Annotated in this window: 53 protein-coding genes and 2 pseudogenes (1 of these 55 running past the window's edge); 35 read left to right on the forward strand and 20 right to left on the reverse strand. The window is 56.2% G+C overall.

The window, feature by feature from the left end:
- Together ACZ6J2_RS17285 and greB are read right to left on the reverse strand one after the other, a co-directional pair.
- Window positions 1-950 carry the 5' end (the start) of a Tex family protein gene (locus ACZ6J2_RS17285; RefSeq protein ID WP_471726308.1) on the reverse strand. The gene continues 1,381 nt to the left of window position 1, outside the view, so only the first 950 of its 2,331 coding nucleotides appear in the window; its start codon is at window positions 948-950; the stop codon falls past the left edge of the window.
- 87 nt (window positions 951-1,037) lie between these two features.
- On the reverse strand, window positions 1,038-1,511 hold the full coding sequence (greB, locus tag ACZ6J2_RS17290; protein ID WP_014885539.1) for a transcription elongation factor GreB: 474 nt from the start codon (window positions 1,509-1,511) through the stop codon (window positions 1,038-1,040).
- 232 nt (window positions 1,512-1,743) lie between these two features.
- On the opposite strand from greB, the gene ompR reads away from it, so the two are divergent.
- Together ompR and envZ are read left to right on the forward strand one after the other, a co-directional pair.
- The gene (gene ompR / locus ACZ6J2_RS17295; RefSeq protein ID WP_001157751.1) at window positions 1,744-2,463 is read left to right on the forward strand and encodes an osmolarity response regulator transcription factor OmpR; all 720 of its coding nucleotides are present in this window, start codon (window positions 1,744-1,746) and stop codon (window positions 2,461-2,463) included.
- On the forward strand, window positions 2,460-3,806 hold the full coding sequence (gene envZ, locus ACZ6J2_RS17300; RefSeq protein ID WP_010436407.1) for a two-component system sensor histidine kinase EnvZ: 1,347 nt from the start codon (window positions 2,460-2,462) through the stop codon (window positions 3,804-3,806). The genes ompR and envZ overlap by 4 nt, the downstream gene beginning before the upstream one ends.
- 162 nt (window positions 3,807-3,968) lie before the next feature.
- Here the strand turns inward: envZ and pckA are convergent, their stop codons facing one another.
- The 5 genes from pckA to ACZ6J2_RS17325 all read right to left on the reverse strand — a co-directional run bounded on the left by pckA (window position 3,969) and on the right by ACZ6J2_RS17325 (window position 10,132).
- Complete coding sequence (pckA, locus tag ACZ6J2_RS17305; RefSeq protein ID WP_023309493.1) at window positions 3,969-5,588, reverse strand: phosphoenolpyruvate carboxykinase (ATP); 1,620 nt, start codon at window positions 5,586-5,588, stop codon at window positions 3,969-3,971.
- Between the two features lie 357 nt (window positions 5,589-5,945).
- Complete coding sequence (gene hslO / locus ACZ6J2_RS17310; protein ID WP_471726309.1) at window positions 5,946-6,830, reverse strand: Hsp33 family molecular chaperone HslO; 885 nt, start codon at window positions 6,828-6,830, stop codon at window positions 5,946-5,948.
- Window positions 6,831-6,847: 17 nt separating this feature from the next.
- Complete coding sequence (gene hslR / locus ACZ6J2_RS17315; RefSeq protein ID WP_029740483.1) at window positions 6,848-7,249, reverse strand: ribosome-associated heat shock protein Hsp15; 402 nt, start codon at window positions 7,247-7,249, stop codon at window positions 6,848-6,850.
- On the reverse strand, window positions 7,246-7,929 hold the full coding sequence (gene yrfG, locus ACZ6J2_RS17320; RefSeq protein ID WP_471726310.1) for a GMP/IMP nucleotidase: 684 nt from the start codon (window positions 7,927-7,929) through the stop codon (window positions 7,246-7,248). Before yrfG ends, hslR begins: the two co-directional genes overlap by 4 nt.
- Window positions 7,930-7,996: 67 nt before the next feature.
- Window positions 7,997-10,132 (reverse strand): intracellular growth attenuator family protein, encoded by a 2,136-nt coding sequence (locus ACZ6J2_RS17325; protein WP_471726311.1) that lies wholly within the window; start codon window positions 10,130-10,132, stop codon window positions 7,997-7,999.
- 324 nt (window positions 10,133-10,456) lie between these two features.
- Here ACZ6J2_RS17325 and nudE point away from each other — a divergent pair, with 324 nt between their 5' ends.
- Window positions 10,457-11,017 (forward strand): ADP compounds hydrolase NudE, encoded by a 561-nt coding sequence (gene nudE, locus ACZ6J2_RS17330; RefSeq protein WP_008503041.1) that lies wholly within the window; start codon window positions 10,457-10,459, stop codon window positions 11,015-11,017.
- Between the two features lie 88 nt (window positions 11,018-11,105).
- On the opposite strand, the gene mrcA is transcribed toward nudE, so the two are convergent.
- Window positions 11,106-13,658 carry a peptidoglycan glycosyltransferase/peptidoglycan DD-transpeptidase MrcA gene (gene mrcA / locus ACZ6J2_RS17335; RefSeq protein WP_471726312.1) on the reverse strand — a complete coding sequence of 851 codons (2,553 nt, stop codon included), beginning with the start codon at window positions 13,656-13,658 and terminating at the stop codon, window positions 11,106-11,108.
- 120 nt (window positions 13,659-13,778) lie between these two features.
- Between mrcA and ACZ6J2_RS17340 the strand changes: the two genes are divergently transcribed.
- The 12 genes from ACZ6J2_RS17340 to trpS all read left to right on the forward strand — a co-directional run bounded on the left by ACZ6J2_RS17340 (window position 13,779) and on the right by trpS (window position 23,744).
- Complete coding sequence (locus tag ACZ6J2_RS17340; RefSeq protein WP_159515052.1) at window positions 13,779-14,555, forward strand: pilus assembly protein PilM; 777 nt, start codon at window positions 13,779-13,781, stop codon at window positions 14,553-14,555.
- A 5-nt stretch (window positions 14,556-14,560) separates the two neighbouring features.
- On the forward strand, window positions 14,561-15,046 hold the full coding sequence (locus ACZ6J2_RS17345; protein ID WP_471726313.1) for a PilN domain-containing protein: 486 nt from the start codon (window positions 14,561-14,563) through the stop codon (window positions 15,044-15,046).
- 3 nt (window positions 15,047-15,049) lie between these two features.
- Window positions 15,050-15,505 carry a HofO family protein gene (locus ACZ6J2_RS17350; RefSeq protein WP_471726314.1) on the forward strand — a complete coding sequence of 152 codons (456 nt, stop codon included), beginning with the start codon at window positions 15,050-15,052 and terminating at the stop codon, window positions 15,503-15,505.
- On the forward strand, window positions 15,495-15,899 hold the full coding sequence (locus tag ACZ6J2_RS17355; protein ID WP_069303371.1) for a HofP DNA utilization family protein: 405 nt from the start codon (window positions 15,495-15,497) through the stop codon (window positions 15,897-15,899). Before ACZ6J2_RS17350 ends, ACZ6J2_RS17355 begins: the two co-directional genes overlap by 11 nt.
- On the forward strand, window positions 15,826-17,049 hold the full coding sequence (gene hofQ, locus ACZ6J2_RS17360; protein WP_223862645.1) for a DNA uptake porin HofQ: 1,224 nt from the start codon (window positions 15,826-15,828) through the stop codon (window positions 17,047-17,049). The genes ACZ6J2_RS17355 and hofQ overlap by 74 nt, the downstream gene beginning before the upstream one ends.
- A gap of 286 nt (window positions 17,050-17,335) precedes the next feature.
- A complete protein-coding gene (gene aroK / locus ACZ6J2_RS17365; protein ID WP_003861630.1) occupies window positions 17,336-17,857 on the forward strand; it encodes a shikimate kinase AroK in 522 nt (173 codons plus the stop codon).
- A 57-nt stretch (window positions 17,858-17,914) separates the two neighbouring features.
- Complete coding sequence (aroB, locus tag ACZ6J2_RS17370) at window positions 17,915-19,003, forward strand: 3-dehydroquinate synthase (protein WP_471726315.1); 1,089 nt, start codon at window positions 17,915-17,917, stop codon at window positions 19,001-19,003.
- 92 nt (window positions 19,004-19,095) lie between these two features.
- On the forward strand, window positions 19,096-20,394 hold the full coding sequence (gene damX / locus ACZ6J2_RS17375; protein ID WP_033146809.1) for a cell division protein DamX: 1,299 nt from the start codon (window positions 19,096-19,098) through the stop codon (window positions 20,392-20,394).
- Window positions 20,395-20,461: 67 nt separating this feature from the next.
- Window positions 20,462-21,274, forward strand: coding sequence for an adenine-specific DNA-methyltransferase (dam, locus tag ACZ6J2_RS17380; RefSeq protein ID WP_033146808.1), 813 nt, complete (start codon window positions 20,462-20,464; stop codon window positions 21,272-21,274).
- A gap of 41 nt (window positions 21,275-21,315) precedes the next feature.
- A complete protein-coding gene (gene rpe, locus ACZ6J2_RS17385; protein ID WP_024907923.1) occupies window positions 21,316-21,993 on the forward strand; it encodes a ribulose-phosphate 3-epimerase in 678 nt (225 codons plus the stop codon).
- Window positions 21,986-22,747 (forward strand): phosphoglycolate phosphatase, encoded by a 762-nt coding sequence (gph, locus tag ACZ6J2_RS17390; protein ID WP_471726316.1) that lies wholly within the window; start codon window positions 21,986-21,988, stop codon window positions 22,745-22,747. Before rpe ends, gph begins: the two co-directional genes overlap by 8 nt.
- On the forward strand, window positions 22,740-23,744 hold the full coding sequence (gene trpS, locus ACZ6J2_RS17395; RefSeq protein WP_471726317.1) for a tryptophan--tRNA ligase: 1,005 nt from the start codon (window positions 22,740-22,742) through the stop codon (window positions 23,742-23,744). The genes gph and trpS overlap by 8 nt, the downstream gene beginning before the upstream one ends.
- A 142-nt stretch (window positions 23,745-23,886) precedes the next feature.
- Here the strand turns inward: trpS and ACZ6J2_RS17400 are convergent, their stop codons facing one another.
- The 4 genes from ACZ6J2_RS17400 to nirB all read right to left on the reverse strand — a co-directional run bounded on the left by ACZ6J2_RS17400 (window position 23,887) and on the right by nirB (window position 28,575).
- Entirely contained in the window at window positions 23,887-24,057 is a 171-nt protein-coding gene (locus tag ACZ6J2_RS17400) for a YhfL family protein (RefSeq protein ID WP_008503029.1), read from the reverse strand.
- Between the two features lie 142 nt (window positions 24,058-24,199).
- The gene (gene cysG / locus ACZ6J2_RS17405) at window positions 24,200-25,573 is read right to left on the reverse strand and encodes a siroheme synthase CysG (protein WP_471726318.1); all 1,374 of its coding nucleotides are present in this window, start codon (window positions 25,571-25,573) and stop codon (window positions 24,200-24,202) included.
- A gap of 135 nt (window positions 25,574-25,708) precedes the next feature.
- Complete coding sequence (gene nirD, locus ACZ6J2_RS17410) at window positions 25,709-26,035, reverse strand: nitrite reductase small subunit NirD (RefSeq protein WP_023309475.1); 327 nt, start codon at window positions 26,033-26,035, stop codon at window positions 25,709-25,711.
- Entirely contained in the window at window positions 26,032-28,575 is a 2,544-nt protein-coding gene (nirB, locus tag ACZ6J2_RS17415; RefSeq protein ID WP_471726319.1) for a nitrite reductase large subunit NirB, read from the reverse strand. Before nirB ends, nirD begins: the two co-directional genes overlap by 4 nt.
- 239 nt (window positions 28,576-28,814) lie before the next feature.
- Here nirB and ACZ6J2_RS17420 point away from each other — a divergent pair, with 239 nt between their 5' ends.
- Window positions 28,815-30,131 carry a cytosine deaminase gene (locus ACZ6J2_RS17420; RefSeq protein WP_471726320.1) on the forward strand — a complete coding sequence of 439 codons (1,317 nt, stop codon included), beginning with the start codon at window positions 28,815-28,817 and terminating at the stop codon, window positions 30,129-30,131.
- Between the two features lie 3 nt (window positions 30,132-30,134).
- Here the strand turns inward: ACZ6J2_RS17420 and tsgA are convergent, their stop codons facing one another.
- Window positions 30,135-31,319, reverse strand: a complete 1,185-nt coding sequence (tsgA, locus tag ACZ6J2_RS17425; RefSeq protein ID WP_471726321.1) for an MFS transporter TsgA — start codon at window positions 31,317-31,319, stop codon at window positions 30,135-30,137.
- Between the two features lie 278 nt (window positions 31,320-31,597).
- On the opposite strand from tsgA, the gene ppiA reads away from it, so the two are divergent.
- The 5 genes and pseudogenes from ppiA (at window position 31,598) to argD (ending at window position 34,763) form a co-directional block, all read left to right on the forward strand.
- Window positions 31,598-32,170 (forward strand): peptidylprolyl isomerase A, encoded by a 573-nt coding sequence (gene ppiA / locus ACZ6J2_RS17430; RefSeq protein WP_023309471.1) that lies wholly within the window; start codon window positions 31,598-31,600, stop codon window positions 32,168-32,170.
- A gap of 106 nt (window positions 32,171-32,276) precedes the next feature.
- Window positions 32,277-32,348 (forward strand): annotated as a pseudogene (locus tag ACZ6J2_RS17435) (YhfG family protein); the annotation flags it as partial.
- A gap of 45 nt (window positions 32,349-32,393) precedes the next feature.
- Window positions 32,394-32,861 (forward strand): annotated as a pseudogene (locus ACZ6J2_RS17440) (putative adenosine monophosphate-protein transferase Fic); the annotation flags it as partial.
- 30 nt (window positions 32,862-32,891) lie between these two features.
- Entirely contained in the window at window positions 32,892-33,455 is a 564-nt protein-coding gene (gene pabA / locus ACZ6J2_RS17445) for an aminodeoxychorismate synthase component 2 (protein ID WP_471726322.1), read from the forward strand.
- A gap of 87 nt (window positions 33,456-33,542) precedes the next feature.
- Window positions 33,543-34,763: a bifunctional acetylornithine/succinyldiaminopimelate transaminase gene (argD, locus tag ACZ6J2_RS17450; RefSeq protein ID WP_172421409.1), complete on the forward strand. Its 1,221-nt coding sequence runs from the start codon at window positions 33,543-33,545 to the stop codon at window positions 34,761-34,763.
- Here argD and ACZ6J2_RS17455 read toward each other — a convergent pair.
- Window positions 34,760-36,847, reverse strand: coding sequence for a YccS/YhfK family putative transporter (locus ACZ6J2_RS17455; protein WP_471726331.1), 2,088 nt, complete (start codon window positions 36,845-36,847; stop codon window positions 34,760-34,762). The genes argD and ACZ6J2_RS17455 overlap by 4 nt on opposite strands.
- A gap of 57 nt (window positions 36,848-36,904) precedes the next feature.
- A complete protein-coding gene (gene crp / locus ACZ6J2_RS17460) occupies window positions 36,905-37,537 on the reverse strand; it encodes a cAMP-activated global transcriptional regulator CRP (protein WP_000242758.1) in 633 nt (210 codons plus the stop codon).
- A 311-nt stretch (window positions 37,538-37,848) separates the two neighbouring features.
- On the opposite strand from crp, the gene ACZ6J2_RS17465 reads away from it, so the two are divergent.
- Window positions 37,849-38,253: an OsmC family protein gene (locus ACZ6J2_RS17465; protein ID WP_471726332.1), complete on the forward strand. Its 405-nt coding sequence runs from the start codon at window positions 37,849-37,851 to the stop codon at window positions 38,251-38,253.
- Between the two features lie 60 nt (window positions 38,254-38,313).
- On the opposite strand, the gene ACZ6J2_RS17470 is transcribed toward ACZ6J2_RS17465, so the two are convergent.
- From ACZ6J2_RS17470 to ACZ6J2_RS17485, 4 genes are all read right to left on the reverse strand, one after another.
- Window positions 38,314-39,183, reverse strand: a complete 870-nt coding sequence (locus tag ACZ6J2_RS17470) for a phosphoribulokinase (protein ID WP_023309465.1) — start codon at window positions 39,181-39,183, stop codon at window positions 38,314-38,316.
- 30 nt (window positions 39,184-39,213) lie between these two features.
- A complete protein-coding gene (locus tag ACZ6J2_RS17475) occupies window positions 39,214-39,432 on the reverse strand; it encodes a YheU family protein (RefSeq protein WP_471726323.1) in 219 nt (72 codons plus the stop codon).
- Window positions 39,429-40,451: a hydrolase gene (locus ACZ6J2_RS17480; RefSeq protein WP_039263094.1), complete on the reverse strand. Its 1,023-nt coding sequence runs from the start codon at window positions 40,449-40,451 to the stop codon at window positions 39,429-39,431. Before ACZ6J2_RS17480 ends, ACZ6J2_RS17475 begins: the two co-directional genes overlap by 4 nt.
- A 112-nt stretch (window positions 40,452-40,563) precedes the next feature.
- Entirely contained in the window at window positions 40,564-42,468 is a 1,905-nt protein-coding gene (locus ACZ6J2_RS17485; protein WP_471726324.1) for an ABC transporter ATP-binding protein, read from the reverse strand.
- Window positions 42,469-42,606: 138 nt separating this feature from the next.
- Between ACZ6J2_RS17485 and kefG the strand changes: the two genes are divergently transcribed.
- From kefG to slyD, 4 genes are all read left to right on the forward strand, one after another.
- Window positions 42,607-43,158, forward strand: coding sequence for a glutathione-regulated potassium-efflux system ancillary protein KefG (gene kefG, locus ACZ6J2_RS17490; protein WP_014885493.1), 552 nt, complete (start codon window positions 42,607-42,609; stop codon window positions 43,156-43,158).
- Entirely contained in the window at window positions 43,158-44,963 is a 1,806-nt protein-coding gene (gene kefB, locus ACZ6J2_RS17495; protein ID WP_471726325.1) for a glutathione-regulated potassium-efflux system protein KefB, read from the forward strand. The genes kefG and kefB overlap by 1 nt, the downstream gene beginning before the upstream one ends.
- Window positions 44,964-44,976: 13 nt before the next feature.
- Entirely contained in the window at window positions 44,977-45,177 is a 201-nt protein-coding gene (locus tag ACZ6J2_RS17500) for a YheV family putative zinc ribbon protein (protein ID WP_010436300.1), read from the forward strand.
- A gap of 94 nt (window positions 45,178-45,271) precedes the next feature.
- Complete coding sequence (gene slyD, locus ACZ6J2_RS17505) at window positions 45,272-45,862, forward strand: peptidylprolyl isomerase (protein ID WP_014833521.1); 591 nt, start codon at window positions 45,272-45,274, stop codon at window positions 45,860-45,862.
- Between the two features lie 54 nt (window positions 45,863-45,916).
- Here the strand turns inward: slyD and ACZ6J2_RS17510 are convergent, their stop codons facing one another.
- Window positions 45,917-46,135, reverse strand: coding sequence for a protein SlyX (locus tag ACZ6J2_RS17510; RefSeq protein ID WP_023309461.1), 219 nt, complete (start codon window positions 46,133-46,135; stop codon window positions 45,917-45,919).
- 238 nt (window positions 46,136-46,373) lie between these two features.
- On the opposite strand from ACZ6J2_RS17510, the gene fkpA reads away from it, so the two are divergent.
- The 9 genes from fkpA to ACZ6J2_RS17555 form a co-directional block, all read left to right on the forward strand.
- Window positions 46,374-47,192 carry an FKBP-type peptidyl-prolyl cis-trans isomerase gene (gene fkpA / locus ACZ6J2_RS17515; protein ID WP_023309460.1) on the forward strand — a complete coding sequence of 273 codons (819 nt, stop codon included), beginning with the start codon at window positions 46,374-46,376 and terminating at the stop codon, window positions 47,190-47,192.
- A gap of 166 nt (window positions 47,193-47,358) precedes the next feature.
- Window positions 47,359-48,081, forward strand: coding sequence for a helix-turn-helix transcriptional regulator (locus ACZ6J2_RS17520; protein WP_014171909.1), 723 nt, complete (start codon window positions 47,359-47,361; stop codon window positions 48,079-48,081).
- Window positions 48,081-48,467: a sulfurtransferase complex subunit TusD gene (gene tusD, locus ACZ6J2_RS17525; protein ID WP_471726326.1), complete on the forward strand. Its 387-nt coding sequence runs from the start codon at window positions 48,081-48,083 to the stop codon at window positions 48,465-48,467. The genes ACZ6J2_RS17520 and tusD overlap by 1 nt, the downstream gene beginning before the upstream one ends.
- The gene (gene tusC / locus ACZ6J2_RS17530) at window positions 48,467-48,826 is read left to right on the forward strand and encodes a sulfurtransferase complex subunit TusC (protein ID WP_033146791.1); all 360 of its coding nucleotides are present in this window, start codon (window positions 48,467-48,469) and stop codon (window positions 48,824-48,826) included. Before tusD ends, tusC begins: the two co-directional genes overlap by 1 nt.
- 7 nt (window positions 48,827-48,833) lie before the next feature.
- Window positions 48,834-49,121: a sulfurtransferase complex subunit TusB gene (gene tusB, locus ACZ6J2_RS17535; protein WP_033146790.1), complete on the forward strand. Its 288-nt coding sequence runs from the start codon at window positions 48,834-48,836 to the stop codon at window positions 49,119-49,121.
- A gap of 124 nt (window positions 49,122-49,245) precedes the next feature.
- Complete coding sequence (rpsL, locus tag ACZ6J2_RS17540) at window positions 49,246-49,620, forward strand: 30S ribosomal protein S12 (RefSeq protein ID WP_000246815.1); 375 nt, start codon at window positions 49,246-49,248, stop codon at window positions 49,618-49,620.
- Between the two features lie 96 nt (window positions 49,621-49,716).
- Window positions 49,717-50,187 carry a 30S ribosomal protein S7 gene (gene rpsG / locus ACZ6J2_RS17545; RefSeq protein WP_004106370.1) on the forward strand — a complete coding sequence of 157 codons (471 nt, stop codon included), beginning with the start codon at window positions 49,717-49,719 and terminating at the stop codon, window positions 50,185-50,187.
- A 96-nt stretch (window positions 50,188-50,283) separates the two neighbouring features.
- A complete protein-coding gene (gene fusA / locus ACZ6J2_RS17550) occupies window positions 50,284-52,398 on the forward strand; it encodes an elongation factor G (protein WP_033146789.1) in 2,115 nt (704 codons plus the stop codon).
- Window positions 52,399-52,467: 69 nt separating this feature from the next.
- The coding region (locus tag ACZ6J2_RS17555) for a GTP-binding protein (RefSeq protein ID WP_227647507.1) at window positions 52,468-52,798 on the forward strand (331 nt) is incomplete at its 3' end.

A 52,798-nucleotide genomic window follows, 5' to 3' on the forward strand; every position in this document is an offset into this window, starting at 1 on the left:
TCGTGCAGGTTACGGGCGAAGACGTTAATCGCTTCGTCTTCGGCGCGCTCGCGCACGGTGCCCATCAGCTCGGTTTCGAGGTGTATCAGCACCTTGATGCGCCAGGTCCAGCTCACTACGCCTTTGCGCCAGCTGTCCGCCGGGGCGTTGTTCAGGCGCAGGCCGAGATGGTCGATAATGATCTGCTCGCAGTGGCTCTCTTTCGGCGGCTCGTCAAACTGCGGGTCGGCGTTCAGGGAGAGCTGGAGCACGCCTTCGTTGCGGCCGCGGAACATCGCCAGCGCGCGGTGAGAAGGGGTGGTTGAAATCGGTTCGTGGTGATCGAAGTAGTCGCGGAACTTCGCGCCTTCTTCCTCTTTGCCCGCGACGACGGTAGAGACGATGTGGGCATTCTTCCACAGGTAATCACGCACTTTAGCGAGCAGGGCGGCGTCTTCGGCGAAGCGCTCCATCAGAATGTAGCGTGCGCCGTCGAGGGCGGCCTTGGTGTCTGCTACGCCTTTGTCAGCGTCGATAAATTTCGCCGCTTCGGTTTCCGGGTCGTGGGACGGTTCGTTCCACAGCAGGTCGGCCAGCGGCTCAAGGCCCGCTTCAATCGCAATCTGCCCGCGCGTGCGGCGCTTCGGTTTGTACGGCAGATAGAGATCTTCGAGTTCGGTTTTGCTCAGGGTGCCGTTAATGGCGCTTTCAAGCTCGCTGGTCAGCTTGCCCTGTTCGCCGATGGATTTGAGGATCGCCTGACGACGTTCTTCCAGCTCGCGCAGATAGCCCAGACGGGTCTCCAGGTTACGCAGCTGCGTGTCATCCAGACCGCCGGTGACTTCCTTACGATAGCGTGCAATAAACGGCACGGTGTTCCCTTCATCAAGCAGGCGAACGGCAGCTTCTACCTGTTCGGCTCTGGCCTGAATATCACCCGCAATAATGCGGCAGAGCGAATCATTCATCATGGCTTTATCATCTGTTGAGTCGAAAAATCAGGGGATAGTTATACGGGCTGACACGGCAAAATGCCAGCCGGGGAGGGCGCTCTCGGACTATTTTACGTAGACGATCTCATTGACGTACCAGCTGGCTTCACCGGCAGGGGTCTGAACGACGGCCAGATCGCCCACTTCCTTTTTCAGCAGCGCGCGAGCCATCGGGGAGTCGATGGAGATGTAGTCCTTACGACCAAAAATTTCATCGTAGCCGACAATGCGAAAACGTAGAGTGTCGCCATCGTCGTTTTCAATCTCCACCCACGCGCCGAAGAACACTTTGCCCTCCTGCTGCGGGGAGTAATCGACAATTTTGAGATTCTCGAGACACTTCGTCAGATAGCGCACCCGGCGGTCAATTTCGCGCAGCCGCTTTTTGTTGTACTGGTAGTCAGCGTTTTCGCTGCGATCGCCCAGGCTTGCTGCCCAGGTCACCTTTTTGGTTACTTCAGGACGCTCTTCGCGCCAGAGGTAATCCATCTCTTTTTTGAGCTTTTCGTACCCTTCGCGGGTGATCAGGGGCGTTTTCATGGTAAAGCCTTTGCTGCCTGCCGGTTAACTGTCTTGCGCACAATACGTACCGCACAGTGTAACAGACAGGATTAATAATGATTTATGTGATGAAATGAGCAGATAAGCTGCTGTTAAATATGCTTTGTAACAATTTCGACTAGAATTTATACCAGAATTAACTGGTCGAATACGTGCACTTTTTTAGAATACGCTGTTACAAAGACTATCCGAACCTTTGGGAGTACACACAATGCAAGAGAACTACAAAATTCTGGTCGTGGATGACGACATGCGCCTGCGCGCGCTGCTGGAGCGTTATCTGACCGAGCAGGGCTTCCAGGTTCGTAGCGTCGCGAACGCTGAGCAGATGGACCGTCTGCTGACCCGTGAATCTTTCCACCTGATGGTTCTCGACCTGATGCTGCCTGGCGAAGACGGGCTTTCTATTTGCCGCCGTCTGCGCAGCCAGAGCAACCCGATGCCGATCATCATGGTGACGGCGAAGGGTGAGGAAGTTGACCGTATCGTCGGCCTCGAAATCGGCGCAGATGACTACATTCCAAAACCGTTTAACCCGCGTGAACTGCTGGCGCGTATTCGCGCTGTGCTGCGCCGTCAGGCGAATGAACTGCCTGGCGCACCGTCTCAGGAAGAAGCCGTCATTGCCTTCGGCAAGTTCAAGCTGAACCTCGGCACGCGCGAGATGTTCCGTGAAGATGAGCCAATGCCGCTCACCAGCGGCGAGTTTGCGGTTCTGAAAGCGCTGGTCAGCCACCCGCGTGAACCGCTTTCCCGCGACAAGCTGATGAACCTGGCGCGCGGTCGCGAATACTCCGCAATGGAACGCTCCATTGACGTGCAGATCTCCCGCCTGCGCCGCATGGTGGAAGAAGATCCTGCGCATCCTCGTTATATTCAGACCGTATGGGGTCTGGGCTACGTGTTCGTCCCGGACGGCTCTAAAGCATGAGGCGAATGCGCTTCTCGCCGCGTAGCTCGTTTGCCCGCACCCTGTTGCTGATCGTCACCCTGCTGTTCGTCAGCCTGGTGACGACCTATCTGGTGGTGCTGAACTTTGCGATCCTGCCGAGCCTCCAGCAGTTTAATAAGGTCCTGGCCTACGAAGTCCGTATGCTGATGACCGACAAACTGCAGCTGGAGGACGGCACGCAGCTCGTCGTTCCCCCGGCGTTTCGTCGTGAAATCTACCGTGAGCTGGGCATTTCGCTCTACTCCAACGAAGCGGCGGAAGACGCTGGCCTGCGCTGGGCGCAGCACTACGAATTCCTCAGCCAGCAGATGGCGCAGCAGCTGGGCGGCCCAACGGAAGTGCGCGTTGAGGTCAACAAAAGCTCGCCCGTCGTCTGGCTGAAAACCTGGCTGTCACCCAATATCTGGGTGCGCGTCCCGCTGACCGAAATCCATCAGGGCGACTTCTCGCCGCTGTTCCGCTACACCCTGGCGATTATGCTGCTGGCGATAGGCGGCGCGTGGCTATTTATCCGTATACAGAACCGACCGCTGGTCGACCTGGAGCACGCTGCGCTGCAGGTCGGTAAAGGGATTATTCCTCCTCCGCTGCGCGAGTATGGTGCCTCGGAAGTCCGTTCGGTGACGCGCGCGTTTAACCATATGGCGGCAGGCGTGAAGCAGCTGGCGGATGACCGTACGCTGCTGATGGCGGGCGTCAGCCATGACCTGCGCACGCCGCTAACGCGTATTCGCCTGGCGACGGAGATGATGGGGGAAGAGGACGGTTACCTTGCCGAGTCCATCAATAAGGACATCGAAGAGTGTAACGCCATCATCGAGCAGTTTATCGACTACCTGCGCACCGGGCAGGAAATGCCGATGGAGATGGCGGATCTGAACGCGGTGCTGGGCGAGGTGGTGGCGGCGGAAAGCGGCTACGAGCGGGAGATTGATACCGACCTGCAGGCGGGTGAAATTCAGGTACGCATGCACCCGCTCTCCATCAAACGTGCAGTGGCGAATATGGTGGTCAACGCGGCGCGCTACGGCAATGGCTGGATTAAAGTCAGCAGCGGGTCTGAACTCAACCGCGCCTGGTTCCAGGTGGAAGACGACGGTCCGGGCATCAAGCCCGAGCAGCGTAAGCATCTGTTCCAGCCGTTTGTGCGCGGCGACAGCGCTCGCAGCACCAGCGGCACGGGCTTAGGCCTGGCGATTGTTCAGCGTATTATCGATAACCACAACGGACTGCTGGAGATTGGCACCAGCGAGCGGGGTGGGTTGAGCATTCGCGCCTGGCTGCCGGTCCCGGTGACGCGGGGGCAGGTGAAAGAGGGTTAAAAAAGGGTGGCACTAGCCACCCTTTTTGTAGGTCGGGTAAAGTGAAGCCGCCACCCGACAAAATCCGGTCTCTGCGGTCTGATGCCCTCACCCCGGCCCTCTCCCACGGGGAGAGGGAGAAAACAATAAAAAAGGCAACTTTCGTTGCCTTTTTGCTTTTACCTACAGCTTCGGTCCCGCGCTCACCAGCGCAGCACCCGCCGGGGTATCGGTATACTTCTCGAAGTTCTCGATAAACAGCTTCGCCAGCGATTCCGCCTTCTCGCGCCACTGCTCTGGAGAACCGTACGTGTTGCGCGGGTCGAGGATATGCGTATCCACACCCGGCAGCGACGTAGGGATCGCCAGGTCAAACATCGGCAGCGTAAAGGTTTCGGCGTCGTCCAGAGAACCATCCAGAATGGCGTCGATAATCGCGCGGGTATCTTTGATGGAGATACGTTTGCCGGTACCGTTCCAGCCGGTGTTCACCAGGTATGCCTGCGCGCCGGATGCCTGCATGCGTTTCACCAGCACTTCAGCGTACTGCGTCGGGTGCAGCGACAGGAAGGCCGCGCCGAAGCAGGCGGAGAAGGTTGGGGTTGGCTCCGTCACGCCGCGCTCGGTACCCGCCAGCTTGGCGGTAAAACCGGAGAGGAAGTGATACTGCGTCTGGCTGGCCGTCAGGCGAGACACCGGAGGCAGCACTCCGAACGCATCCGCGGTCAGGAAAATGACCTTCGTGGCATGACCCGCTTTTGACACCGGCTTCACGATATTGTCGATGTGGTAGATCGGGTAAGAGACGCGGGTGTTTTCCGTTTTCGACGCATCGTCGAAGTCGATGGAGCCGTCGGCACGCACGGTGACGTTTTCCAGCAGCGCATCGCGACGGATCGCGTGGAAGATATCCGGCTCGGCCTCTTCGGACAGGCGAATGGTCTTCGCGTAGCAGCCGCCTTCAAAGTTGAACACGCCGTCGTCATCCCAGCCGTGCTCGTCATCGCCAATCAGGCGACGTTTTGGATCGGTGGACAGGGTGGTTTTCCCGGTGCCGGACAGGCCGAAGAATACCGCCACGTCGCCTTTCTCACCGACGTTAGCCGAGCAGTGCATGGAGGCGATGCCCCGCAGCGGCAGCAGGTAGTTCATAACCGAGAACATCCCTTTCTTCATTTCGCCGCCGTACCAGGTACCGCCGATCAGCTGGATACGCTCGGTCAGGTTGAAGGCCACAAAGTTTTCGGAGTTCAGACCCTGCTCTTTCCACTGTGGGTTCGTGCATTTCGCGCCGTTCATCACGATGAAATCGGGGGTGAAATCCTGCAGCTCTTCGTCGGTTGGACGAATAAACATGTTTTTCACGAAATGCGCCTGCCAGGCCACTTCAGTGATAAAACGCACGGAGAGACGGGTATCGGCGTTAGCGCCGCAGAAAGCGTCGACAATGAACAGACGCTTGCCGGAAAGTTGATGGGTGACGAGCCCTTTCAGGTGCTGCCAGGTTTCCGGGGAGAGCGGTTTGTTGTCGTTCTTCCCTTTGCCCTTGTCAGCCCACCACAGCGTATCGCGGGTGGTTTCGTCTCGGACGATATACTTATCTTTCGGCGAACGACCGGTAAAAATACCGGTATCGACGGCGATAGCACCAAGATTCGTCAACACACCACGCTCGTATCCTTCCAGTGCTGGATTGAGCTCTTCCTGATACAGCGTATCGTAGTCGGGGTTGTAGACGATTTCCTGGACGTCGTGAATACCATAAGCCTTGAGATCTTGCGGGGTTAAACCAGTAACACGCATATCACTGCTCCTTAGCCAATATGTACTGCCTGAAATTGTAGGGTTTTTCTGAGGTTGTTAACCGCGACGGGGCTCATAGATTTACGCATCTGGACAAAACCCTTACTAACGGAAAACGCTGCGACTCCAGTCACAGCGCAGGCGGATTATCGCAGGAATCGCTTTTTGGTTGGGGAAAATGTTCCGAAAAGGTTAAAGAGTGGTGATTTTATCGGAAAGAATGTGAATGTAATCGCATACACGTAAGAAAATTACGTAAGAGTTACATAAGGAAAACGATTCAGCTTAAGCGGGGGTTTTTGCCCCTCACACCAGCCTCTCCCAAAGGGGAGAGGGTTAGGGTGAGGTGAAAGAGGTTTAGTGAACCTGCGGATCCGCTGGGGAGGCGTTATTGCGGATCTCAGCGATATCCATTGAATTGAACACGTAGTGCGTACCGCAGTAGTCACAGTGCATATCGATTTCGCCGTCTTCCGCCATGATGCTGTCGATCTCTTCATCCGGCAGGGTTTTCAGCGCGCCAGCACAGCGCTCGCGTGAGCAGGTGCACTTAAATTCCACGGACTGCGGATCGTAAACCGTCACTTCTTCTTCGTGGTACAGACGCCACAGCACGTCGGTCGCCGACAGGTTGAACAGCTCTTCCGCTTTGATGGTTTCGGTCAGCGTCGCCAGGTGCTCAAAGTCATTGGTTTGTGCGTCCTGCGCAGGCAGAACCTGCAGCAGCATACCGCCCGCAGCAGGCTGACCGTCCACTTCACCGGTGCGGATGAAGAGACGCGTCGGCAGCTGTTCAGAACGCATGAAGTAATCTTCCAGGCAGGTTGCCAGGGTATCGCCTTCCAGACCCACCACGCCCTGATAGCGCTCGCCTTCCTCAGGGGAGATGGTGATCACCAGGTAGCCATTACCCACCAGCGTTTTGAGGTCTGCATTTTCAGGCACGTCGCCCTGAACGCGCGCCACGCCGCGCATCTGCTGCTGGTTATTGCCGTTGATCACCGCCAGCGTCATCGGGCCGTCGCCCTGCAGCTGCACGGTGATATCACCGGCAAACTTCAGCGTCGCCGTCAGCAGGCTGGTGGCAACCAGCAGTTCGCCCAACAGGGTCTTCACCGGCAGCGGGTAATTGTGGTTTTCCAGAATCTGTTTCCAGGTTTCGGATACGGTGACCAGCTCGCCGCGCACGGCGAATTGTTCAAACAGATAGCGGTGTAATTGGTCGTGTTGGGCCATTTTCATCTCTCGTGCGGGTGAGGTTAATCAGTCTCACCGTGTTTAAATTTCATCAGATCGCGGCGCTCTTTTTTATCCGGTCGCCGGTCCGGGTGGGGCATCGTCAGCGCGTTCATTTTGCGCGCCAGCGCGGTCTTCTCGCGCTTTTCAATGCTCTCCGCCGTCTCTTCATAAAGCAGTACGGCTTCCGCTGCAGGTCGACGCTGTTCGGTAATGGCTTTAATCACCACCGTACGTTCATCGTTGCCCTGACGCAGCGTTAAGGTCGCATTCAGCTCAACCAGCTTGCTCGGTTTGCTGCGCTGGCCGTTGTAATGCACTTTTCCGCCGTCAACCATCTCGCGGGCGAGGGCGCGTGTTTTATAAAAACGCGCTGCCCACAGCCATTTATCCAGTCTTACCCCGTCAGAGGGTTTTTCTTTCATGGCGTCTCCTTCACGGTCAGTGAGGGGATCATCTGGCGATAGTCGTTCAGCCCAGGGTGGCGCAGATAGCTTTTTTCAGCCAGGCCAGAGTCAGGATTGGTCACGCCCAGACAGTAGCGAATGCCAAACCTTGCCGCGGAATCCAGAATGGGCTCGCTGTCATCAATGAACAGCGTACGTTCTGGCTGCAAACCCGTCTCTTCCCTCACCGCATGCCACAACCGCTGATCCTCTTTCGGATAACCAAATGTGTGGGTGGAAAGTAATAAATCAAGGTGCGACGCCAGACCGGTATGCTCCAGCTTCACCGCCAGATTATGTGGATGTGCGTTGGTCAGCAAAATACGGCGCTTGCCGCTTGCTTTCAGCGCATCCAGAAAGGGCACGGTATCATCGCGCAGAACGGCGCGCGGGCCCTGGGCGGTGGTCATGGCACAAATATCCAAACCGAGGCGCTCGCTCCAGTAGTCAAGACAGTACCAGTTTAGCGTATGTTGTACCGCGCTATATTGCGAACGAATGAATGCCTGCGCTTCTGCCGGGGAGATCCCCTGCTGTTCGCCGTAGGTTTCAGGAACCAGCGTTTGCCAGAAATAGTTATCAAAGGCGAGATCGAGCAGCGTGCCGTCCATATCCAGCAGAACGGTATCAACCTCCTGCCAGGCGATATCAAGATGCATTAGGGGGAACTCCAGCCAGAAGAAACGTGCGCGACAGGGTAGCACATCTTGTCGCGCAACGACGTTATCAGATCAGGCTCTCAGACGAGGGGATCAGCTTAGGATTGAGGCAGTTTTCATAATACTGCTGGATGTCGGCAAGCCGGGTGCGCGAGCGCTGGTAGCGGCGCAGGGCCATAAAGCCGTTCCAGAAAATGGCGGCAAGCATCGCGGTCATCAGCAGAGAGGTGCCGATGTAGCGCCATAAACCTGCACTGTCTGGCATCCGGTGCAGGCCGATATGGCGAGTGCCGTTGGCATCGGTGTAGATGCTTGTGACAATCCCTTCGGCGCTGAACGGCGTTTGCATCAGCATCTGCGCCAGGCGCTGGAATTGGCTCCACTGCTCCTGCGCCGGGTAGTCATAAAGCGCAACCTGAGGATATGGCTGATCGACCAGGTCGCTGCCTTCATCGCTGGCAATCACAAATCCGCCCGGTGCCGGGCTGTTCAGCGCCTGAGCCGCACGGGTGGTCTCGCGCATCATGAACGGCGAGGTCGAGGTGGCGACCAGGTTATCCAGCGATTCAGCGCTCACCGGCCGCAGCAGCACGTTAACACCATCCAGTCGTCCCGCTTCGGCGCGTTTTACCAGCGAGTCCCAGTCCTTACTGTTACCCAGGTTTACCAGGGCGTTTTTAAGACGTATGCACTCATCCTGAGAGGAGCATAAATCCTGCGTTTTCAGGACGATGTCACCAAAATCATCCAGCAGAACCATGCCTGATTTCTGAATGGCCGAGCGCAGCGCAGGGCTGACGCGCGAATCATCGTCCGGTTTCGGGTGCAGCTGGCGGTTCACCGTCTGGGTCAGCGCCGTGGCCTTATTCACTACTTCGGATTCCGGCAGCGGCAGCGGCGGCGCGTCGTTCCAGATAATTTGCGAGCAGTCGAACGGCATGAACGGCGAGTTCTGGCGGGTGTTCCACGCCCCCGGGGTGTGAATATTACACATCCCGGTCCCCTTCAGGCGCAGCGTGTCCCCCACGCGTACACCGGCTTCATCCAGCTTGTTGACGCTGGTCGCTTCGATGGTTTGCGCGCCTTTGATCCACGACAGAGTGAATTTAATGGGCATATCCAGCGGCACGAAGAGCAGCAGCATAACTAAGACCAGCGCGGCGCCGCCGGCAATGACCGCGCTGCGCAGCCAGTGCTGAAGCGGGAAATTTTTCACTTCATCATGCAGAGAAAGGAAGCGCCCCTGACGCACAACGTGGCGGTCAAGGTAGATATCAATATCGGTTTTCTGCCCTAAGTCCTGCGCAATCCACGGTTGCCAGTGGCGCGGGTAGATAAGGTCGATAATACCGAGTGAAATATTGTTGAGATGTTCCTGATCGTTTTCACCAAACAGGCCCCAGCGCTTTGGCGTACCGCGCAGGCAGTGGATCTCTCGTAACGAGGTTTTGGCCGGTGGGGCAAAGAGTCCCCACAGCCCGGCTGCCAGCAGCAGCACCGCGCCTCCCGCCAGCCAGGGAACAAACACATCCGGCGTGAGCAGGCAGATAAAAAAGAGCAGGAAGGCCGCGACGATCAGAATGGCTTCACGGATACCGTCCGGGCGGCTCAGGGCGTACTCTTCATGCGTTTCCTGGCGAATGTTCAGCAGTTCGATCTGCTCTGTCTCTTCGCCACGAATGGACGCCTGCGTTGAACTCGCGCGTTCCAGCGCAAAACGAGGGGCTTCCTGAAGGTATTCATTCAGCGTATGGCCGTTAAGCGTGATTACCAGAGGCAACGAATCGGTGTGAATCAGCTCAACGCTGTTTTCGTCATTAATGTATTGCTCCCAGGACGGGGGCAGATGCACTTCGACGGAATCAAGGTAATAGCGCCATTTGTTGGGGTCATCAGTGGTAATGCCATAGCGCGTGATGGAGCGCGTCACGCACAGCACGGTATCACTTTGCGCATTAAGCTTTAGCGCGACGGGCGCAGCGGTGGCTCCCGTTGGCCCAGGCGTTAACTGAGTACGGTTCAGGATTTCGAGATAGTTTTCAACCGCATCGCGCTCGTCCTGCGTGAGTTTACGCGTGCTCGCACCCGCAAATGCGTTTAAAAAGGGCAGACGATAACGGCGCTGTACGCGGCGCCTGTACAACCACCCTGCAACCAACGCGCCGGCCAGCATAGCAGCGAGAACAATCAAAATGGTGCTCATGCTTTCCCCATCTTACTTATCTTCTTACAGGTGTAGTCAGTAGCACCTTTACATTGAATGAGAGTCTGTGGCTGGCTATCGGCAAGTATGGAGTCGAACTTGAGCATTCTGAAGCGCATCCCAGTGACCGGTGATGATAGCAAAGCCTGTTATGGCGCGATATCAGCAAATTCCTGGAAACATTTCAACCTCTTGACATTTGTTTTGAATTGAGGATTGATCCCTGATACGTTGCATAAATGTAAATAAAGAACGATTGACATTGCCGAAACCGTGCGGCATATCGCACAATAACGCCAGTTCTCACTGCTAAGACCCATCAAGATGAGCAAACCATTACAAAAACCCACCATTCTGAATGTTGAAACTGTCGCCAAATCGCGCCTGTTTAATGTCGAAAGTGTGGACCTGGAGTTCAGCAACGGTGTGCGTCGCGTTTATGAACGTATGCGCCCCTCTTCGCGCGAAGCGGTGATGATTGTTCCCATCGTCGACGATCATCTGATTTTGATCCGCGAATACGCTGTGGGAACGGAATCTTACGAGCTTGGATTCTCGAAAGGGCTTATCGACCCGGGTGAAACCGTCTTTGAAGCGGCAAACCGCGAGCTAAAAGAAGAGGTCGGCTTCGGTGCGAATGAGCTTTCATTCCTGAAAAAGCTGAGCATGGCGCCGTCCTATTTTTCCAGCAAAATGAATATCGTGGTGGCTGAAGACCTCTATCCTGAATCGCTGGAAGGGGATGAGCCGGAGCCGCTGCCGCAGGTTCGCTGGCCGTTAGCGCACCTGATGGATCTGCTGGAAGACCCTGACTTTAATGAGGCTCGCAACGTGAGCGCGCTGTTCCTGGTACGGGAATGGTTGAAGGGGCAGGGGCGACTGTAGTGGCCTGATGCCCTCACCCCAACCCTCTCCCACGGGAGAGGGAGAAAACACAAAAACGGCAACCAGAGGTTGCCGTTTTGCTTTACTGTCAGAACAGCTCGTGCGTCTCGCCGTTATCAATAATCTCTGTCCCCACCTCGTGCACCGCCTGCGTGGTTGGCTGCGTGCCCTCGATGAAATACTCTTCGCGACTATTACCGCCGTTGGCGAGCTGACCGGTGCTGCGGTCGATATTAACCGTCACCACACCTGGCGGTGGCGTTAACGGCTGCTCCGGCACGCCTTCAAGCACGGACTTCATGTAGGCGTCCCAGGCGGGCTGCGCGCTTTTAGCTCCGCCTTCGTAGCCGGAAATCTGATCCTTAATCGCGCCGGAGGCCGTTGTACGACCTAGGTCACGGCGGTGATCGTCGAAACCGATCCAGACCGATGTCACCACGCCCGGCCCGTAACCGGAGAACCACGCATCTTTCGAACTGTTGGTTGTCCCCGTTTTACCGCCGATGTCATGGCGCTGCAAATCACGCCCTGCGCGCCAGCCTGTACCCTGCCAGCCCGGTTCACCGAAGATGTTGGTGTTCAGCGCGCTTTTGATCAGGAACGACAGCGGCGTGTTGATCACATGCGGGGCATACTCCGGCGCACCGGTCTGTGCCACCAGCGACTGGTTAGCCTGCTCAAGCTGCGGCTGCGGCACGACGCCGTTCTGCTGCTCCTGAGACACGGCAGGATCTTCCATGTCCTTGTTTTCAAGCACCTCGGATTTCGGCGTATTGCCATAAATGACCGGAATATCGCAGTCAGGACAGGCTATCTTCGGCTTCGCTTCGAACAGCACGCCGCCCTGGTCGTTTTCGATCTTGCTGATGAAGTACGGGTCAATCAGGAAGCCGCCGTTGGCCATCACCGAGTACCCGCGTGCGACCTGAAGCGGCGTAAACGAGGCGGAGCCTAACGCCAGCGACTCGGTGCGAACGATGTTCTGCGCCGGGAAACCGAAGCGCTGCAGATACTCTGCGGCATAGTCGACGCCCATCGCGCGCATGGCGCGCACCATCACCACGTTTTTCGACTGCCCCAGCCCCTGACGGAGACGAATAGGACCGGCATACTCCGCGGGGGAATTCTTCGGCTGCCAGTCGGAACCGGCACCGGCATCCCAGCGGGAGATCGGCACGTCGTTCAGGATGCTGGCGAGGGTCAAGCCCTTATCCATCGCTGCCGTGTAGAGGAACGGTTTGATATTGGAACCGACCTGACGCAGCGCCTGGGTGGCGCGGTTAAATTTGCTCTGGTTGAAATCAAACCCGCCGACCAGGGCCAGGATGGCACCGTTCTGTGGGTTGATAGAGACCAGGGCCGAGTTGACGTCCGGCACCTGGGCCAGCCACCAGGATTCGCCTACCTTGCGCACCCAGATTTGCTGCCCGGTTTGTACCGCATCGGTCACTTTACGCGGCGTTGCGCCCTGCAGCGTATCCGAGCGGTACGGACGCGCCCAGCGGATACCGTCCATACGCAGGGAGACGGAGGTGCCGTCCGCGAGCGTCGCAACGGCTTCCTGAGGATCGGCCTGCGTCACCACGGCAGGAAGGAGCGGACCATAGGTTGACAGCGCCTTCAGCGTACTGGTGATTTTTTTGCTGTCCCACGCGCTTTCGCCCACTTTCCAGAGCACGTTTGACGGGCCGCGATAGCCGTGACGCATATCGTAGTCCATCACGTTGTTCCGCACTGCTTCCTGAGCCGCCTGCTGGACCTTGCGGGTGACGGTGGTGTACACGCGATAGCCATCTTCATAGGCCTTGTCACCATAGCGATTCACCATCTCCTGGCGAACCATTTCGGTCAGGTAAGGGGACGCGAAGGCGATCTCAGGGGCGTGGTAGTTAGCGTCAATCACATCGTTACGCGCCTGGTCGTACTCGCTCTGGCTGATGTAGCCTTCGCTCAGCATACGTGACAGGACGACGTTACGACGCGCGGTGGCGCGATCGAGCGAGTAGAGCGGGTTGAACGTGGACGGCGCTTTCGGCAGACCGGCAATGGTTGCCATTTCGCTTAAGGTGAGTTGCTCAACAGGCTTACCGAAGTAAACCTGAGCGGCAGCCCCCACGCCATAGGCGCGGTAGCCCAGGTAGATTTTGTTGAGGTACAGCTCAAGGATTTCGTCTTTGCTCAGCAGCTGCTCAATACGGATCGCAAGGAACACCTCTTTGATCTTACGTATCAGCGTCTTTTCAGGGCTGAGGAAGAAGTTACGCGCCAGCTGCTGCGTAATGGTACTCGCCCCCTGAGAGGCGTGACCAGAGAACAGCGCAATGCTCGCGGCACGGAAAATCCCCACCGGATCGACACCGTGGTGCTCGTAGAAACGGCTGTCCTCCGTGGCGATAAAGGCTTTCACCATCACAGGGGGGATTTGGTTTAAGGTCAGCGGAATACGACGCTTCTCGCCATACTGCGCCATCAGCTCGCCATCGGCGCTATAGACCTGCATCGGGATCTGGAGTCGCACATCGCGAAGCGTGGCGACATCAGGTAGCTGTGGCTCAATATATTTGTACAAACCGTAAATCGAGCCTGCTCCCAGCAGAATGCAACAAACTGCAAGGATGAATAAATACTTTACGAACTTCACCGGAGATTTCCCATTTGGTTTCACTTGGGCAGTTTCTAAACAATCGCGCGGTAGTATAAAGGCAAGCCTGATTCATTGATATAGCCGTCAAGGTGACGGGCGATAAGGAGATCGTGAAGCATGGCTTTCAAAACATGGCAAACGGGCGTTCATATTCAACAGGATAGGGTGCTGATCGTTGCGTTGGCCCGGGAGAAGTCCGGCTGGTGCTTGCGCCGCTGGTGGGCGATTCCTCTGGCCGAAGGCATCATTCGTGACGGCAAAATTTGTCAGCCAGAACAGCTGGTTGATGCGCTACGCGACTGGCGGAAAACGCTGCCGCACTACCACCGGGTGTTCCTCTCTTTCCCGGCAGCACGCACCCTGCAGCGGTCGCTTCCCCGCCCGTCAGTAGCATTGCGCGACAGCGAGCAGCTCTCATGGCTTGGCGCGGCGCTCGCGCGCGAACTGGAGATGTCTGCCGATACGCTCTGTTTCGATTACGCGCAGGACACCTTCAGCAATACCTTTCACGTGACCGCCGCGCAAAACAACGAGGTCGACACCCTTCTGGCGCTGGCGAAAACGCTGCGTGTGCGGCTGGTGGCCATTACGCCGGATGCCAGCGCGCTGGCCAATCTTCTTCCTGCGGTGGCACCAGCGACGTGCATCGCCTGGCGGGACGATCGGCAGTGGCTGTGGGCGATGCGCCACCAGTGGGGACGCCGCCTTACCACAGAAGCCGAAAGCGTGGCCGAACTGGCGGCGCTGCTGGCGCTTGGACCGGATGACATCGCGCTGTTTGATAACCGACGTAACCCGTGGGAAATCCTGGAACGCTGCCATGCCCCGCTACCGGACTGCGGCGCTGATTATACCGTTGCGCTGGCGCTGGCCATGAGCGAGGTGCCCGGATGAGCATCATGAACTTTCTGCCCTGGCGACAGCAGCGGCGCGCGCGATGCCTGCGCTTCTGGGGCGCAATGTCTGTCGGCACCGTGCTGTTGATGTTCGTGGTCATGTTCGGTCTGCGGATGAACCCTCTTATGAGGCTGCACGCGCTGCAAACGGATCTGACGGGAATGCAGACCGTGCAGCACGCGCTTCTCTCCCGGCAGAAACTCGCCTCACAGGCGCAGATGCCGGCGCAGACACTTCAGCGACGCGCATGGCAACCGGTGCTGGAATCCCTTTCCCGCACCATGCCGGCACAGGTCTGGCTGACAGAGCTGCGCTATCAGCCTCCCGCGCTGATGCTGAGCGGGTATGCCCTAACCCTGTCGGCCCTGTCTGCTCTGCGCGACGCGCTTGGCCAAATCGCGGGTTTTACGCCCGGGACGACGGGTGAGCTTCGACGGGACAGCCAGGGGCGCTGGGTGTTCACCCTTTATCTTAAAAGCGAGGGTTAACGCGTGGATACCCTGTTAGAACGCTGGTGCGAAAGCCGTCCCTGGTATCGGGTGCTCTTCTGGTGTCTGGGGAGCCTCCTGGCCGGACTGGCCGCGTGGGGCACCTTGCTCAGACCGGTAGAAAGGCAGTGTGCTGAACGACAACACCAGTTGATTCAGGATGCAAGAACTAACGCAGCGTTATGGCCTGCCGTCAGAAAGATGCCGTTTCGTCCGGAAACACCGGAATCGTGGGAACTGATATCTTTTTCCCCGCTCGATTTTCAGGGCGATAACGCGACGCTGGTTCACTGGAAGCCGCTGCAGAACGGAGGGGAACTGATGCTGGAGGTTGAGTGGCAGGCGCTTCCGGCACTTTTTTCCCGACTGGCGCAGCGGGATGTGCAGATCGCCGCTTTTGCGATTTCGCCACAAGGTAAAGCACTGCGCCTGCGGCTGGAGCTGGAACATGCGAAATAGCGCGCGATATTTGCTGGTTTGCTCAGCGCTGCTATTGACCGGCATGCGCGATCCGTTTCGCCCGCCGGACGATCCTTGTGCCATTGGCGAGCTGGCGCAGTGGCGCTATCGCGGCATGGTGGGAGGAGAGCAGGCTATCGGCATTTTACAGGATGGGCAAAAGCGCTGGTACCGGCTGAAAACGCATGAGCGCTTCCCGGCGGGCTGGACGATAACAGCTATCAATGAAACGGAACTGGTTGTTGATGTGGGTGACACATGTGAACCAGGAACATGGACGTGGCAACGAGAAGGAACGGATAAGAATGAATTTACGGATAATGCTGTGGCTGCTGGCGTTCAGCCATCCGCTGTGGGCCGCCGCGCCAAAACCGGTCACGCTGGTGGTGGATGACGTGCCTGTAGTCCAGGTGCTGCAGAGCCTGGTCGCACAGGAGAATCGAAATCTGGTGATATCGCCTGACGTCGGCGGCTCGCTTTCGCTCAACCTGACGCGCGTCCCCTGGCGGCAAGCGTTACAGACGGTTGTCACCAGCGCTGGCCTCGTTTTGCGAGAGGAGGGCGGCATTTTTTATGTTCATACCGCGGCCTGGCAGCGTGAACAGCAGGAGCGCTCAGAACAGGAGCGAACGCGTCGACAGCTTGAGGCACCGCTGGTTTCTCACAGCCTCGCTTTCTCCTATGCCGATGCCGGAGAGCTGCAAAAAGACGCGGAAAAACTCCTGAGCCCAAAGGGAAGTTTGTCTCTCGACAAACGCACCAACCGGCTGCTGATTCGCGATAACCAGACGGTGGTGGAGACGCTGCAGCGCTGGGCCGCTCAGATGGATATACCCGTCGAACAGGTCGAGCTGGCGGCGCATATTGTGACCATTAATGAAAAAAGCCTGCGTGAGCTAGGGGTGAAATGGAATCTCGCCGACGCCGCCGACGCGGGCAAGGTTGGCCAGCTCACCACGCTTGGTAGCGATCTTTCCGTCGCCAGCGCCACCAGCCACGTGGGTTTTAACATCGGACGGATCAATGGTCGGCTGCTGGATCTGGAGCTTTCTGCGCTGGAGCAAAAACAGCAGGTCGATATCATCGCCAGCCCGCGGCTGCTGGCCTCGCATATGCAACCGGCCAGCATCAAGCAGGGGAGTGAAATACCGTATCAGGTCTCAAGCGGTGAAAGCGGGGCAACCTCCGTTGAGTTTAAAGAGGCGGTATTAGGGATGGAGGTCACGCCGGTGGTCTTACCGGGAGGGCGCGTGCGCCTGAAATTGCACATCAGTGAAAATATGCCGGGACAGGTTCTGCAGCAGGCGGACGGCGAAACGCTGGCGATCGACAAACAGGAGATAGAAACCCAGGTGGAGGTAAAAAGTGGAGAAACGCTGGCGTTGGGCGGAATTTTTTCGCAGAAGAACAAAACCGGCAGCGACAGCGTGCCGGGGCTGGGGAAAATCCCCTGGCTTGGGCAGCTTTTTCGCCACGATGGGAAGGATAATGAACGGCGCGAGCTAGTGGTGTTTATTACACCACGTCTGGTCGGTATTCGCTGACGGGTAACGATCCCCGCAATGATTTTGCATTCAGTTTGTTGCAGATGTTTGACGTGGGGCATGAATTAGCATACAAGGAGTACCGATTTGAGTTGGACTTACGTCTTATTACCTTATGCGCCCGGCGCGGTGATTTAATCAGTTGCCAAACAAGCCGGAGTATTGAGATAATTTTTAGTCTGACTCTCGCTCTATTGCATATGAGGTTTCAGTTCATGTCCTGCTACGCTGGGTGTCTGCGAAGCGGGAATTACCATTAACGAATAGTCTTAGTAGTACCGATAAAATGGCAGAGAAACGCAATATCTTTCTGGTTGGGCCTATGGGTGCCGGCAAAAGCACTATTGGGCGTCAGTTAGCTCAACAACTCAATATGGAATTTTACGATTCTGATCAAGAGATTGAGAAACGAACCGGAGCTGATGTGGGCTGGGTTTTCGATGTAGAAGGCGAAGAAGGTTTCCGTGACCGAGAAGAAAAAGTGATCAACGAACTCACGGAAAAACAGGGCATCGTTCTGGCAACAGGCGGCGGTTCTGTGAAATCTCGCGAAACCCGTAACCGTCTCTCCGCCCGTGGCGTAGTGGTCTATCTTGAGACGACCATCGAGAAACAGCTGGCACGTACGCAGCGCGATAAAAAGCGCCCGCTGCTGCAGGTTGAAACGCCACCACGCGAAGTTCTGGAAGCGTTGGCCGATGAACGCAATCCGCTGTATGAAGAGATTGCCGACGTGACCATTCGTACTGACGACCAGAGCGCTAAAGTGGTTGCAAACCAGATTATTCATATGCTGGAAAGCAACTGATTCTGGCTTTATATACACTCGCCTGCGGGTAAAAGCATTAAAGGTGGATGTCGCGTCATGGAGAGGATTACAGTTACTCTCGGGGAACGTAGTTACCCTATCACCATCGCGGCTGGTTTGTTTAACGACCCAGCTTCCTTTTTACCACTGAAAGCGGGTGATCAGGCGATGCTGGTCACCAATGAGACGCTGGCTCCGCTTTATCTCGACCGCGTACGCCACCTGCTTGAGCAGGCCGGCGTAAAAGTCGACAGTGTGATTCTCCCCGATGGCGAGCAGTATAAAAGCCTGACGGTACTGGATACCGTCTTTACCGCATTGCTGCAAAAACCGCACGGTCGCGATACAACACTGCTTGCCCTGGGCGGCGGTGTTGTGGGCGATCTGACCGGCTTTGCGGCCGCAAGCTATCAACGTGGCGTCCGTTTTATTCAAATCCCGACCACGTTGCTGTCCCAGGTCGACTCCTCTGTGGGTGGCAAAACGGCAGTCAACCATCCGCTCGGCAAAAACATGATTGGCGCGTTCTACCAGCCCGCATCGGTGGTGGTGGATCTCGACTGTCTGAAAACCCTGCCGAAGCGCGAACTGGCTTCGGGTCTGGCAGAAGTGATCAAATACGGCATTATTCTCGATGGCGAGTTCTTTAGCTGGCTTGAAGAGAATATGGATGCGTTGCTGGGCCTGGATGAGGCTACACTGGCATACTGCATTCGTCGTTGTTGTGAACTGAAAGCAGAAGTTGTCGCTGCAGACGAGCGTGAAACGGGCTTACGTGCTTTACTGAATCTTGGGCATACGTTTGGCCACGCCATTGAAGCCGAGATGGGTTACGGCAACTGGCTGCACGGTGAAGCCGTCGCGGCCGGTATGGTCATGGCAGCGCGCACCTCTGAACGTCTGGGGCAGTTTAAACCTGAAGAGACGGCACGCATCATTGCGCTGCTTGAGCGTGCAGGTTTGCCGGTAACCGGGCCGCAGGAGATGTCGGCGCAAGCGTATTTACCCCACATGATGCGCGATAAAAAAGTATTGGCAGGTGAGATGCGTCTTGTACTCCCGCTTGCAATAGGGAAGAGTGAAGTGCGCGGCGGAGTGCCGCACGATGTCGTTCTTGGCGCTATCGCTGATTGTCAGCAGGCGTAACAACTAGAAAGGTCAGGCCACTGTCGCCGGTGGTCGTTTAGCTTCAGGTGAAATGCAAAGTCGTTAGCATAAGCCTTTGAGTGGGGTGTTAAATGGATGAATTCAAACCAGAAGACGAGCTGAAACCCGATCCCAGCGATCGTCGTACTGGTCGTTCTCGTCAATCTTCAGAACGTGATAACGAGCCGCAGATCAACTTTGACGATGTTGATCTGGATGCAGACGATCGTCGCCCTTCGCGCAGCCGCAACGCGCACGAAGAGCGAGCAGAAGAGGATTATGAGTCCGAAGAAGATTCAATGGACGAACAGCCTGTAGAGCGTCGCCCGCGTAAACGTAAAAAAGCCGCTGCGCCTAAACCGGCGTCCCGCCAGTACATTATGATGGGCCTTGGCGTTCTGGTGCTTGTGCTGCTGATTGTCGGCATTGGCTCCGCGCTTAAAGCACCGTCAACGAACTCAACCGAGCAAACTGCTTCCGCTGAGAAGAGCATCAACCTGTCCGGTAACGATGCGACCAATCAGGCGAATGGCGCACAGCCTGCACCGGGTGCGACTTCCGCAGAGCAGACCGCAGGTAACACCACAGCGCCGCAGGATGTTTCTCTGCCGCCCGTTTCTTCAACCCCAGCTCAGGGTCAGGCACCTGCTACGCCTGAAGGCCAGCAGCGCGTAGAAGTTCAGGGTGACCTGAACAATGCGCTTACGCAGCCGCAGAACCAGCAGCAGGTTGATAACGTCGTGGTTAACTCTACGCTGCCAACTGAGCCGGCAACCGTTGCCCCAATTCGCGGCGGTAACGCTCAGCCACAAACGGCTGCGACGGAAACCAAACCGCGCCAGACGCAAACTGCGACGCGTCCTGAACGTAAGCAGGCGGTGATTGAGCCTAAGCGTGAAACCAAACCTCAGGCAGTCGTAAAAGCGCCTGAAGTGAAAGCGGTACCGGCACAGCCGAAACGCACCGAAACGGCTGCGGTGAGCGAGCCTGCTAAAGCGCCAGTCACGCAGACTGCGCCGAAAGCAACGGCAACCACAGCTGCACCTGCAGCCACGGCTCCGGCAGCCACGGCAACAGCCTCCAGCAGCGCCGCAGGCAAAACTGCAGGTAACGTTGGCTCGATGAAGTCTGCGCCATCCAGCAACTACACGCTGCAGCTGAGCAGTTCGTCTAACTATGACAACCTCAACAGCTGGGCGAAGAAATCAAATCTGAAAGACTATGTTGTTTATCAGACGACCCGTAACGGTCAACCGTGGTATGTGCTGGTCAGCGGCGTTTATTCGTCCAAAGATGAAGCGAAACGTGCCGTAGCGGCACTGCCAGCGGATGTTCAGGCAAAAAATCCCTGGGCGAAGCCGATTCATCAGGTTCAGGCCGATCTGAAGTAATGTTTAAAGCGCAGGATGCTGTCGGAGCTTTCTCCACAGCCGGAGAAGGTGTAATCAGTTAGTCAGCATGAAAAAAAATCGCGCTTTTCTGAAATGGGCAGGGGGGAAATACCCCCTGCTCGATGATATTAAAAAGCACCTGCCAAAAGGCGAGTGTCTAATCGAGCCTTTCGTGGGTGCGGGATCGGTGTTCCTCAACACCGATTTTTCTCGTTATATCCTGGCGGATATCAACAACGACCTTATCAGCCTCTATAACATTGTTAAGCTGCGTACCGAAGAGTATGTCGCAGAGGCGCGCAAACTGTTTACGCCGGAGAATAATCAGCCGGACGTTTACTACCAGTTCCGCACTGAGTTTAATCAGAGTCAGGATCCGTTCCGTCGGGCGCTGCTGTTCCTCTATCTCAACCGTCATGGTTACAACGGCCTGTGCCGCTATAACCTGCGCGGAGAATTTAACGTGCCGTTTGGTCGCTATAAGCGCCCGTATTTCCCGCAGGACGAGCTGTACCACTTTGCCGAAAAAGCGCAGAACGCAGAGTTTCATTGCCTCTCCTATGAAGAGTGTATGGAGCTGGCAGGCGTAAACTCGGTGGTTTACTGTGACCCGCCTTACGCACCATTGTCTGCAACGGCGAATTTCACCGCTTATCACACCAACAGCTTCAGCCCGGCCGAACAGGCCCGTCTGGCGGAGATGGCAGAAAAGCTGGTCAGCAAAAGAATTCCGGTGTTAATTTCGAATCACGACACGCCTGATACGCGCGAATGGTACAAAGCCGCGAAGCATTTTCAGGTCAAAGTGCGGCGTAGCATTAGCAGCAACGGCGGCACTCGTAAAAAGGTGGACGAACTTCTGGCTCTTTATCGCCCCTGAGCCGTTTTGCCCGCCGGTAAACACATTTCAAGGAGAAGCGGATGAAACAGTTTTTGATTGCTCCCTCAATTCTGTCGGCCGATTTTGCCCGCCTGGGTGAAGACACTGCCAAAGCTCTCGCGGCTGGCGCAGATGTCGTCCATTTCGACGTTATGGACAACCACTACGTCCCTAACCTGACCATTGGCCCAATGGTGCTCAAGGCATTACGTAACTATGGCATTACCGCGCCTATCGACGTTCACCTGATGGTGAAGCCTGTCGATCGCATCGTGCCTGATTTCGCCGCAGCGGGTGCCAGCATCATCACTTTCCATCCGGAAGCCTCTGAACACGTGGACCGCACGCTGCAGCTGATCAAAGAGAACGGCTGTAAGGCGGGCCTGGTGTTTAACCCGGCCACGCCGCTGAGCTATCTCGACTATGTCATGGACAAGCTGGACGTGATTCTGCTGATGTCCGTTAACCCGGGCTTTGGCGGCCAGTCGTTCATTCCCCACACGCTGGATAAGCTGCGTGAAGTACGCCGTCGTATTGATGAGTCAGGTTACGATATTCGTCTGGAAGTGGACGGCGGTGTGAAAGTGAATAACATTGGTGAAATTGCGGCGGCCGGCGCGGATATGTTCGTTGCTGGTTCGGCAATTTTCGACCAACCGGATTACAAAAAAGTCATTGATGAAATGCGCCGTGAGCTGGCGAAGGTAAGTCATGGATAAATTGCAGGCAATTCGGGGTGTGGCATTCGACCTCGACGGCACGCTGGTCGACAGCGCGCCGGGCTTAACGAGCGCCGTAGACCAGGCGCTGTACGCCCTTGAACTCCCCGTTGCGGGGGAAGAGCGCGTGGTAACGTGGATTGGCAACGGCGCCGATGTCCTGATGGAGCGCGCGTTGACGTGGGCGCGTCAGGAGCGCGCGTCGCAGCGTTCCGCGCAGGGTAAACCGAGCGTTGACCACGCTGACATCCCTAAGGATGAGCAGCTGCGGATTCTGCGCAAACTGTTCGATCGTTTCTACGAAGAGACCGTCGAGGAGGGCAGTTTCCTGTTCCCGGACGTTCAGGAAACGCTGAGCGCGCTGCACGCGAAGGGCATTCCGCTGGGGCTGGTGACCAACAAACCGACGCCGTTTGTTGCACCGCTGCTGGAAGCGCTCGATATCGCGAAGTATTTCACCGTGATTGTGGGCGGTGACGACGTGCAGAACAAAAAGCCGCATCCGGAACCGCTGTTGCTGGTGGCAGGAAAATTATCCTTAACGCCTGCGGAGCTGCTCTTTGTCGGGGATTCGCGCAATGATATTCTGGCTGCCCGAGCGGCTGGGTGTCCTTCCGTCGGATTAACCTATGGCTACAACTACGGTGAAGCCATCACATTAAGTGAGCCGGATGTGGTCTTCGACCACTTCAAAGATTTGTTGCCCGCACTCGGGCTTTCGCACAGTGAACATCAGGAATTGAATAATGACTAAGCCCATCGTTTTTAGTGGCGCACAGCCTTCAGGTGAATTGACCATTGGTAACTACATGGGTGCGTTACGTCAGTGGGTCAGCATGCAGGATGAGTACCATTGCATTTACTGCATCGTCGATCTCCATGCGATTACCGCGCGTCAGGATCCTGAGAAGCTGCGTAAAGCCACCCTGGACACCCTGGCGCTGTACCTGGCCTGCGGCATCGATCCTGAGAAGAGCACCATTTTCGTTCAGTCTCACGTGCCGGAGCACGCGCAGCTGGGCTGGGCGCTGAACTGCTACACCTATTTCGGCGAGCTGAGCCGTATGACTCAGTTCAAGGATAAATCCGCGCGCTACTCTGAAAACATCAACGCCGGCCTGTTCGACTATCCGGTGCTGATGGCGGCTGACATCCTGCTATATCAGACCAACCAGGTGCCGGTGGGTGAAGACCAGAAGCAGCACCTGGAGCTGAGCCGCGATATCGCCCAGCGCTTTAACGCGCTTTATGGCGACGTGTTTAAAGTGCCAGAGCCGTTTATTCCGAAATCCGGCGCGCGCGTTATGTCGCTGCTGGAGCCGACCAAGAAGATGTCCAAGTCTGACGATAACCGCAACAACGTTATCGGCCTGCTGGAAGATCCGAAATCCGTCGTCAAAAAGCTCAAGCGCGCGGTCACCGACTCCGACGAGCCGCCTGTGGTGCGCTACGACGTACAGAACAAAGCGGGCGTTTCCAACCTGCTGGATATCCTCTCCGGCGTGACTGGCCAGAGCATTCCTGAACTGGAAAAACACTTCGAAGGCAAGATGTACGGCCACCTGAAAGGTGAAGTGGCAGACGCCGTTTCCGGCATGCTGACCGAGCTGCAGGAGCGTTATCACCGCTACCGTAACGACGAAGCTTTCCTGCAGAAGGTGATGAAAGACGGCGCGGAAAAAGCCAGCGCGCGCGCGTCCGAAACCCTGAAAGCGGTGTACGAAGCGATTGGGTTTGTGGGTAAACCGTAGGTAAAAGCAAAACGGTAACCACGTTACCGTTTTTAGGGTTGTTCCCTCTCCCTGTGGGAGAGGGGTAGGGTGAGGCCATCAGGCCGCACTTCCCTAAACAAAAAAACCGGGATATCCCGGTTTTTTTACGCCTGAAAATCGCTTACTGCTGCGCCGCCGGGCCGCAACCGCCGATGATCTTCGAAATGGAGATCGCCGGGTGCAGCAGGTAATCGTAGCTGCAGTTATTTTTGGTGTTCTGTACATGACCGGTACAGGCAGTCAGAGTCGATAACAGGCCAACCAGAACGGCGGCTTTTGCCAGTTTGAACATACGCATTCCTTGTCTTAAAAACGAAAGTTGGATGTAACTCAGGGGAATAAAGGGAGAAATTCCACTTCGGGCGGTATGTTATCGACAGCAGTAAGAGGGGAGTAGTCCGCATAAGGACTACTCCGCAAAGGAAGAATATGCGTTAGTGATTTGAGAACCAGTTCAGCTTATCGCGCAGCTCAACCACGCGACCCACCACAATCAGCGCCGGGCTTTCGACCTGCTGCGCCAGCTCACCGAGCTGCGTCAGTACACCATTCACCACGCGTTGCTTGATGGACGTACCGTTTTCCACCAGCGCAACCGGCATATCAGCCTCCATGCCGTGCTCCAGCAGCTTCACCTGAATCGTCGCGGCCTGGTTCAGCCCCATGTAGAACACCAGCGTCTGCTTTTCCGCGGCCAGGTTATGCCAGTCCAGCTCTCTGCCGGTTTTCAGATGGCCCGTCACCAGACGCACGCTCTGGGCATAGTCGCGGTGGGTCAGCGGAATGCCAGAGTAAGCTGAGCAGCCGGATGCCGCCGTAATGCCCGGCACCACGGAGAAGGGAATACCCGCGTCACACAGGGTTTCCAGCTCCTCGCCGCCGCGACCAAAGATAAACGGATCGCCACCCTTAAGGCGCACCACGCGCTTACCTTTCTGCGCCTCGCGCAACAGGATCTGGTTAATCTCCTCCTGCGGTACGCAGTGATAGCCCGCCCGCTTGCCCACGAAGACGCGGTCGGCGTCGCGGCGCACCAGGTTCATGATGTCATCGGAGACCAGACGGTCGTAAACCACGGTATCGGCCTGCTGGATCTGCTGTAGCCCTTTTAGCGTCAGCAAGCCCGCATCGCCGGGGCCTGCGCCCACCAGCACCACTTCACCGCGATGGTCCAGCGGTTCGCTCAGCAGCTGTTCGGTGGTCTCTTCAACGGCTTTGGTGTCCTGATTCGCCAGCGACTGCGCCAGCCTGTCGTTCACAAAGAATTTTTCCCAGAAGCGACGACGCTCGCCCACGGTCGAAAAGGTTTGCTTCACGCGGGAGCGGAGCTGCCCGGCGTAATGCGCAATCTGACCAAGATGCTGGGGCAACAGGGCTTCCAGTTTTTCCCGCAGCAGGCGGGCGAGAACCGGGGAGCGTCCGCCGGACGATACGGCTATCATCAGCGGCGAGCGGTCGATAATCGACGGCATGATGAAGCTGGCCTCTTTCGGCGCATCCACCATGTTGCAGAAAATTCTGCGCGCTTCGCAGGCATCGCTCACGCGCTGGTTCACTTCATCGTCATCCGTCGCTGCAATAGTCAGCCAGCAGGTATCCAGCAGGGACTCATCAAACTCTCCCTGTTCCAGCGTAAGCATCCCTTCCTGGGCCCAGACCTCAAACTGGGGGGCGAAGGACAGGGCATTCACGGTCAGGCGGGCGCCAGCCTCTAACAGCAGTCGCGCTTTGCGTTCGGCCACATCGCCGCCGCCCACAAGCAGGCAGTCGCGGTTACGTAATTGACAGAAAATCGGCAGGTGATCCACGACGTTACCTCGCAGCTTTCATGGAGGGGGTAAGAATTGACGTCAGGATAACAGCAGGAATCGTACAAAACATACGGTTTTTCCTGCCGTTACCCATAAGGGGTCATAAGCTTTTCGTATTGAAAAGGCGGGGGATCAGCCTTTCAGCTGCACCTTGCCGTCCTTCACGCGAACGTCATAGTGCTTCACTGAATGACTCTCATCTTCCATGCAGTAACCGTCGCTTAAGCGGAAACGCTGCTTTTTCAGCGGGCTGGCGACCCACAGTTCGCCCTGATGCTCGGCAATCAGTCCGCGGGAAAGCACGCTGGCCTCGAAGAACGGGTCGATATTGCTGATGGCAAAAACCTGTTCATCGTGGCGAGGGCGGAAAATCGCAACCTGCTCGCTGCCCAGCAGCGCGCATACGCCGGTGGCCGGGATGATGTCGTTAATATCGCAAATGTTTATCCACTGGCTCATGCGTTTTCCTCCACCAGCGTGACCGGAATTCGTTCATACGGTGTCGCCGGACGATGCTGTTCACGCTCGGGTACTACCTGTACGTTCGGGTCGCGCTGGGCGCTGTTGATGAAGTGTTTGAAGCGCGTTTGCGCCGCCGGGGTGTTGACGGTTTCAGTCCACTCGCAGATCACCGCCTCGCGCAGGCGCGCCATCTCGGCTTCCAGATGTTCGTTCAGGCCCAGCTTGTCGTCGATGATGACCGATTTCAGGTAGTCGATACCGCCTTCCAGGTTATCGAGCCAGGAGGCGGTACGGGTCAGCTTATCGGCGGTACGGATGTAGAACATCATGAAGCGGTCGAGATACTGAATCAGCGTGTCGCGATCGAGATCCGCCGCCAGCAGGTCCGCATGGCGTGGCTTCATCCCGCCGTTGCCGCAGACGTACAGGTTCCAGCCCTTCTCGGTGGCGATGATCCCCACGTCTTTACCCTGCGCTTCCGCACATTCGCGGGTACAGCCGGAGACGCCAAACTTCATTTTGTGCGGGGTGCGGATGCCTTTGTAGCGGTTCTCCAGCTCCACGCCGAAGCCCACGCTGTCGCCCACGCCGTAGCGGCACCAGGTGCTGCCCACGCAGGTTTTCGCCATGCGCAGCGCTTTGGCGTACGCGTGGCCGGTTTCGAAGCCGGCTTCAATCAGCTGACGCCAGATTTCCGGCAGGTCATCCTTCTGCGCGCCAAACAGGCCGATACGCTGGGAGCCGGTGATTTTGGTGTACAGGTTAAATTCACGGGCAATACGGCCCACGGCCACCAGCCCTTCCGGCGTGATTTCGCCACCGGCGGAACGTGGAATAACGGAGTAGGTGCCGTCTTTCTGGATGTTTGCCAGGAAGTTATCGTTGGTGTCCTGCAGCGGCGTATGCTCGGGCTTGAGCACGTACTCGTTCCAGCAGGAGGCCAGCAGGGAGCCGACGGTCGGTTTACAGACTTCGCAGCCGTAGCCCTGGCCGTGCTTCGCCAGCAGTTCGTCGAAGGACTTAATGCCCTCCACGCGGATCAGGTGGTACAGCTCCTGGCGCGAATACGCGAAGTGCTCGCACAGGTTGTTGTTCACTTCGATGCCCTGTTTCGCCAGCTCGGCGTTCAGCACCTGCGTGACCAGCGGAATACAGCCGCCGCAGCCGGTACCGGCTTTGGTTTCCGCTTTCAGCGCCGCCACGGTGTGGCAGCCTTTGTTGATGGCGGAGATCAGCATGCCTTTGGTGACGTCGAAGCAGGAGCAAATCTGTGCGCTGTCCGGCAGTTTATCCACGCCGATAGACGGCTTGCCGCTGGACGCATGAGCCGGGAGGATCAGCGCGTCCGGGTTTTCCGGCAGTTCGATGGCGTTCAGCACCAGCTGGAGCAGGTTGCCGAAGTCGCTGGTGTCACCCACCAGCACCGCGCCGAGCAGGGTTTTGTTGTCCTGGCTGACGATAAGACGTTTGTAGACTTCTTTGCTTTCGTCGAGATAGACATAGCTGCGGGAATTCGGGGTGCGGCCATGCGCATCGCCAATACCGCCCACGTCCACGCCCAGCAGCTTCAGCTTGGCGCTCATGTCTGCACCGGTAAACGCGTTTTCGCTGCCGAGGATATGGTCCACGGCCACCTGCGCCATTTTGTAGCCCGGTGCCACCAGACCGTAGACGCGGTTGTTCCAGCTGGCGCATTCGCCAATCGCGTAGATATCCGGATCGGAGGTCTGGCAGGTGTCGTTGATCATGATCCCGCCGCGCTGCGCCACGGCCAGACCGCACTGGGTCGCCAGCTTGTCGCGCGGACGAATACCGGTGGAGAAGACGATGAAGTCCACTTCCAGCTCGCTGCCGTCGGCAAAGCGCATGGTTTTGCGCGCTTCAGTACCTTCCTGAACGATCTCTTTGGTGTTCTTGCTGGTGTGAACCTTCACGCCCATGCTTTCGATTTTACGACGCAGCTGGTCACCGCCCATGTGGTCGAGCTGTTCAGCCATCAGCATCGGGGCAAATTCGATGACGTGGGTTTCAACGCCGAGGTTTTTCAGCGCGCCTGCCGCTTCCAGACCCAGCAGGCCGCCGCCGACCACCGCGCCGCGCCGGCTGCGACGGGCGCAGGACTCAATGGCGTTGAGGTCTTCAATGGTACGGTAGACGAAGCAATCCTGAGTTTCCGAGCCTTTGATCGGGGGGATCCACGGATAGGAGCCCGTCGCCATGATCAGCTTGTCGTAAAAAACCGTACGCCCGGCGCTGGAGTGGATCACTTTTTCCTGACGGTTGATGGTGATAGCGCGTTCGCCCACCAGCACTTTTACGCCATGCTTCTCGTAGAAACCTTCGCGCACCAGAGAGAGCTCTTCGGCGGTATGATGTGAGAAGTAGGAAGACAAGTGCACACGGTCGTACGCCTTGCGGGGTTCTTCACAGAACACGGTAATGTCGAAACGGTCGGCGTCGGCTTTATCGAGAAGATCCTCAATAAAGCGGTGGCCGACCATGCCGTTACCGATGATAGCGAGTCTGACTTTGCTCATTATTGCCTCGATTTCTTTTCTATTATTGCCTACCTTAACGATTCAGTAGGGGCGCTTATTGATGCAAATCAAATACGTCTTCGCCTACTCCTTAGGTGGTATATAACTGATTTGTCAGGATTTTTATAAGTGGCGGAAATCGCAGGCTTTTCGTGATCGTTGAATTTGTGTACAAATCAGGGGCGGTTTTGCCAAAATCGATACGCCTGAATATCAGCGGCGTTTTTTAGGGGAAGGGTATGTCTACAACACCGTTATGGCTTGTTCAGAATGTTCGTTTACCGGGTCGGGAAGGGCTGTGGCAGCTCGCCATTGAGAACGGGCGATTTGGTGACATCACCCCGATGGACGACACCCACGCCGAAAGTTATGAAGTATTGAACGCGCGCGGTGGGCTTGCTATCCCACCGTTCATTGAGCCGCATATCCATCTTGATACGACCCAGACCGCGGGTGAGCCGAGCTGGAACCAGTCCGGCACGCTGTTCGAAGGCATTGAGCGCTGGGCGGAGCGCAAGGCGTTGCTCAGCCATGAGGATGTTAAAGCGCGCGCCTGGAAAACGCTGAAGTGGCAAATTGCCAACGGCATCCAGTTTGTCCGTACCCATGTGGATGTCTCCGACCCGACGCTTACCGCCCTGAAGGCGATGCTGGAGGTGAAGCAGGAGGTTGCCCCGTGGGTGACGCTGCAAATCGTCGCGTTCCCGCAGGAAGGTATTCTCTCTTACCCGAACGGCGCGGCGCTGCTGGAAGAGGCGTTAAGGCTGGGAGCCGACGTGGTGGGGGCGATCCCGCACTTCGAGTTCACCCGCGAGTATGGCGTGCAGTCGCTGCATATCGCTTTTGAACTGGCGAAGAAGTATGACCGTCCGCTGGATATCCACTGCGATGAAATCGACGACGAGCAGTCGCGGTTTGTCGAGACGGTGGCAGCGCTGGCGTATGAGGCCGGCATTGGCCCGCGCGTGACGGCCAGCCACACCACCGCCATGCACTCCTACAACGGCGCTTACACCTCGCGGCTCTTCCGTCTGCTGAAAATGTCGGGGATTAACTTCGTCGCTAACCCGCTGGTCAATATTCATCTTCAGGGGCGCTTTGATGACTATCCGAAGCGCCGCGGCATCACCCGGGTGAAAGAGCTCCAGGAAGCGGGCATTAACGTCTGCTTCGGTCATGACGACGTCTTCGACCCGTGGTACCCGCTCGGCACCGGCAACATGCTGCAGGTGCTGCATATGGGGCTGCACGTCTGTCAGATGATGGGCTATCCGCAAATCGACAGCGGCCTGAATCTCATCACCCATAACAGCGCCCGTACCTTCGGCCTGAGCGATTACGGTATTGCCACGGGGAACCCGGCGAACCTGATTATTCTGCCTGTCGAGAGCGGGTTTGAAGCGGTGCGCTGTCAGGTGCCGGTGCGCTGGTCGATTCGTCAGGGACGCGTGATCGCCACGACGCAGCTGGCGCAGACGTGGATCCAGATGGATATCGGAGGAGAAGAGGTAAGTTTTGCCAGAAACAGCCCCTCTGCCGAGCGCAAAGGGGCGTAGGGGTTAGTGAGACGCTGCTGCCGCGTTGTGCTGGCGGTGGCGGGTCACGAAGCCCAGAGCGAAGCACATGATGAACACCACGGCATACAGACCGTTAGCGGTGTGCAGCGCCGCCAGCGGGCCGCTGTGGGCCACGATCGGGCCGGTGACCACGAAGGTCAGCATGGTGCCGATGGTGCCGCAGGTCAGGACGAAGTTAACCAGCTTCGGCGAGGCCACTTTGGTCTGCAGGGAACCCAGGGTGATGATCGAGGTATAAATGGCGCTGGAGAAGAAGCCCAGGGTCAGAATGAACCACGGCATATGCTCCGGTGAACCGTTGATGAACAGGTACATCAGCACGGTCGCCAGCCCCGCCAGCACGGTCAGAATGCGCTGCAGGTCGAAGAAGCGCAGGATGAAGCTAAACGCCCACATGCCGAACATGTAAGACATCCAGAAATCGCTCACCAGTTTACCCGCGTCGTTCAGGCTCATGCCCAGACCTTTGGCGTACTCCGGTACCCAGGAGATAAAGCCCAGCTGGCCCAGGATGTAGCACAGCGCGGCGATGGAGAGGAACAGCACGCCGATGCCCCACTTTTCTTTCGCAACAGGCTCTGCGGTGGTTTGCGCTTTCTTGCCCAGCACCGGGAACTCACAGCCGAAGGTCAGAATAAAGATCGCCACGTAGACCAGGCCGATGCAGGCATAGACCCAGTACCACTCGATGCTGCGCGCCAGCAGAACGGCCGCGAGCATCGGAAAAATCATTCCGGCCATGCTGAAGAAGGAGTCGGTAAACAGCAGACGCGCGCCGCGCTGGCGGCCTTCATACATATGGGTAATGAGGAACGTACCGATCGACATGGTGATCCCGCTGACCAGACCGAGCACGAACATGGCGGCGGAGAACAGGGCGATGCTGTGGCTCAGCATCAGGCCCGCCACGGCGGCAACCATCAGCACAAAGCCAAAGCGCAGCTGGGTTTTCAGCGGGACGATTTCCATCAGCCAGGCATTCAGGAAGATAGAGATCAGGATCCCCGCGTTGAGGAAGGTAAAGGTGTTACTCATGCTGGAAACGGGCAGCTGGAAGTAGTCTGCGATATTCCCCATCACCATCCCGGTGACGATCACCAACGCGCCGGTCAGGGCGTAGGAGAAGAAGCTGATCCATGTGAGCTTGATGCGATTGCTGTTAGTCATGTCTGGCCTGTTCAGAAAAAGAAAAGCGCCCGGGGGGCGCTGAGAGCGGGCAGATTTTAGTCTCTAAAGTGATCTATTCCTATCTTTTAAGGGCAATGATTACGTCATTGCAGTTTTTAGTGTGATCTAAATCACATTAATTAACGGCGTAACCAATCGTTTGCGCGGTAATAATTGTTTCAACTTCGTAAAATTAGGTAAAAGGCTGGTCTCCGTTCATACTGCTCTTTAGAATCAAGCCATTCGCTTTTTATACTGCGCTTTGTTAAGGAATTCTCATGCTCAAATCAACACTGGCGGCTGTCGCAGCTGTGTTTGCTCTTTCTGCCGTTTCCCCTGCTGCGCTGGCAGCCAAAGGGGACCCTCACGTTCTGCTGACCACCTCTGCCGGGAATATTGAGCTGGAACTGAATAGCCAGAAAGCCCCTGTTTCCGTGAAAAACTTCCTCGACTACGTGAACAGTGGTTTCTATAACAACACCACCTTCCACCGCGTGATCCCAGGCTTTATGGTGCAGGGCGGCGGCTTCAACGAGCAGATGCAGCAGAAACAGCCTAACCCGCCAATCAAAAACGAAGCGGATAACGGCCTGCTGAACAAACGCGGCACCATCTCCATGGCGCGTACCGCAGACAAAGACAGCGCGACCAGCCAGTTCTTCCTGAACGTGGCGGATAACGCCTTCCTCGACCACGGTCAGCGCGACTTTGGCTATGCCGTTTTCGGTAAAATCGTGAAAGGGATGGACGTGGCCGACAAGATTTCTCAGGTGCCTACTCACGACGTCGGTCCGTATCAGAATGTGCCGTCAAAACCGGTGGTTATCCTCTCCGCAAAAGTTCTGCCGTAATTCTTCTGAACGCGGGCTTCTCCTGCCCGCATTCTGTAACCCTCCCTGCGAAAGCGCGTTTTGCTGCTTATACTTGTGGCAAACGGACTATTCAGGGAGGCGTTAAGTGAAAAAGCTCACCGACAAGCAAAAATCCCGTCTCTGGGAACAGCAGCGTAACGTCAATTTACAGGCCAGTTGTCTCCTTGAAAAAGGTAATGGTCCCTCAGAGCCCCATATTGAGACGCTGGAGCTTGGGCCTTCCGCGCCCGGGTTGCCCCATCTGTGCCTTATTCATCGTCATTTGTACCGCAGCGAGATGAAGCGGGCAGGCGAGTTACGCACTGACGATATTTTTAAGGGTGATATTCCGTTCTGCCATTTCGAATACATCGAGAAGATGGGCAACGAGCTGATGGCGGCGCTGGAAAGCGAAAAGTATCTCGTGGGTCTTGAGAAAGCGGCGTTTGTTGACAGAGTTAGCCACTATTACTGCGAAATCAACATGCTGCATCCGTTTATGCGCGGCAACGGTATTGCCCAACGCGTTTTCTTCGAGCAGCTGGCGCTCCACGCGGGCTACTCGCTGGACTGGCGCGATATCGATCCCGATCAGTGGGTGGCTGCTAACCGAAGTGGCGCAACGGGGGATTTAACCGCGCTAAACGCTATCTTTGCCAAAGTAGTGAGCGAAGCGCGGGAATCTGAGTAGAATAGGGCGGCATTTTTTTCGGGGGCCGCCATGATTCTGCTGATTGATAACTACGATTCCTTCACCTGGAACCTTTACCAGTATTTTTGTGAACTGGGTGCAGAGGTGGTTGTCCGCCGCAACGACGAGATCGGACTGGCCGATATCGGGACGCTGGCTCCGCAGAAAATCGTGATTTCTCCGGGGCCGTGTACGCCGTCAGAATCGGGTATTTCTCTGGATGTTATCCAGCACTATGCCGGCAAGCTGCAGATCCTGGGCGTCTGTCTGGGCCATCAGGCGATTGCCCAGGCGTTTGGTGCCACCATCGTGCGCGCCGCCAAAGTGATGCACGGTAAAACTTCTCCGGTCACCCACGCCGGCACCGGGGTATTCACGGGGCTCAATAATCCGTTAACCGTGACGCGCTACCATTCCCTGGTCATTGATCCGTCTACGCTGCCCGACTGCTTTGAGGTGACCGCCTGGAGCGATACGCAGGAGATTATGGGGATTCGTCACCGCGAATGGGACCTCGAAGGCGTGCAGTTCCACCCGGAAAGCATCCTCAGCGAGCAGGGGCACGCGCTGCTGGCAAATTTCCTCAATCGCTGAATATCTGTTGCCTTGCTGTGATTTTTTATGCATATTTTGTGATTATATTTTCACAATCACTGTGACATAAAAATGGATGGTCATGACATGGCAACTGAACAACCAGCAATTACCCGCGCGACATTTGATGAAGTGATCCTGCCGATTTATGCACCGGCTGAGTTTATCCCGGTGAAGGGGAAAGGCAGCCGCGTCTGGGATCAGCAGGGTAAAGAGTATGTGGATTTCGCGGGCGGTATTGCGGTCACGGCGCTGGGTCATTGCCATCCCGCGCTGGTTGAGGCGCTGAAAACCCAGGGCGAAACCCTGTGGCATACCAGCAACGTGTTCACCAACGAACCGGCGCTGCGCCTGGGCCGCAAGATCATCGATGCGACCTTTGCCGAGCGCGTGCTGTTTATGAACTCTGGCACTGAAGCCAACGAAACTGCGTTTAAGCTGGCGCGCTACTACGCGACAACGCGCCACAGCCCGTACAAAACCAAAATCATCGCCTTCCACAATGCCTTCCACGGACGCTCCTTCTTTACCGTCTCCGTTGGCGGCCAGCCGAAGTATTCCGACGGGTTTGGCCCGAAACCGGCCGACATCGTCCACGTGCCGTTTAACGATCTGCACGCGGTGAAAGCGGTCATGGATGACCATACCTGCGCCGTTGTTGTCGAGCCGATCCAGGGGGAAGGCGGCGTGACGGCGGCAACCCCGGAATTCCTGAAAGGGCTGCGCGCGCTGTGCGACGAGCATCAGGCGCTGCTGGTCTTTGATGAAGTTCAGTGCGGGATGGGGCGTACCGGCGATCTGTTCGCTTATATGCACTACGGCGTGACGCCGGACATCCTGACCAGCGCCAAAGCGCTCGGCGGCGGTTTCCCGGTGAGTGCGGTACTGACGACGCAGGAGATCGCCTCCGCGTTCCACGTCGGTTCTCACGGTTCCACCTACGGCGGTAACCCGCTGGCGAGCGCCGTGGCGGGTGCCGCATTCGACATTATCAACACGCCGGAGGTGTTGAACGCCGTGAGCGCGAAGCGCGAGCTTTTCGTAAAACACCTGCAAAAGATTGATGAGCAGTACGATGTGTTCAGCGAAATCCGCGGGATGGGGCTGTTGATTGGCGCCGAGCTGAAGCCGCAGTACAAAGGCCGGGCGCGTGATTTCCTGCACGCCGCCGCCCACGAAGGGGTGATGGTGCTTAATGCCGGGCCGGACGTGATGCGCTTTGCGCCGTCGCTGGTGGTAGAAGACAAAGACATCGAAGACGGGTTAACCCGCTTTGCTGCTGCGGTCGAGAAGATTGTAAAAGGCTAATACTCGGTTCGCTTTAGCCGGCGCGTTAACCAAATGCCGTGATGCGGACGCTGACGCCATGCCACCGACGAAATGGTGTGCATGGTGTTCAGATGCCCCAGAACGCGCTGTAAATGCTGCTCCAGGGTGCTCATTGGCCCGTGGGTTAACGTCTCCGGCGCTTCCAGAATATTTGAGTCGCCCGATTCGCCCGGCGCATCATACTCCAGACGCTGCTGGCACCTCTGCAACGCAATTTCACATGACTGCAAATAGCGCTGCGCCAGATCCGGCGTTAGCATCGTGTGCTCGCGCGCCAGCGTGGTCATGGCGTTAATATGCTCGACGATAAACTGGCTGTGCGTCACCCAGAGCTTCATGTCTGCCAGATAGTGCGAGTTAAAGCCCGGCTCCTGCATCGCCTGGTTGAGCGAGTTAAACAGGGCGTTGTGCGCCTGGTTGACCTTCATCCGCTGATAGGCCAGCGGCGTCGGTTGAGGATTGTCGCTGAGGATTAGCCTGATGGCCTCCTGATCCGCTTCCAGCGCGTCGTGGGCGTTCTGCCTCAGCAGCCCGCTCTGCCACTGCGGCCACAGCCAGACCATGCCGCCAAAGGCAATCAGGCAGCCGATCAGAGTATCAATCAGCCTGGCGACAATAAACTGTTCGCCATTGAGCGTGAGCAGCTGCAGCGTATATACCGCCGTCACCGTAAAGCCCACCATCGCCCAGCCGTAGTTTTTGCGGATAATCAGGTAGCTCACCAGCGTAATCGCCAGCATCCCTGCCAGGGTATAGCCTTCCGGCACGTGGAAGTGCAGCGTCACGCCCGCAATGATCAGCCCGGCCAGCGTTCCGCCAGCCCGATGCAGAATACGCACCCGCGTGGCGCCGTAGCCGTTCTGGGTGACAAACAGCACGGTCATTAAGATCCAGTACGGTTTCGGCAGGTGCAGCGCCATGCCCATCAGGCTGGCGGTACTGAGCATCACGCTGATCCTTGCGGCGTTGCGCAGAGCGGACGATTTAAGAGAAAGATAGCTTTTGAGCGCGGGCAATAGCGGAAGCCGTTTTTGCTTATCCGCCATCAAGTCGCGGGGATAAAGCGGGCGCTGCGTGCGCAGCACGCGGGCGATGCGGCTGAAATGCCAGGCGGCAAACTGGCCGACCGGGTTATCGGGATGCTGGCGGGCGATTTTCTCCAGCGCGCCCAGCTGTTTTTCCATGTTAAAGCGCGTCGGGTAACGGTGATAGAGAATATCATCGGCCAGCACGCGCAGACGTGCCGAGACGGTCTGCGCGTTCCAGCGGATCACCGCTTCGGCGTGGCTGCGCTCGACCAGCTTTTGCACCTCCTGCGGGTGGTGAAGGCTTACGGAGATATGCTCCTGCAGATCCAGCCCGACCTGGAAGGTGCGCAGCAGCCGCTTGTACTCGTGGTTCTTGTTGGCGGCGAGCATATGCAGCTGCTGATAGCACTGGCTTATCAGATCCACCACCTTTTGCTGGCGCGTCAGCAGCGGCGGTAAGGATTTTTCCGGGTCGGTATGCTGGGTGAGCAGGGTGTATTTGGCTTCGCAGTAATCCGCAAGCTGCACATAGAGCAGGCTCAGGGATTCACGCAGCGGCTGCTCCCGCCACAGCCAGAACCAAAACCAGTTAAACAGCCCGTACCATAATGTCCCCAGGGCGTAGATCAGCAGCGGCTCCCACACCGGCATGTTCCCGGCGAGGCTCAGCGTGAAAATGGCCGCAATCAGCGAAGCGGGAAGCAGGCGGGCGTGCAGCGAACTGATTTCCGCCGTGACGCCGAGCGTCATCGCCAGCACGGTCAGGATCAGCGGCAGCGGGATATCCCGGGCGAGCAGGAGTTGTACGGCGAGGCTACACCCGGCAAACAGGCAGCCACCGATAATCAGGCGTTTGAAAAAGCGCTTATGCGGCGTGTCCAGACCGGCAATGTTGCAGCAGGCGGGCACGAGGGAAAACAGCAGGCCTTGCTGAAGATGTCCGAGGATCAGGCCTATGGCCACAGGAAGACACAACACCAGCGTTTGTCGCAGTGCGTAGTTAACTTCCGGGTGATAGATCAGCCTGCGCCACATGGGGAGTAGAGACAAAAACGGCGTGACACCTTGCGATGGCACGCCGTTTAAGCGGAATTAACGCGTTCCGTAGACCACGATGGTTTTACCGTGGGCGGAGATCAGGTTTTGATCTTCCAGCATTTTCAGGATACGACCCACGGTTTCACGGGAGCAACCGACGATCTGACCAATTTCCTGACGGGTAATTTTAATTTGCATACCGTCCGGGTGGGTCATGGCGTCTGGCTGTTTCGCCAGGTTCAGCAGGGTTTGTGCGATACGGCCGGTAACGTCCAGGAAGGCGAGGTTACCCACTTTCTCTGACGTGACCTGCAGACGGCGCGCCATCTGGGAAGAAAGACGCATCAGGATGTCAGGGTTAACCTGAATCAGCTGACGGAACTTCTTGTAAGAAATTTCAGCCACTTCACATGCTGTCTTTGCACGAACCCAGGCGCTACGTTCCTGGCCCTCTTCAAACAGGCCCAGTTCACCGATGAAATCGCCCTGGTTCAGATAAGAAAGGATCATCTCTTTCCCTTCTTCATCTTTGATCAGCACTGCCACCGAGCCTTTAACGATGTAATACAACGTTTCCGCTTTTTCACCCTGGTGAATCAGCGTGCTCTTCGATGGGTACTTATGAATGTGGCAATGAGACAAGAACCATTCGAGAGTCGGGTCTGTTTGCGGTTTGCCAAGCACCATGCGCTGTTATCCTCTGTTATAAGCTGTCACCAGAGTCATCAGATGCATCCGGACTCTGGGGTTGCAATCGAATTCTTACCCATACCCTGGGAAGTCGGCTACCGTAACGTTTCGCAGCCAGTAAAGTTTGATGTCCTCTGCATACACGTGTAACGTCAATGTATTACTGTAGCATCCTGAGTGTTTTAGCATAGCTTTCGCCGCGTGTCTCCTGGTGTCTCGCTTCAGCATGATGCAGGTCGCCTTCCATTGCGAGAAATGTAACGCACGCGTAATCTGTCACCAAAAATGCAACGTTGGAGTTAATGAATATGCAAGCGCGCGTGAAATGGGTTGAAGGTTTAACGTTCCTGGGCGAGTCCGCGTCAGGACACCAGATTTTGATGGACGGTAACTCCGGCGATAAAGCACCCAGCCCAATGGAAATGGTGCTGATGGCGGCAGGCGGATGCAGCGCAATTGATGTGGTGTCGATTCTGCAAAAAGGTCGTCATGACGTGACGGGTTGTGAGGTTAAACTCACGTCAGAACGTCGCGAAGAGGCGCCACGCCTGTTCACCCATATTAACCTGCACTTTGTGGTCACCGGTAAAGAGCTGAAAGACGCGGCGGTCTCGCGTGCGGTGGACCTGTCTGCGGAGAAGTACTGCTCTGTGGCGTTAATGCTGGAGAAAGCGGTAAAAATCACGCATTCGTATGAAGTGCTCGAGGCGTGATTGATGGGGCATCGTGCGTGTTGATGCCCTAACCCTCTCCCATTGGGAGAGGGAACATGCTCACGCGATCTGTTTCCCTTCCATCAGTCGCTCCACCAGCGGCGTCATGATGAGCTCCATCGCCAGCCCCATTTTTCCGCCCGGCACGACTAACGTATTCATGTGCGAAATAAACGAGCCCTGCAGCATTGCCAGCAGCCATGGGTAATCAATGCCTTCGAGATTGCGGAAATGGATCACCACAAAGCTCTCATCCAGCGACGGGATGCTTTTGGCCGCGAACGGGTTGGATGTGTCCACCGTCGGCACGCGCTGGAAGTTGATATGGGTGCGGGAGAACTGCGGCGTCAGGAAGTTAATGTAATCCTCCATGGAGCGCACCACGGAGTCCATCACCGCCTCTCGCGAATGGCCGCGCTCGCTCATGTCGCGCGTCAGCTTCTGGATCCACTCCAGGTTAACGATAGGGACCACGCCGACCAGCAGATCCACGTGGCGCGCCACGTCGTGTTGAGGCGTGACCACGCCGCCGTGCAATCCTTCGTAAAAGAGGACGTCGGTGGGTTCCGGCAGCGGCTGCCACGGGGTAAAGGTTCCCGGCACCTGATTCCAGGGTACGGCTTCATCATAGGTATGCAGATACTTGCGGGACTGCCCTTTGCCGCTCTTACCGTACTCTATAAAGGTTTGTTCCAGCAGGCCAAAGTCATTGGCCTCCGGGCCGAAGTAGCTGATGTGTTTACCCGAATCGCGCGCCTTACGAATGGCCATGTCCATCTCCGGACGCGTGTAGCGGTGAAAGCTGTCGCCTTCGACCTCCGCCGCACGGAGATTCAGCTGGGCGAAAATCTTGCGAAATGCGAGGCTGGTGGTGGTGGTTCCCGCACCACTCGACCCCGTAACGGCAATAACCGGATGTCTGGCAGACATAGCAACTCCCTGACTGAAAAGGGTGGAAGATCAGCCGTGAAACGCGTTGCGGGGCATGATATTGACCGTCTCATGCAGTTCTGACCACACCAGCACCACGTCGCCGCTTTTCAGCTGGCGCTTAACATCGTTGACCTTTTGCTCAAGCGAGCGTTCCTGTTCACCATAATCGGTGCCTTCGCGTAATACAAAGCTTTCAATCAGATTGTCGAGCGTTTCGGGATCCAGATCCTGCCAGGGAATAATCATTTTGCACCGTCCAGATAAGGGGTCAGCCAGTCAGGAATACGCGCCTCAAGCCACATTTTCGGGCGGCGCAGCGTGCCGCCGATAAACCCGACGTGGCCGCCATGCTCGGTCAACTGATAGTGAACGTTGTCGGGCAGGAATTCCTGAGCGGGGATCGAGTGATGATCCATAAACGGGTCATCTTTGGCATGAATAATCAGCGTCGGCTGCGTGATCTTGCTGAGCAGCGGCATGGCGCTGCACTGACGATAATAGTCAATCGCATCGGCGAAGCCGTGGATTTTCGCGGTGATCAGGTCGTCGAACTCGCGGATACGACGCACCTTTTTCAGCTGGCGTAGGCTTACCGGCAGGGTATCCGGGTAGGCCTTCAGTTTACGCGCCGCGTTGGCCTTCAGCAGGTTGAGCAGGTAGCGCTGGTAGACGCGGGAAAAGCCTTTATCCATGTGGTAGCTGCACTGCTCGAGCATAAACGGCGCGGAGACAATGACGGCGGCATCCAGCGGGACGCTTTCGCCCTCTTTGGCCAGCAGACAGGCCAGCATATTGCCGCCAAGCGAGTAGCCCACGGCGGCCGTTGGCACGGTGCCATAATTTTCCCGCAGCCAGTGTAAAAACCACGTCCCGTCTTCGGTTTCACCCGAGTGATAAATGCGTTTCTGACGATTCGGTTCACCGCTGCAGCCGCGAAAATGCATCACCACGCCGAGCCAGCCGCGCGCTTTTGCCGCTTCAATTAGCCCATGCGCATACGGGCTGTGCAGGCTGCCTTCCAGACCGTGAAAGACCACCAGACGCGGTTTATGGCGAGCCTGTTCAGGCGCTTCGCTCCAGGCGAGATCCAGAAAATCACCGTCTGGCAGGTCAAGCCGTTGCCAGTGCGGGGTGAACTGAACCTTGCGGCGGATCAGTCGCGGCAGCATGGTCTGCAAATGGGGATTGGCCACGCCGCGCATAGGCACGAACTCAGTGCTGTCTTCGGCCGCAATGTCGAAGTCTGATGGAATGATTTGGGTCATAAGCGCGATGCTGATTCTTGTCGGAAATTTACGATACTTTCCGAATTGTACCCCGTTTAAGCTGGATTTCCGAACCCGGTACGGATTCTGTTCTTCAAACGGGGTAAACAGGTCAGTCAGCCTGCAGCATCGCTTCCAGCTGTTCCTGCGCGTCGAGCCAGGCCATCTCGCACTCTTCGAGACTGGATTTGGTCTTCGCCTGGGTTTGCAGGCAGTCGGTCAGCTCCGCTTTGCGGCTCTGGTCATACAGACCGCTATCGCCAAGCTTCTCTTCAACGACAGCCAGCGTGGCGTTGAGTTTTTCCATCTCTTTTTCGAGACGGGTAATCTCTTTACGCAGCGGCTGCGTCTGGGTGCGAAGCTCCGCTTCACGACGCTTCTGGTCTTTACGCGCCTGCGCGCTGTTGGCGTTGTCTTTTGCTGACTCTTCCGGCTGGTTTTCCTGCTTCTGCACGTCCGTCAGCCACTGCTGGTAGTCTTCCAGATCGCCGTCGAACGGTTCAACTTTGCCGCCGTGCACTAAATAGAGATCGTCCGTGGTGGAGCGGATCAGGTGACGGTCGTGCGAAACCACAACCAGCGCGCCTTCGAACTCAATCAGCGCTTCGGTCAGCGCCTGGCGCATGTCGAGATCCAGGTGGTTGGTCGGTTCATCGAGCAGCAGCAGGTTCGGGCGCTGCCAGACGATCAGCGCCAGCACCAGGCGGGCCTTTTCGCCGCCGGAGAAGCGCTCGGTGTTTTCAGTCACCTTATCGCCCTGGAAGCCAAAGCCGCCGAGATAGTCGCGCAGCTTCTGCTCCATCTCCTGCGGCGCCAGACGCGCAAGGTGCTGAATCGGTGATTCATCCGCGCGTAAAAATTCCAGCTGATGCTGGGCGAAGTAACCCAGCTTGATGCCCTTCGCCAGGCCGATTTCACCGCTGATCGGGTTAAGCTCGCCCGCCAGCAGTTTGATCAGCGTCGATTTACCGGCGCCGTTACGCCCCAGCAGGCCAATGCGGGAACCCGGCACCAGGTTGAGCTTGATGGAATCGAGAATAATGCGGTCGGCATAGCCCGCGCTGACCTTCTCCATCTTAAGCAGCGGGTTCGGCAGGCTTTCCGGCTCGCGGAAGCTGAAGTGGAACGGGTTATCCACGTGCGCCGGGGCAATCATCTCCATGCGTTCCAGCATCTTGATGCGGCTCTGGGCCTGCTTGGCTTTTGAGGCTTTGGCCTTAAAGCGATCCACAAAGCTCTGCAGGTGCGCCACGCGCTGCTGCTGGCTTTCGTACATGGACTGCTGCTGGGCGAGACGCGTCGCGCGCTGGCGCTCGAAGGAGCTGTAGTTGCCGGTGTACTCGAACATCGTTTGCTGTTCGATATGAATAATTTTATCCACTACCGGGTCAAGGAAGTCGCGGTCGTGGGAGATCAGAATCAGAGTGCCCTGATAGCTCTTGAGCCACTTCTCCAGCCAAATAACCGCATCGAGATCGAGGTGGTTGGTCGGTTCGTCGAGCAACAGCAGGTCAGAGCGGCAGATCAGCGCCTGCGCCAGGTTGAGGCGCATACGCCAGCCGCCGGAGAAGTCGCTGACCGGACGTTCCAGCTGTTCGTTGCTGAAGCCCAGGCCGTGCAGCAGGCTGGAGGCGCGGGAGCGAATGGTCCACGCGTCGATGGCGTCCAGCTTGCCGTGAACGGTGGCGATGGCGTGACCGTCGTTGCGCTCGTTAGCAGAATGAAGTTCCGCTTCGAGCTTACGGTATTCACGGTCGCCGTCGATAACATAGTCGAGTGCCGGTTCGCTCAGCGCAGGCGTCTCCTGGTTTACCCAGGCGAGCTGCCAGTTTCCCGGGAAGGTAAAGTTACCGCCATCCGCGCTAATCTCGTTTTTCAGCAGCGCCAGCAGGGTGGATTTACCGCAGCCGTTTTTGCCGACCAGACCCACTTTTTGGCCCGGGTTGATGGTAGCAGTGGCGTTATCCAGCAGGACGCGCACGCCGCGACGAATTTGTAACGAGGAGAAAACAATCATAGAAGCGCCGTATGTTCCGACTATGTTAATTTGTCATTATGATAATGTAAGGTGTGGGCCATTTTCCGCACCGGGCCGCCATGGTAGCCCAAAACAGCGACGATACACAAAAACAGAAACAAGACCGGGAGGGGAATGATGTCTCAGACAGCAAAAGTGCTGCTGCTGTATGCCCATCCGGAATCTCAGGACTCGGTGGCAAACCGGGTGCTGCTTAAGCCGGCCACACAGCTTAGTAACGTAACGGTGCACGATCTCTACGCGCACTATCCTGATTTCTTTATTGATATCCCTTACGAGCAGGAGCTGCTGCGTCAGCATGACGTGATTGTGTTCCAGCATCCGCTTTATACCTATAGCTGTCCGGCGCTGCTGAAAGAGTGGCTGGACCGCGTGCTGAGCCGGGGCTTCTCCAGCGGGGTGGGGGGCAACCAGCTGGCGGGAAAGTACTGGCGTAGCGTGATTACGACCGGTGAACCCGAAAGCGCTTACCGTCACGACGGGCTGAACCGCTATCCGATGAGCGACATCCTGCGGCCTTTCGAGCTGACGGCGGCGATGTGCCGTATGCACTGGATGAGCCCGATTATTGTCTACTGGGCGCGGCGTCAGGATCCGAAAGAGCTGGCAAGCCACGCCAGAGCCTACGGTGAATGGCTGGCGTCGCCCATTCCGGCAGGAGGTCGTTAATGGAAGGATCGAATTTGCTCCTCGCCGGGGTGCTGTTTTTATTTGCGGCCGTCGTCGCCGTGCCGCTTGCAGCCCGTATTGGTATCGGTGCGGTGCTGGGGTATCTGCTGGCGGGGATCGCGATTGGCCCCTGGGGGCTGGGATTCATCAGCGATGTCGATGAGATCCTCCATTTCTCCGAGCTGGGCGTGGTGTTCCTGATGTTCATCATCGGCCTGGAGCTGAATCCTTCGAAATTGTGGCAGCTCCGACGCTCTATCTTTGGCGTGGGCGCCGCGCAGGTGTTATTCAGCGCCGCGATCCTGGGCGGCCTGTTAATGCTGACCCACTTTTCATGGCAGGCGGCGGTGATTGGCGGGATAGGCCTTGCGATGTCGTCGACGGCGATGGCGCTGCAGCTGATGCGCGATAAAGGGATGAATCGCAACGAAGCCGGTCAGCTGGGCTTTTCGGTGCTGCTGTTCCAGGATTTGGCGGTGATCCCGGCGCTGGCGCTGGTGCCGCTGCTGGCGGGGTCCGGGGACGATCACTTCGACTGGGCTAAAATCGCCATGAAGGTGCTGGCCTTCGCGGGCATGCTGATTGGCGGTCGTTTCCTGCTACGTCCCGTGTTCCGCTTTATTGCCGCGTCGGGCGTTCGCGAGGTGTTTACCGCCGCGACGCTGCTGCTGGTGCTGGGATCGGCGTTGTTTATGGACGCGCTGGGGCTGTCGATGGCGCTCGGGACCTTTATCGCCGGGGTGCTGCTGGCGGAGAGCGAGTATCGGCACGAGCTGGAAATTGCCATCGATCCCTTCAAAGGGCTGCTGTTAGGCCTGTTCTTTATTTCGGTGGGGATGGCGCTCAACCTCGGTGTGCTCTATACCCATCTGCTGTGGGTGGTCGTGAGCGTCGCCATCCTGGTGGCGGTGAAGATGCTGGTACTGTACGTCATGGCGCGTATCTACGGGCTGCGCAGTTCGGAACGCATGCAGTTTGCCAGCGTGTTGAGCCAGGGAGGCGAGTTCGCGTTTGTGCTGTTCTCCACCGCATCTTCCCAGAAGCTGTTTAAAGACGATCAGATGGCGCTTTTGCTGGTGACGGTCACGCTGTCTATGATGACCACGCCGCTGCTGATGAAGCTGGTGGATAAACTGCTGTCGCGTCGCCTGAATCCAGCTGACGATGAAGACGAAGCGCCGTGGGTGGAAGACGATAAGCCACAGGTGATTGTGGTGGGCTTTGGCCGCTTCGGACAGGTTATCGGGCGTTTGCTGATGGCGAACAAAATGCGCATTACGGTACTGGAGCGTGATATCAGCGCGGTCAACCTGATGCGCAAATATGGCTATAAGGTTTACTACGGCGACGCGACCCAGCTTGAGCTGCTGCGCTCGGCGGGGGCCGAAGCGGCAGAGTCCATCGTAATTACCTGTAACGATCCGGAAGACACGATGAAGCTGGTGGATCTGTGCCAGCAGCATTTCCCGCATCTGCATATTCTGGCGCGCGCGCGGGGACGTGTTGAAGCTCACGAATTGTTGCAGGCGGGTGTGAAACACTTCTCCCGTGAGACGTTCTCCAGTGCGCTGGAGCTGGGCCGTAAGGCGCTGATCTCGCTGGGCATGCATCCGCATCAGGCGCAGCGCGCCCAGATGCACTTCCGCCGGCTGGATATGCGGATGCTGCGCGAGCTGATGCCGGTACATACCGATACGGCGCAGATCTCCCGCGTGCGGGAAGCGCGTCGCGAGCTGGAGGAGATCTTCCAGCGAGAGATGCAACAGGAACGACGCCAGCTTGATGGCTGGGATGAATTTGAATAAAGGGTAACGAAAGATGGCTGTACGTAAACGCTTTATCGCGGGTGCAAAATGCCCGACCTGCCAGGCGCAAGATACCCTGGCGATGTGGCGGGAAAATAATATTGATGTTGTTGAGTGTGTTAAGTGCGGTCACCAGATGCGTGAGGCCGATAAAGAGGCCCGCGATCACGTTCGCAAAGAAGAGCAAGTTATCGGGATTTTTCATCCGGACTAGCGATATGCCCTGAGTTTTTTTAAGCTAAAGGGTACACGGGTGCAGATTTCCGCTACAATCTGCGCCAGCAATTTTCCCACGCTCAGGAGATATCATGAAAGTAGCAAAAGACCTGGTGGTCAGCCTGGCCTATCAGGTACGTACAGAAGACGGTGTGTTGGTTGATGAGTCTCCGGTGAGTGCGCCGCTTGACTACCTGCATGGTCACGGTTCCCTGATTTCTGGCCTGGAAAACGCGCTGGAAGGTCATGAAGTTGGCGACAAATTTGACGTTGCTGTAGGCGCGAACGACGCTTACGGTCAGTATGACGACAACCTGGTTCAGCGCGTTCCTAAAGACGTGTTCATGGGCGTTGACGAACTGCAGGTTGGCATGCGCTTCCTGGCTGAAACTGACCAGGGCCCGGTTCCTGTTGAAATCACCGAAGTGGAAGATGACCACGTCGTGGTTGACGGTAACCACATGCTGGCTGGCCAGAACCTGAAGTTCAACGTAGAAGTTGTTGCGATCCGTGAAGCGACCGAAGAAGAGCTGGCTCATGGCCACGTTCACGGTGCACACGGTCACGACCATGACCACGATCACGGCCACGACGGCTGCTGCGGTGGTCACGGCCACGATCACGACCATGGTCACGACCACGGTAAAGGTGGTTGCGGTAACGGCGGCTGCGGTTGCCACTAATTCCGTCATGCGGAAAATAAAAAAGCGGGATAATAATCCCGCTTTTTTTACGCCTCAATAATGAGGAGGTGGCGTCTCTTCTGACTGAGAGGCAATGTTTGACGGCTGCGTGGCCTTCAGCTTTTCCGTCAGCAGGCGCATATGATCCCGCAGTTTCGCCATTTCGAGCTCATGTGCGGTCACGGTCTGGTTTAGCTCTTCGATGGTGATGTCCTGAAAAGCCAGGCGGCTTTCCAGCTCAGCCATTCTCGCTTCTATTGCTGTATCCTTCATCATTCACCTCGTTTATTTCAGATTCGCCATAATGGCCCTGCGGCGGCGCAGTTTAACTGAGTTTATCCTTAAGTACAGTCCGCATCCCCTTGGCAGGAAACTTATTTAAACAAAAATAGTCTGAAAAGTGGCGAGAATTGGAAGTGTCTGTCTGTAGATTTCTTCCGCAACGTTTTATAGTACGTAACTCATTTACGTTTAACGCTGGGGTGAGAGTCCCCAGGCCCTGGAGATATGGATGAAATCACTGTTTAAAGTAACGCTGCTGGCGACGACGATGGCTGTTGCGCTGAACGCGCCGCTGTCATTCGCTGCTGATACTGCTGCGAAGCCTGCTGCCACTGCAGACAGCAAAGCGGCGTTCAAAAATGACGACCAGAAATCCGCCTACGCACTGGGCGCATCTCTGGGTCGCTATATGGAAAACTCTCTGAAAGAACAAGAGAAACTGGGCATCAAACTGGATAAAGCTCAGCTGATCGCGGGCGTTCAGGACGCATTTGCAGATAAGAGCAAGCTGTCTGACCAGGAAATTGAACAGACTCTGCAGGCGTTCGAAGCGCGCGTGAAGGGTGCCGCGCAGACCAAGATGGACGCGGACGCTAAAGACAACGAAGCGAAAGGCAAAGCCTACCGTGATACCTTTGCCAAAGAGAAGGGTGTGAAAACCTCTTCTACCGGCCTGGTGTACAAAGTTGAGAAAGAAGGCACCGGCGATGCGCCTAAAGACAGCGACACCGTTGTTGTGAACTACAAAGGTACGCTGATCGACGGTAAAGAGTTCGATAACTCTTACACCCGCGGTGAGCCGCTCTCTTTCCGTCTGGATGGTGTGATCCCGGGCTGGACAGAAGGCCTGAAAAACATCAAGAAAGGCGGCAAGATCAAGATGGTTATCCCACCGGATCTGGCCTATGGCAAAACCGGCGTTCCGGGTATCCCTGCCAACTCTACGCTGGTCTTTGACGTAGAGCTGCTGGATATCAAACCGGCACCAAAAGCGGATGCGAAAGCAGATGCACCGGCTGACGATAAAGCCGCAGCTGCTAAGAAGTAATGTTGAAAAAAACCGCCGCCTTTCAGGCGGCGGTTTTTTTATTGTGGGGCAGATATAATTAACACTGGAAAGCGCTACGCACGCTGTATTAATTTAGTTGTCCGTGTAGATAATGAGCCTGCCCTGAAAACCTAACGACAGGCTCCTGAAAAGGAGTGTTTTTTTCATGTCCAGGTCGCTTTTAACCAACGAAACCAGTGAACTTGATTTGCTGGATCAACGTCCTTTCGATCAGACCGACTTCGATATTCTGAAATCCTACGAAGCGGTAGTGGACGGGTTAGCGATGCTCATTGGCTCCCACTGCGAAATCGTATTGCACTCCCTGCAAGATCTGAAGTGTTCCGCCATCCGCATTGCGAATGGTGAGCATACTGGCCGTAAAATTGGTTCGCCAATTACCGACCTTGCATTGCGTATGCTGCATGACATGACCGGCGCGGACAGCAGCGTCTCCAAATGCTATTTCACCCGCGCCAAAAGCGGCGTGCTGATGAAATCAGAAACCATCGCGATTCGAAACCGCGAGCATCGTGTTATTGGGCTGCTGTGCATCAACATGAACCTTGATGTGCCATTCTCGCAAATCATGAGCACCTTTATTCCACCAGAAACGCCGGATGTTGGCTCTTCTGTTAACTTTGCCTCCTCTGTTGAAGATCTGGTGACGCAGACGCTTGAGTTTACGATTGAAGAGGTGAATGCCGATCGCAACGTCTCGAACAACGCCAAGAATCGTCAGATCGTGCTCAATCTTTATGAAAAAGGGATTTTTGATATTAAAGACGCCATCAACCAGGTGGCCGATCGTCTGAACATCTCCAAGCACACGGTCTACCTCTATATTCGCCAGTTCAAAAGCGGCGATTTCCAGGGACAAGACAAGTAATGCGCTTTGCGTTAATGGTGACAGGCCCGGCGTACGGCACTCAGCAGGCCAGCAGCGCGCTGCAGTTTGCGTATGCGCTACTGGCGGCCGGACATGAGCTGGCGAGCGTCTTCTTCTATCGGGAAGGGGTGTATAACGCGAATCAGTTTACGTCACCGGCGAGCGATGAGTTTGATCTAGTGCGCGCCTGGCAGGCATTAAACGAAAAGCAGGGCGTAGAACTGCACATCTGCGTGGCGGCGGCACTGCGCCGCGGCGTGACCGATGCAACCGAAGCCGCACGTCTTGGTTTATCGGGTTCTAACCTGCAGCCCGGCTTTTCGTTGAGTGGTCTGGGTGAACTGGCACAGGCGGCATTAACCTGCGACAGAGTGGTACAATTCTGATGAAGCGTGTCGCGTTTGTTTTTTCCTCCGCACCGCACGGCAATGCGTCCGGCAGAGAAGGGCTGGATGCGCTGCTCGCGACCTCAGCATTGACCGAAGATATCGGTGTCTTCTTTTTGGGCGACGGCGTATTTCAGCTTCTGGCGGGGCAACAGCCTCAGGCCATTCTGGCGCGTGATTACATCGCGACGTTCAAAGTATTACCGCTTTACGATATCGAAACCTTCTATGTCTGTGCCGACTCCCTGGCCGCGCGCGGTTTAAACGAGGCAACGCCTTTCGTGCTGGATGTGACAGTCCTGTCTTCTGCTGCACTGCGCGAACACCTTTCCCACTACGACACCGTTCTGACTTTCTGAGGCTGACATGCTCCATACTCTGAGCCATTCACCGTGGCAATGTGATATCGACGCGTTACTGAGTATGCTGCGCGAAGGTGATGACCTGCTGCTGATTCAGGATGGCGTGCTTGCCGCACTGGACGGCAGTCGTTTCGTTGAAATTCTCACGAATGCCCCCATAACAGTCTCTGCGCTGAAGGACGATCTGGATGCGCGGGGTCTTTCTGGTCAAATTTCAGCCAAAATTGACGTGGTTGGCTATACTGATTTCGTCAATCTTACTGTGACGCACGCCAGTCAAATGAACTGGTGATTTGAGATCGCTGTATATTTCTTGACACCTTTTCGACGTAGCCCTAAAATTTCGCGTCCTCATATTGTATGAGGTCGTTTTATTACGTGTTTACGAAGCAAAAGCTAAAACCAGGAGCTATTTAATGGCAACAGTTAACCAGCTGGTACGCAAACCACGTGCACGCAAAGTTGCGAAAAGCAACGTGCCTGCGCTGGAAGCCTGCCCGCAGAAACGTGGCGTATGTACTCGTGTATATACCACCACTCCTAAAAAACCAAACTCCGCACTGCGTAAAGTATGCCGTGTGCGTTTGACTAACGGTTTCGAAGTGACTTCCTACATCGGTGGTGAAGGTCACAACCTGCAGGAGCACTCCGTGATCCTGATCCGTGGCGGTCGTGTTAAAGACCTTCCGGGTGTTCGTTACCACACCGTTCGTGGTGCGCTGGACTGCTCAGGTGTTAAAGACCGTAAGCAGGCTCGCTCCAAGTACGGCGTGAAGCGTCCTAAGGCTTAATGGTTCTCCGTTAAGTAAGGCCAAACTGATTTATCTTAATGTCACACTAAACTCTTTGAGTTTTGGACAATCCTGAATTAACAACGGAGTATTCCCATGCCACGTCGTCGCGTCATTGGTCAGCGTAAAATCCTTCCAGATCCGAAATTCGGATCAGAACTGCTGGCAAAATTTGTAAATATCCTGATGGTAGATGGTAAAAAATCTACTGCAGAAGCAATCGTATACAGCGCGCTTGAGACCCTGGCTCAGCGTTCTGGTAAAAATGAACTGGAAGCTTTCGAAGTCGCTCTCGACAACGTTCGCCCAACCGTAGAAGTTAAGTCCCGCCGCGTTGGTGGTTCTACTTATCAGGTTCCAGTTGAAGTTCGTCCGGTTCGTCGTAATGCTCTGGCAATGCGTTGGATCGTTGAAGCTGCTCGTAAACGCGGTGATAAATCCATGGCTCTGCGTCTGGCGAACGAACTTTCTGATGCTGCAGACAACAAAGGTACTGCAGTTAAGAAACGTGAAGACGTTCACCGTATGGCAGAAGCCAACAAGGCGTTCGCACACTACCGTTGGTAATCCCTTCGGAGTATTAGTCACCAGGCGGGCGCTTCAGAGAAGCCGCCCGCTCTGGGTAACTTAACTGAACGCCTAAAGATATAAACGAGGAATCAAATGGCTCGTACAACACCCATCGCACGCTACCGTAACATCGGTATCAGTGCGCACATCGACGCCGGTAAAACCACTACTACCGAACGTATTCTGTTCTACACCGGTGTAAACCATAAAATCGGTGAAGTTCATGACGGCGCAGCCACCATGGACTGGATGGAACAGGAGCAGGAGCGTGGTATCACTATCACCTCCGCAGCGACTACTGCATTCTGGTCAGGTATGGCTAAGCAGTACGAACCGCATCGCGTAAACATCATCGACACCCCAGGGCACGTTGACTTCACCATCGAAGTAGAACGTTCCATGCGTGTTCTTGACGGCGCGGTAATGGTTTATTGCGCAGTTGGTGGTGTTCAGCCACAGTCTGAAACCGTATGGCGTCAGGCGAACAAATATAAAGTTCCACGCATCGCGTTCGTTAACAAAATGGACCGTATGGGTGCTAACTTCCTGAAAGTTGTTGGCCAGATCAAAACCCGTCTGGGCGCGAACCCTGTTCCGCTGCAGCTGGCAATTGGTGCTGAAGAAGGCTTCACCGGCGTTATCGACCTGGTGAAAATGAAAGCCATCAACTGGAACGATGCAGACCAGGGCGTTACCTTCGAATACGAAGATATCCCAGCTGCAATGCAGGACCTGGCTGACGAATGGCACCAGAACCTGATCGAATCCGCTGCTGAAGCTTCTGAAGAGCTGATGGAGAAATACCTGGGTGGTGAAGAACTGACTGAAGAAGAGATCAAAAAAGCTCTGCGTCAGCGCGTTCTGAACAACGAAATCATCCTGGTAACCTGTGGTTCTGCGTTCAAGAACAAAGGTGTTCAGGCGATGCTGGATGCGGTAGTTGACTACCTGCCATCCCCGGTTGACGTACCTGCGATCAACGGCATCCTGGACGACGGTAAAGATACTCCGGCTGAGCGTCACGCAAGCGACGAAGAGCCATTCTCTGCACTGGCGTTCAAAATTGCTACCGACCCATTCGTGGGTAACCTGACCTTCTTCCGCGTTTACTCTGGTGTGGTTAACTCCGGTGACACCATCCTGAACTCTGTGAAAGCGGCGCGTGAACGTTTTGGCCGTATCGTACAGATGCACGCTAACAAACGTGAAGAGATCAAAGAAGTTCGTGCGGGCGACATCGCTGCAGCTATCGGTCTGAAAGACGTGACCACTGGTGACACCCTGTGTGACCCGGATCACCCGATCATTCTGGAGCGTATGGAATTCCCTGAGCCGGTAATCTCCATCGCAGTTGAACCAAAAACCAAAGCTGACCAGGAAAAAATGGGTCTGGCTCTGGGCCGTCTGGCGAAAGAAGACCCATCATTCCGCGTATGGACTGATGAAGAATCTAACCAGACCATCATCGCTGGTATGGGTGAACTGCACCTGGACATCATCGTTGACCGTATGAAGCGTGAATTCAACGTTGAAGCGAACGTGGGTAAACCTCAGGTTGCTTACCGCGAAGCGATTCGCGCGAAAGTTACCGATGTTGAAGGTAAACACGCTAAGCAGTCTGGTGGTCGCGGTCAGTACGGTCACGTTGTGATCGACATGTACCCACTGGAGCCGGGCTCTAACCCGAAAGGTTACGAGTTCATCAACGACATCAAAGGTGGTGTAATTCCTGGCGAATACATCCCAGCCGTTGATAAAGGTATCCAGGAACAGCTGAAAGCGGGCCCTCTGGCTGGCTATCCGGTTGTTGACATGGGGGTTCGTCTGCACTTCGGTTCTTACCACGACGTTGACTCCTCTGAACTGGCGTTTAAACTGGCTGCGTCTATTGCCTTTAAAGAAGGCTTTAAGAAAGCAAAACCAGTTCTGCTTGAGCCAATCATGAAGGTTGAAGTAGAAACTCCTGAAGAGAACACCGGTGACGTTATCGGTGACTTGAGCCGTCGTCGCGGTATGCTGCGTGGTCAGGAATCCGAAGTAACTGGCGTTAAGATCCACGCTGAAGTTCCGCTGTCTGAAATGTTCGGATATGCAACTCAGCTGCGTTCTCTGACCAAAGGTCGTGCATCATACACCATGGAATTCCTGAAGTATGATGATGCGCCTAACAACGTTGCTCAGGCCGTTATTGAAGCCCGTGGTAAGTAATCCACAGGATTAAAACCTAAGTCCCGTGCTCTCTCCACAGGGGAGAGCACTATAGTAAGGAATATAGCCGTGTCTAAAGAAAAATTTGAACGTACAAAACCGCACGTCAACGTTGGTACTATCGGCCACGTTGACCATGGTAAAACTACCCTGACTGCTGCAATCACTACCGTTCTGGCTAAAACCTACGGTGGTTCTGCTCGTGCATTCGACCAGATCGATAACGCACCAGAAGAAAAAGCTCGTGGTATCACCATCAACACTTCCCACGTTGAATATGACACCCCGACTCGCCACTACGCACACGTAGACTGCCCAGGCCACGCCGACTATGTTAAAAACATGATCACCGGTGCTGCGCAGATGGACGGCGCGATCCTGGTTGTTGCTGCGACTGACG

It is taken from the genome of Enterobacter sp. E14S (assembly GCF_055666685.1).

What these genes read in the sequence shown, in the direction of transcription:
- tusB (WP_033146790.1), top strand. Translation starts at nt 48,834, where the DNA reads ATGCTCCATACTCTGAGCCATTCACCGTGGCAATGTGATATCGACGCG.
- nudE (WP_008503041.1), top strand. Translation starts at nt 10,457, where the DNA reads ATGAGCAAACCATTACAAAAACCCACCATTCTGAATGTTGAAACTGTC.
- crp (WP_000242758.1), bottom strand. Translation starts at nt 37,537, where the DNA reads ATGGTGCTTGGCAAACCGCAAACAGACCCGACTCTCGAATGGTTCTTG.
- ACZ6J2_RS17345 (WP_471726313.1), top strand. Translation starts at nt 14,561, where the DNA reads ATGAACTTTCTGCCCTGGCGACAGCAGCGGCGCGCGCGATGCCTGCGC.
- greB (WP_014885539.1), bottom strand. Translation starts at nt 1,511, where the DNA reads ATGAAAACGCCCCTGATCACCCGCGAAGGGTACGAAAAGCTCAAAAAA.
- ACZ6J2_RS17500 (WP_010436300.1), top strand. Translation starts at nt 44,977, where the DNA reads ATGGCTGTACGTAAACGCTTTATCGCGGGTGCAAAATGCCCGACCTGC.
- envZ (WP_010436407.1), top strand. Translation starts at nt 2,460, where the DNA reads ATGAGGCGAATGCGCTTCTCGCCGCGTAGCTCGTTTGCCCGCACCCTG.
- tusD (WP_471726326.1), top strand. Translation starts at nt 48,081, where the DNA reads ATGCGCTTTGCGTTAATGGTGACAGGCCCGGCGTACGGCACTCAGCAG.
- tusC (WP_033146791.1), top strand. Translation starts at nt 48,467, where the DNA reads ATGAAGCGTGTCGCGTTTGTTTTTTCCTCCGCACCGCACGGCAATGCG.
- ACZ6J2_RS17520 (WP_014171909.1), top strand. Translation starts at nt 47,359, where the DNA reads ATGTCCAGGTCGCTTTTAACCAACGAAACCAGTGAACTTGATTTGCTG.
- ACZ6J2_RS17355 (WP_069303371.1), top strand. Translation starts at nt 15,495, where the DNA reads ATGCGAAATAGCGCGCGATATTTGCTGGTTTGCTCAGCGCTGCTATTG.
- aroK (WP_003861630.1), top strand. Translation starts at nt 17,336, where the DNA reads ATGGCAGAGAAACGCAATATCTTTCTGGTTGGGCCTATGGGTGCCGGC.
- rpsL (WP_000246815.1), top strand. Translation starts at nt 49,246, where the DNA reads ATGGCAACAGTTAACCAGCTGGTACGCAAACCACGTGCACGCAAAGTT.
- aroB (WP_471726315.1), top strand. Translation starts at nt 17,915, where the DNA reads ATGGAGAGGATTACAGTTACTCTCGGGGAACGTAGTTACCCTATCACC.
- ACZ6J2_RS17485 (WP_471726324.1), bottom strand. Translation starts at nt 42,468, where the DNA reads ATGATTGTTTTCTCCTCGTTACAAATTCGTCGCGGCGTGCGCGTCCTG.
- rpe (WP_024907923.1), top strand. Translation starts at nt 21,316, where the DNA reads ATGAAACAGTTTTTGATTGCTCCCTCAATTCTGTCGGCCGATTTTGCC.
- ompR (WP_001157751.1), top strand. Translation starts at nt 1,744, where the DNA reads ATGCAAGAGAACTACAAAATTCTGGTCGTGGATGACGACATGCGCCTG.
- hofQ (WP_223862645.1), top strand. Translation starts at nt 15,826, where the DNA reads ATGCTGTGGCTGCTGGCGTTCAGCCATCCGCTGTGGGCCGCCGCGCCA.
- kefG (WP_014885493.1), top strand. Translation starts at nt 42,607, where the DNA reads ATGTCTCAGACAGCAAAAGTGCTGCTGCTGTATGCCCATCCGGAATCT.
- pckA (WP_023309493.1), bottom strand. Translation starts at nt 5,588, where the DNA reads ATGCGTGTTACTGGTTTAACCCCGCAAGATCTCAAGGCTTATGGTATT.
- trpS (WP_471726317.1), top strand. Translation starts at nt 22,740, where the DNA reads ATGACTAAGCCCATCGTTTTTAGTGGCGCACAGCCTTCAGGTGAATTG.
- pabA (WP_471726322.1), top strand. Translation starts at nt 32,892, where the DNA reads ATGATTCTGCTGATTGATAACTACGATTCCTTCACCTGGAACCTTTAC.
- ACZ6J2_RS17455 (WP_471726331.1), bottom strand. Translation starts at nt 36,847, where the DNA reads ATGTGGCGCAGGCTGATCTATCACCCGGAAGTTAACTACGCACTGCGA.
- rpsG (WP_004106370.1), top strand. Translation starts at nt 49,717, where the DNA reads ATGCCACGTCGTCGCGTCATTGGTCAGCGTAAAATCCTTCCAGATCCG.
- slyD (WP_014833521.1), top strand. Translation starts at nt 45,272, where the DNA reads ATGAAAGTAGCAAAAGACCTGGTGGTCAGCCTGGCCTATCAGGTACGT.
- nirB (WP_471726319.1), bottom strand. Translation starts at nt 28,575, where the DNA reads ATGAGCAAAGTCAGACTCGCTATCATCGGTAACGGCATGGTCGGCCAC.
- ACZ6J2_RS17480 (WP_039263094.1), bottom strand. Translation starts at nt 40,451, where the DNA reads ATGACCCAAATCATTCCATCAGACTTCGACATTGCGGCCGAAGACAGC.
- ppiA (WP_023309471.1), top strand. Translation starts at nt 31,598, where the DNA reads ATGCTCAAATCAACACTGGCGGCTGTCGCAGCTGTGTTTGCTCTTTCT.
- nirD (WP_023309475.1), bottom strand. Translation starts at nt 26,035, where the DNA reads ATGAGCCAGTGGATAAACATTTGCGATATTAACGACATCATCCCGGCC.
- fkpA (WP_023309460.1), top strand. Translation starts at nt 46,374, where the DNA reads ATGAAATCACTGTTTAAAGTAACGCTGCTGGCGACGACGATGGCTGTT.
- hslO (WP_471726309.1), bottom strand. Translation starts at nt 6,830, where the DNA reads ATGAAAATGGCCCAACACGACCAATTACACCGCTATCTGTTTGAACAA.
- damX (WP_033146809.1), top strand. Translation starts at nt 19,096, where the DNA reads ATGGATGAATTCAAACCAGAAGACGAGCTGAAACCCGATCCCAGCGAT.
- ACZ6J2_RS17465 (WP_471726332.1), top strand. Translation starts at nt 37,849, where the DNA reads ATGCAAGCGCGCGTGAAATGGGTTGAAGGTTTAACGTTCCTGGGCGAG.
- hslR (WP_029740483.1), bottom strand. Translation starts at nt 7,249, where the DNA reads ATGAAAGAAAAACCCTCTGACGGGGTAAGACTGGATAAATGGCTGTGG.
- ACZ6J2_RS17400 (WP_008503029.1), bottom strand. Translation starts at nt 24,057, where the DNA reads ATGTTCAAACTGGCAAAAGCCGCCGTTCTGGTTGGCCTGTTATCGACT.
- argD (WP_172421409.1), top strand. Translation starts at nt 33,543, where the DNA reads ATGGCAACTGAACAACCAGCAATTACCCGCGCGACATTTGATGAAGTG.
- kefB (WP_471726325.1), top strand. Translation starts at nt 43,158, where the DNA reads ATGGAAGGATCGAATTTGCTCCTCGCCGGGGTGCTGTTTTTATTTGCG.
- fusA (WP_033146789.1), top strand. Translation starts at nt 50,284, where the DNA reads ATGGCTCGTACAACACCCATCGCACGCTACCGTAACATCGGTATCAGT.
- dam (WP_033146808.1), top strand. Translation starts at nt 20,462, where the DNA reads ATGAAAAAAAATCGCGCTTTTCTGAAATGGGCAGGGGGGAAATACCCC.
- ACZ6J2_RS17325 (WP_471726311.1), bottom strand. Translation starts at nt 10,132, where the DNA reads ATGAGCACCATTTTGATTGTTCTCGCTGCTATGCTGGCCGGCGCGTTG.
- ACZ6J2_RS17420 (WP_471726320.1), top strand. Translation starts at nt 28,815, where the DNA reads ATGTCTACAACACCGTTATGGCTTGTTCAGAATGTTCGTTTACCGGGT.
- gph (WP_471726316.1), top strand. Translation starts at nt 21,986, where the DNA reads ATGGATAAATTGCAGGCAATTCGGGGTGTGGCATTCGACCTCGACGGC.
- tsgA (WP_471726321.1), bottom strand. Translation starts at nt 31,319, where the DNA reads ATGACTAACAGCAATCGCATCAAGCTCACATGGATCAGCTTCTTCTCC.
- ACZ6J2_RS17510 (WP_023309461.1), bottom strand. Translation starts at nt 46,135, where the DNA reads ATGAAGGATACAGCAATAGAAGCGAGAATGGCTGAGCTGGAAAGCCGC.
- yrfG (WP_471726310.1), bottom strand. Translation starts at nt 7,929, where the DNA reads ATGCATCTTGATATCGCCTGGCAGGAGGTTGATACCGTTCTGCTGGAT.
- ACZ6J2_RS17475 (WP_471726323.1), bottom strand. Translation starts at nt 39,432, where the DNA reads ATGATTATTCCCTGGCAGGATCTGGATCCCGAAACGCTCGACAATCTG.
- ACZ6J2_RS17340 (WP_159515052.1), top strand. Translation starts at nt 13,779, where the DNA reads ATGGCTTTCAAAACATGGCAAACGGGCGTTCATATTCAACAGGATAGG.
- ACZ6J2_RS17470 (WP_023309465.1), bottom strand. Translation starts at nt 39,183, where the DNA reads ATGTCTGCCAGACATCCGGTTATTGCCGTTACGGGGTCGAGTGGTGCG.